The organism is Sphingomonas sp. RIT328 (assembly GCF_000632225.1).
GTDB classification, from domain to species: Bacteria; Pseudomonadota; Alphaproteobacteria; order Sphingomonadales; family Sphingomonadaceae; genus Sphingomonas; species Sphingomonas kyungheensis.
This window is the reverse complement of the sequence record NZ_JFYV01000020.1, coordinates 1-54,233: the sequence shown is the minus strand read 5'-3', so window position 1 is coordinate 54,233 and position 54,233 is coordinate 1. Positions and strand designations below refer to the sequence as shown.

Genomic DNA, 54,233 nt, shown 5'->3' with positions numbered 1-54,233 from the left:
GATCGAGCAGCGCCTTGAGCTGCGGCGCCTGCTCCTGCCACGGCTGGCTGCCGAAGGTCGGCGCGATATGCTGGGTGTCGAAGAACAGCAGCAGCGCCGCGGTCGCCTGCGCGTCGCCGCCGGCGAGCGCGCGCGCCGCGGCATGCCAGGTGAGCGTGGCGTCATAATCGGTGTCGTTCCAGCCGAAGGCGGCGACGCCGGTCACCGCGACGCGGCTCGGCGTTTCCTGGTTCATCGGGTTGGAAAGGATGCCGGTTAGCTCGCCCGACAGGCCCGCCTCTCGCCGCGCATAAGGCGCGAGCAGCAGCCGGCCGGTGGTCTGCGCATAGTCGTTGACCGGGTAATTGTCCCACAGCAGCGTCTTGCGGCCGAACGCCTTGGTCGCCGCCTTGGCATCGGGGATCGAGATCGCCGGCGGCACCACGTCGGTGCCGGTCCATTGCACGACGATCCGCGGGTCGAGGTGCTGGCGCAGCGCGGCCTTGTACGGCGTTTCCTTGGCGTCGTAATATTCGGTCGGCACCATGATCAGCGGCCGCGCGCGTGCATCCTTCGCCGTGAGATAGCGCTGCACGCCGTTGAGCAATCGCGCCTGTGCGACGCCCGCCGCCTGCGCGCCCGACGGACCGAAGGCGGCGGTATCGCCCGCACAATTCCACTTGGTATATTCGATGTCGTCGAGCGCGACGTAGAAACTGGTGACGCCGATGCCGCGCAGGGCATCGAACTTGTGCTCCAGCGCCGCGGCGTCGGCAGGGTCGGAGAAGCAGATGCTCGGCCCCGGCGAGATCGCGTAGACGAAGTCGACGTGATTGCGCCGCGCCGTCGCCGCGAGCGTGCCGAGCGCGCTCAGCGTCGCGGCGGGATAGGCCTCGCGCCATTTGTCGCGCGCGAACGGATCGTCCTTCGGGCTGTAGACATAGGTATTGGCCTTGACCGTGGCGAGGAAGGCGAGGTGGCGGCTGCGGTCTTCCATCGTCCACGGCTTGCCGTAGAAGCCCTCGATCGTGCCGCGGATCGGCATCGCCGGATGATCGCGGATGGTCAGCGCCGGCAGGCGCGGGCGGGTGGCGAGCTGGCGCAGCGTCTGCACGGCGTGGAACAGGCCGTCGCCGTCATGGCCGGCAAGCGTAACGAGCGCGCCGCGATCGAGCGCGCGCACCGTCAGCGTATAGCCTTCGGCCCGATCGTCGCGGGCCGCCTGGCTGCGCGCGAGCGCGGCACGGACCGGTGCGGTGTCGTCGCCGCCGATCACCACATAGGTCGCATCGAGCCGCGTCGGCAGCGCCTTGGCACGGGTGAGGGTGCGGACCCCGGCCTGCGACAGGATATCGCTGATCGCCGCGACGGTCGCCGGCTCGGTACCCGGCGCGACCACCAGGGTCGCCGCGGTACCGAGCGGCACCGCGCCGCCGGTCATCGTCAGCGCGGCCGGGGCGGGGAAGAGCGCGGGCGCGGTCACCGGATCGGCGGCGGCGGCAGCGTTGCTCCAGACGATTCCTGCGGTCAGCGCCGCGAGGGCGCCGATCCTGTCCAAGCGTCGCATCATCCTGCTCTCCGGTATCCAATTGGTATTATGACGGCTTAGGCAGATGTCGGCGCGCGGGCAAGCCGCCCCGCGGCGACCTTACCCCCTTGATCGTATACCGTCGGGCGGCTACAGGCACCGCAGCATCAAGAGTCGGGATGACGCCCGACACCAACCTGCTCCCGGGCAAGGTGGTGCCGCCACGCAAGTGGCGGGATGTGGCCGGACCGGCAATCCACGGGATCACGCCACATATCACGTCGTCCCGTCCGGTGCCGCCAACCGAAGAAGGACCCGAGACGTGACCGACGCCCAGCAATTCGCCAGCGACAATTATGCCGGTATCTGCCCGCAAGCCTGGGCGGCGATGGAACAGGCGAATCGCGGTTCCGCCAGCGCCTATGGCGACGACGACTGGACGCAGGCCGCCGCCGATGCCTTCCGCACCCTGTTCGAGACCGAATGCGAGGTGTTCTTCGCGTTCAACGGCACCGCCGCCAATTCGCTCGCGCTCGCCTCGCTCTGCCAATCCTACCATAGCGTGATCTGCTCGGCGCAGGCGCATGTCGAGACCGACGAATGCGGCGCACCCGAGTTCTTCTCGAACGGATCGAAGCTGCTCGTCGCGCCGACCGAGAGCGGCAAGCTCGATCCCGCGGCGATCCGCCGCCTCGCCACCGGACGCGCCGACATCCATTTTCCCAAGCCGCGCGTGGTGACGATCACCCAGCCGACCGAGACCGGGCAGGTCTATACCATCGCCGAGATCGAGGGGATCGCCGCCGTCTGCCGCGAACTCGGCCTGCGCCTGCACATGGACGGTGCGCGCTTCGCGCATGCCTGCGCGACCTTGGGCTGCGCGCCGGCGGACATGACGTGGCGCGCCGGCGTCGACGTGCTGTGCTTCGGCGGCACCAAGAACGGCATGGCGGTGGGCGAGGCGGTGTTGTTCTTCGACCCGGTCCTCGCGCAGGATTTCGACTATCGCTGCAAACAGGCGGGGCAGCTCGCCTCCAAGATGCGCTTCCTGTCGGCGCCCTGGGTCGGCCTGCTGGAAAGCGGGGCGTGGCTCGACAATGCCCGCCACGGCAATGCCTGCGCGCAGCGGCTGGCGGCGGTGGTGGCGGCGCTGCCGGCCGTCGCGCTGATGTTCCCGGTCGAGGCGAATGCCGTATTTCTCACCGCGCCGGACGCAATGCTCGACGGGCTGCGCGCGCGGGGATGGAAGTTCTACACCTTCATCGGTGGCGGCGCGCGCTTCATGTTCGCTTGGGACGCCGACCCGGCACGGGTGGACGAGCTGATCGCCGATCTGCGCGCGGTGGCGGGCGTAGCGGAGCCAGCCGAGGCACGGGTGCTGGCGGACGCCTAGGGGGCGGGGAGCGGCTGGCGGGCGGCTGACGCCGCAGGTGATTCGCGCGAAGGCGCGAAGACGCGAAGACGCGAAGAGGGTGAGGCACCTCTTCGCGCTCCGTCTCAGTTTTCGCAGCCGCAGACCGCACGACATCTCCGCGCCTCCGCGTGAACCCATTCTCCTTTGCGTCTTCGCGTGATCGTTTAGCCGCTCGCAAGCCAAGCAGCGGGTCTTGGTTCGCGCGGAGGCGCGGAGGAGTCGCGTTCGAGGGGCCTTTGCGGTCCCCGCCATGGGCCGGAATTGCGGGGTATTCGCTCCTGCGGAGCGGTGGATGCCGGAGCGGGGCTGGCGTGACGGCGTGCTTGTGCGGGATCCCGCCGGAGCCGGCCGGCCTTCGATCGGTCGACTCCGATCCCCACGAAAAAGGCCGGAGCGTCGCCGCCCCGGCCTCGTCGTCGCGTGGATCGCTGTCCGCTTACTTGGAGCGCTCGACCTGTTCGAAATCGAGCTCGACCGGCGTGGCGCGGCCGAAGATCGATACCGACACCTTGACCTTCGACTTGTCGAAATCGAGTTCCTCGACGATGCCGTTGAAGCTGGCGAACGGACCTTCGAGCACCTTGACCGCGTCGCCGATCTCGTAATCGACCTTGACCTTGGTCTTCGGCGCGGCGGCGGCCTCTTCCTTGCTGTTGAGCATCCGCGCGGCTTCCGCCTCGCTGATCGCCTGCGGCTTGCCCATGCTGCCGAGGAAGCCGGTCACCTTGGGCGTATTCTTGACGAGGTGGTAGACGTCGTCGTTCATGTTGAGCTTGGCGAGGACATAGCCGGGCATGAACTTGCGCTCGACCGCGATCTTCTTGCCGCGGCGCGCCTCGGTCACCGTCTCGGTCGGCACTTCGATCTGCTCGACGAGCTGTTCGAGGCCGAGCCGCGTCGCCTCGGCCATGATCGCGTCGCGGACCTTGCCCTCAAAGCCCGAATAGGCGTGAATGATGTACCAGCGCGCCATCTAAAAACCCTTACTTCGCGAGCTTGAGCAGCGCCTGGACGACCGCGTTGAAGAACGTGTCGACGCCGAGGAAGAACAAGGCGAGGATCGTGGTCATGATGACCACCATCACGCCCGTCATGATCGTCTCGCGCCGGGTCGGCCAGACGACCTTCTTGGTCTCGGCCTGCACCTGACGGATGAATTCGATGGGGGTCGTCTTCGCCACTGTGTCTCAAAACCCGCTGGAATTGCGAAAATCCGTATCGCTCCAGACATAAGCCCGGCGCCGCTTCCCCTGATGTGGGGAACCGGCATGGCCCGTCCTCGCTGTCGGATGGCCTGCGCAGATAGCCGCGCGGGGCAGCAAAGGCAAGTCTTAGGGGGAGATGCGGCGCGCGACGGCGGCGCCGGGACGATCAATGGCCGTAGGTCTTGATGCCGCGACGGCGCAGTTTCTCGCGCTTGCGGCGCCGCAGATATACGATCAGCATCGGTATTCCCACCAGAAGCAGGATGCCGATGATGCCATAAACAAGCGTAAATCGCGTAGCCTCGTCCATGCGGCGCTATATAGCAGGCTGGTCGCGGACGTCACCGGTCGAGTGACAAAAATTTCATTGTGTCACATCAAGCACATAGGAACATATGCTTGGAAAGACTGGCAGGAGTGCACGGACTCGAACCGTGGGCCCTCGGTTTTGGAGACCGATGCTCTACCAACTGAGCTACACTCCTGCAGCGCCGCGGCCTCTACCGCCTTGTCGCGAAAAGGGCAAGATGCTCTTGCGATGGTGTGATGGCCGCTGCGGCGGCGGGCGATCCGAAGGTGACGCCCGCTTCCTGTCCCCCTATGGCGCCCGGGCATGACGAGGCGAAGGAGAGACGGCGTGGCGACGATCAGGGCGATGACGGCGGCCGTCCTTCTCGCATGGGCGCCGGGGGCGGCGGCCGCCGCCGATCCGGTCGCCGCGCCGGATCTGGGACCGAATCTCGAACGCTTCACCTATCCCTGGCCGGTGCAGACGATGACCGTCGATATCGTCGGCCAGCCGGCGACGATGGCGTTCATGGATGTCGCCCCGGCGCGGCCCAACGGCCGCACCGTCGTGCTGCTGCACGGCAAGAATTTCTGCGGCGCGACCTGGGAGAGCAGCGCGCGGGCGCTCGCCGAGGCCGGCTATCGCGTGCTGATCCCCGATCAGATCGGCTTCTGCAAATCGGCCAAGCCGCGCGCCGCGCAATATAGTTTCGAAATGCTCGCGACATTTACCCGCCGGCTGATGGAGTCGCGCGGTATCCCGCGGGCGGCGATCGTCGGCCATTCGTTCGGCGGCATGCTCGCGATGCGCTTCGCCATCCTCTACCCCGATGCGGTCGAGCGGCTCGTGCTGGTCAATCCGCTCGGCCTCAAGGACCGGTCGGAGGAGGGGCTGCCCTATGCCGATGTCGACACCTTGTGGGCCGGCGAGCGCAAGACGAGCTACGCCTCGATCAAGGCCTATCAGCAGGCCAATTATTATCATGGTACGTGGAAGCCCGCCTACGATCGCTGGGTGTGGATGCTCGCCGGCATGTATCAGGGGGCGGGGCGCGACACGGTGGCGCTGGCGCAGGCCAAGACCAGCGAGATGATCAAGACGCAGCCGGTGGCGCACGAACTCTACCGGATCAAGGCGCCGACGACGCTGCTGATCGGCGCGCTCGACCGCACCGCCTTCGGCCGGGCGCAGACGCCGCCCGACCTGCGCCGCTTCCTCGAGGCGATTCCGGTGGTGGCGCGGCAGGCGGTGACGCAGATGCCGAATGCGACGCTGGTGCCGATCGACGGCCTCGGCCATTCGCCGCAGGTCGAGGACCCGGCGCGATTCGAAAAGCTGCTGCTGACCACGCTCGCCAAGCGGTGACGGCGGGCGCGCGTTCCGCCCCCGTTGACCCGTCCCCCGACTCCGCGTATAGGCCGCCCCCGTCCGTGGGAGCGATCCGACGGACATGCTTGAACATTGCTGGATGCATTGTGGGGCCGGGGTGGCGCATGCGCCGCCTTCCGTCCCTTTTTGTATTCCGAAGTGCTGTGATGGCTCCAGCAAAGTAACCCACATACGAGGTGAAGGCTTCATGCCGACGATCAACCAGCTGGTCCGCAAGGGCCGCGACCCGCAGAAGGCCAAATCCAAGGTCCCTGCGATGGAGCAGAACCCGCAGAAGCGCGGCGTCTGCACCCGCGTCTACACGACGACCCCGAAGAAGCCGAACTCGGCGCTGCGCAAGGTGGCCAAGGTCCGCCTGACCAACAGCCGCGAAGTGATCAGCTATATTCCGGGCGAAGGCCACAACCTGCAGGAGCACTCGGTGGTGCTCATCCGCGGCGGCCGTGTGCGCGATCTTCCCGGCGTCCGCTACCACGTCCTGCGCGGCGTGCTCGATACGCAGGGCGTCAAGGATCGCCGTCAGTCCCGCTCCAAGTACGGCGCCAAGCGTCCGAAGTAAGCCGGTTGGCCCCGTTGCTCGGGGCTCGACCATCAGGCTGAAGTTAGAAAGGTTTTTGAAATGGCACGTCGTCGTCGTCCCGAAAAGCGGGTCATCCTGCCTGATCCCAAGTTCGGGGATGAGGTTCTCTCCAAGTTCATGAATTCGGTCATGCTCGACGGCAAGAAGTCCGTCGCCGAACTGATCGTCTACGGTGCGCTCGAGACCGTCGAAAGCCGCGCCAAGCGCGAGCCGATCGGCGTGTTCCACGACGCGCTGAACAACATCAAGCCGGGCATCGAAGTGCGCTCGCGCCGCGTCGGCGGTGCGACCTATCAGGTCCCCGTCGAGGTGCGTCCCGAGCGTGCGCAGGCGCTGGCGATCCGCTGGCTGATCGCTGCGGCCCGTGCGCGCAGCGAGAACACCATGTCGGCGCGCCTGTCGGGCGAGCTGATGGATGCCGCCAACAACCGCGGCAACGCGGTGAAGAAGCGCGAAGACACGCACCGCATGGCCGAAGCCAACCGCGCCTTCAGCCACTACCGCTGGTAAGGCTTGGAAGCCTCGACCTTCTGACCTATATCGTGGGGAGCCGGCGGAAGCTGCGCTCCCCACATCTCTAAGGAAACCACGATCATGGCCCGCAGCCATCCGCTCGATCGCTATCGCAACATCGGCATCATGGCGCATATCGACGCCGGCAAGACGACCACGACCGAGCGCATCCTCTATTACACCGGCAAGTCCTACAAGATCGGCGAAGTGCACGAAGGCACCGCGACGATGGACTGGATGGAGCAGGAACAGGAGCGCGGCATCACGATCACGTCCGCCGCGACGACCTGCTTCTGGACGGCCGAGGAGGGCAAGGGCCTCGAGCATCGCATCAACATCATCGATACGCCGGGCCACGTCGACTTCACGATCGAGGTCGAGCGTTCGCTGCGCGTGCTCGACGGTGCGGTCGCCTGTTTCGACGGCGTTGCCGGCGTCGAGCCGCAGTCGGAGACGGTGTGGCGTCAGGCCGACAAGTACGGCGTGCCGCGGATGTGCTTCATCAACAAGCTCGACCGGACCGGCGCCGATTTCTATTTCTGCGTCGATTCGATCGTCGAGCGCCTCGGCGCGCGTCCGGCGGTGCTGTATCTGCCGATCGGTATCGAGGGTGGCTTCAAGGGCCTCGTCGACCTGGTCGAGAACCGCGCGATCATCTGGCTCGAAGAGAGCCTGGGCGCGAAGTTCGAATATCAGGCGATCCCCGACGATCTCGCCGAAAAGGCCGCCAAGTATCGCAGCGACCTGATCGAGATGGCCGTCGAGCAGGACGACGCGCTGATGGAAGCCTATCTCGAGGGCAACGAGCCGAGCACGGCCGACCTCAAGAAGCTGATCCGCAAGGGCACGCTCAACATGTCGTTCGTGCCGGTGGTGTGCGGCTCGGCGTTCAAGAACAAGGGCGTGCAGCCGCTGCTCGACGCGGTCGTCGACTATCTGCCGAGCCCGCTCGACGTGCCGGCGATCAAGGGCGTCAAGCTCGACGGCGAGACGCCGGACGAGCGCCCGTCGGACGATTCGGCGCCCTTCTCGGCGCTCGCGTTCAAGATCATGAACGATCCGTTCGTCGGGACGCTGACCTTCGCGCGCATCTATTCGGGCAAGCTCGAAGCGGCGTCGCAGGTGACCAACTCGGTCAAGGACAAGAAGGAAAAGGTCGGCCGCATGCTGCTGATGCATGCGAACGACCGCGAGGACATCCAGGTGGCCTATGCCGGCGACATCGTCGCGCTGGCGGGTCTCAAGGACACCACCACGGGTGACACGCTGTGCGCGATCAACGCGCCGATCATCCTCGAGCGGATGGAATTCCCCGAGCCGGTGATCGAGCTGTCGGTCGAGCCGAAGACCAAGGCCGACCAGGAGAAGATGGGCGTCGCGCTCAATCGTCTCGCCCGCGAGGACCCCTCGTTCCGCGTCTCGTCGGACTCCGAATCGGGCCAGACGATCATCAAGGGCATGGGTGAGCTTCACCTCGAAATCCTCGTCGATCGCATGAAGCGCGAGTTCAAGGTCGAGGCGAACGTCGGTGCGCCGCAGGTCGCCTATCGCGAATATCTCGCGAAGAAGGTCGACATCGACTACACCCACAAGAAGCAGTCGGGTGGTTCGGGTCAGTTCGGTCGCGTCAAGCTGACCGTCGTTCCCGGCGAGCGTGGTTCGGGCTTCCAGTTCTTCGACGAGGTCAAGGGCGGCAATATTCCGAAGGAATATATCCCCTCGGTCGAGAAGGGCATGCGCGAGACGGCCGAGACCGGATCGCTGATCGGCTTCCCGATCATCGATTTCGAGGTCCACCTGTATGACGGCGCCTACCATGACGTCGACTCGTCGGCGCTGGCGTTCGAAATCTGTGCGCGCGGCGCGATGCGCGAAGCGGCGCAGAAGGCCGGCATCAAGCTGCTCGAGCCGATCATGAAGGTCGAGGTCGTCACGCCCGAGGATTATCTCGGCGACGTCATCGGCGACATGAACAGCCGTCGCGGCCAGATCCAGGGCACCGACAGCCGCGGCAACGCGCAGACGGTCGAGGCGATGGTGCCGCTGGCCAACATGTTCGGCTACGTCAACCAGCTCCGCTCGTTCACCCAGGGCCGCGCGCAGTACAGCATGCAGTTCTCGCATTACGACGAAGTCCCGAGCAACGTCGCCGACGAGATCAAGGCGAAGATGGCGTGAGGCGCACGGGGCCAGGGCAACCTGGCCCCGGAATGCTGACCGGTCTGTCGGCAGGTCGCCGCAGCCGATCCCGTCCGCCGACACCGGATTTGCTCCGGTGCCGGTCGCTCCGGCGAAACGATTGTTTCGACTGGGCGACGGGCGGGCAGGGGCTGGCATAACCAATCAACACCCGCTAAAGGGCCGCGTTCGCGTGGCCCCGGCGGCACCGAATTCGAATCAGAAGGTAGGAAAATGGCTAAGGCAAAATTCGAGCGGAACAAGCCGCACCTCAACATCGGCACCATCGGCCACGTCGACCATGGCAAGACGTCGCTCACCGCCGCGATCACCAAGGTCCTGGCAGAGACGACCGGCGGCACCGCGGTCGACTTCGCGAACATCGACAAGGCTCCGGAAGAGCGCGAGCGCGGCATCACCATCTCGACCGCGCACGTCGAGTATGAGACGACCAACCGCCACTATGCGCACGTCGATTGCCCGGGCCACGCCGACTATGTGAAGAACATGATCACCGGCGCGGCGCAGATGGACGGCGCGATCCTCGTCGTCTCGGCGACCGACGGCCCGATGCCGCAGACCCGCGAGCACATCCTGCTCGCCCGCCAGGTCGGCGTGCCGGCGATGGTCGTGTTCATGAACAAGGTCGATCTGGTCGACGACGAGGAAATCCTCGAGCTGGTCGAGCTGGAAATCCGCGAGCTGCTCAGCTCGTACGAATTCCCGGGCGACGATATCCCCATCATCAAGGGTTCGGCGACCTGCGCGCTGTCGGGTTCGAACGACAAGTTCGGCAAGGACGCGGTCACCGAGCTGATGCAGGCGGTTGACGACTACATCCCGCAGCCCGAGCGCCCGCTCGACAAGCCGTTCATGATGCCGATCGAAGACGTGTTCTCGATCTCGGGTCGTGGTACGGTCGTCACCGGCCGCGTCGAGACCGGCATCGTCAAGGTCGGTGAGGAAGTCGAGATCGTCGGTATCCACCCGACCGTCCGCAAGACCACCGTCACCGGCGTCGAGATGTTCCGCAAGCTGCTCGACCAGGGCCAGGCCGGCGACAACGTCGGTGCGCTGATCCGCGGCGTCGCCCGTGACGAGGTCGAGCGTGGCCAGGTGCTCTGCAAGCCCGGCTCGATCAAGCCGCACACCGACTTCCAGTCGGAAGTGTACGTGCTGTCGAAGGAAGAGGGTGGCCGTCACACGCCGTTCTTTGCCAACTATCGTCCGCAGTTCTACTTCCGCACCACGGACGTGACCGGTACCGTCGAGCTGCCCGAGGGCACCGAGATGGTGATGCCGGGCGACAACATCGCCCTCGGCATCAAGCTGATCGCGCCGATCGCGATGGACGTCGGCCAGCGCTTCACCATCCGTGAGGGCGGTCGTACCGTCGGCGCGGGCGTCGTGAGCGGCATCGACAAGTAAGTCGCCGTACCGGCGGTCCGCCGCCGGCACGATCAACAGCGGCCCGGCTCTCCAAAAAAGGAGAGTCGGGCCGTTGCTATTTTATGAGGGCTCCTTTAAGGCGCGCCCTCCAAGTTTTACTGAGTTACGGCTCTTTCTCGTCGTCGCGCGGCATCCGTCATAACGGGCCGGGCGATCTCATCCCGCCGGTCCAGCACCAGCGGCACGAGTCCTCCGCCCAGCCGGCGGTGGAGACGGCCGGGGTCGTGCTCCTTCGCATCGGTAGGGATCATGGACAGCAATATCCGCATTCGCCTCAAGGCGTTCGATCATCGTGTGCTCGACCAGGCGACCGGCGACATCGCCGACACCGCGCGCCGCACCGGCGCGCTCATCCGCGGCCCGATTCCGCTGCCGACCCGCATCGAGAAGTTCACCGTCAACCGCGGTCCGCACATCGACAAGAAGTCGCGCGAGCAGTTCGAGGTGCGCACCTACAAGCGTATGCTCGACATCGTCCAGCCGACCCCGCAGACGGTCGACGCGCTGATGAAGCTCGACCTCGCCGCCGGTGTTGACGTCGAGATCAAGCTGGCGTAATGGCCCGCATCCCGCGGTCGACGTGAGTCCCGCGGGTTTGCTGTTTTCCGCCTCTGGCGAAACAGCGGTTTGGGATCTCCGCCTCGCGCGGAGCACCTGACAGACACGAGATACCGCCGGCCGCTTCGGTTGCCGGGACAGCGTCTCCCGTCATGTTCCCGGCAACGGGAACGACCAGCCCGGGACGGGGCGACGTGCATACAATCGGGTTGGGCGGCGCCTTTTGCGAGGCGCCACACGCACGTACGGGAATGGTCCCGGGCGTGCCTCTGTTGAGGAGTGACGGATCATGCGCACTGGCGTGATCGCGAAGAAAATGGGTATGACCCGCCTGTTCCAGGATGATGGCCGCCACGTGCCGGTCACCGTCCTGCAGCTCGAAGGCTTGCAGGTCATTGCCCGTCGCGAACAGGATCGTGATGGCTACACCGCCGTCCAGCTTGGCGCTGGCGTCGCCAAGGCCAAGAATGTCGCCAAGCCGCAGCGCGGCCACTTCGGCAAGGCCGAAGTCGAGCCCAAGGCGGTGGTTGCCGAATTCCGCGTCAGCGAGGACAATCTCCTCGACGTCGGCGCAGAGATCTCGGCCGAGCATTTCGTTGCCGGCCAGCTGGTCGATATCCAGGGTCGTACCCAGGGTAAGGGCTTTGCCGGCGGCATGAAGCGCTGGAACTTCGCCGGTCTGCGCGCGACGCACGGCGTGTCGGTCTCGCACCGCTCGCTCGGTTCGACCGGCCAGCGTCAGGATCCGGGCAAGGTCTTCAAGAACAAGAAGATGGCCGGTCACATGGGCGACCGTAACCGCACCCAGCAGAACCTCGAGATCGTCGGTACCGACGTCGAGCGCGGCCTGATCTTCGTCAAGGGCTCGGTGCCCGGATCGAAGGGCGGCTGGCTGTTCGTCAAGGACGCGGTCAAGGTCAAGGCGCATGCCGACGCTCCGTACCCCGCCAGCCTGAAGCAGGCTGCCAACAGCAACACCGCAGCCGACACGCCCGCAGAGACGAGCGCGCCGGAAGCTACCGACGGCCAGGAGGGCTGAACGTGAAGGTCAAGGTTCAATCCTTCGCCGGCACCGCTGCGGCGGACGTCGAGCTCAACGACGAGGTCTTCGGCCTCGATCCGCGCGCCGACATCCTGCACCGCGTGGTCACCTGGCAGCTCGAGAAGCGCCGCGAGACGGCCCGTGGCACGCGTGAGCGCGCCGACGTCGCCCGGTCGGGCAAGAAGTTCGGTCGCCAGAAGGGCGGCGGTACCGCCCGTCACGGCGATCGCCGCGCTCCCGTCTTCATCGGCGGTGGTAAGGCCCACGGCGCCCGCGTCCGTGACTTCAACCCGTCGCTGAACAAGAAGATTCGCGCGCTCGGCCTGAAGATGGCGCTCAGCAGCCATGCCAAGGCCGGCTCGCTGATCGTCATGGACAGCATCGCGGTCGAGAACAACAAGACCAAGACGCTGGTCGGCGATCTCGCCAAGCTCGGCTTCGGCAAGACGGCGCTGGTCATCGACGGCGACGCCGTCGAGACGAGCTTCGCGCTCGCCGCGGGCAACCTGCACGGCATCAACGTGCTGCCGAGCGCCGGTGCCAACGTCTACGACATCCTGAAGGCTGACACGCTGGTGCTGACCCGCGCGGCGGTCGAGAAGCTGGAGGCTCGCTTCAATGGCTAAGCAGCAGAAGGCCGTCGACAACCGTCACTATGACGTGATCGTCGCGCCGCACATCACCGAAAAGGCGACTTTGCTCTCCGAGCATAACGCCGTCGTGTTCAAGGTCGCGGGAGACGCGACCAAGCCCGAGATCAAGGCGGCCGTCGAGGCTCTCTTCGACGTCACCGTGACCGGCGTGAATACGATCGTCCAGAAGGGCAAGACCAAGAAGTGGAAGGGCGCTCCTTACCAGCGCTCTGACATCAAGAAGGCCATTGTCACCCTGAAGGACGGCCAGTCCATCGACGTGACGACGGGGATCTAAGGGTCATGGCACTCAAGCATTACAACCCGACGAGCCCGGCCCGCCGCGGCCTGATCCTCGTCGACAAATCCGCGCTCTACAAGGGCAAGCCGGTCAAGGCGCTTACCGAAGGCAAGCGCAAGACCGGTGGTCGCAACAACAAGGGTCATGTGACCTCGCGCGGCATCGCCGGCGGTCACAAGCAGAAGTATCGCTACGTCGACTTCAAGCGTCGCAAGTGGGACGTCGAAGGCACGGTCGAGCGTCTGGAATATGACCCCAACCGCACCGCGTTCATCGCGCTGGTGAAGTATGCCGACGAAGAGCTGGCCTACATCATCGCGCCGCAGCGGCTCGCGCCGGGCGACAAGGTGCTCGCCGCCAAGAAGACCGACACCAAGCCGGGCAACGCCATGGAGCTGGGCCAGGTCCCGGTCGGCACCATCGTCCACAACGTGGAGATGAAGCCGGGCAAGGGTGGTCAGATCGCGCGTTCGGCCGGCACCTATGTGCAGGTCGTCGGCCGTGACCGCGGCATGGTCATCGTCCGCCTCAACTCGGGCGAGCAGCGCTACATCCGTGGCGAGTGCATGGCGACGGTCGGTGCGGTGTCGAACCCGGACAACCAGAACCAGAACCTCGGCAAGGCCGGGCGTTCGCGCTGGATGGGCAAGCGTCCGCTGACCCGCGGCGTCGCCAAGAACCCGGTCGACCATCCGCACGGCGGTGGTGAAGGCCGGACCTCGGGCGGCCGTCATCCGGTCACCCCGTGGGGCAAGCCGACCAAGGGTGCGCGCACCCGTCACAATAAGTCGACCGACAAGATGATCATCCGGTCGCGTCATTCGACCAAGAGGAAGGGCTAAACCATGGCTCGTTCAGTCTGGAAGGGCCCGTTCGTCGAACTGAGCCTTCTGAAGAAGGCGGAAACTGCGCAGGATGCCGGTGGCCGCGCGCCGATCAAGACCTGGTCGCGTCGCTCCACCATCCTGCCGTCGTTCGTCGGCCTCACGTTCAACGTCTACAACGGCCGCAAGTTCGTGCCGGTGTCGGTCAACGAAGAGATGGTCGGCATGAAGCTGGGTGAGTTCGCGCCGACGCGCTACTTCCCGGGTCACGCCGCTGACAAGAAGGGCAAGCGCTGATGAGCAAGCCTGTATCCCCCCGCAAGGTCGGCGAGAAGGAAGCGCTCGCGGTCGCGACGCAGATCCGCGGTTCGGCGCAGAAGCTGAACCTGGTCGCGGCGCTGATCCGCAACAAGCCGGTCGGCGATGCGATGAGCATCCTGCAGTTCTCGACCAAGGCGATGGCGGTCGACGCGCGCAAGGTGCTGGCCTCGGCCATCGCCAACGCCGAGAACAACCACAACCTCGACGTCGACGCGCTCGTCGTCGCCGAGGCGTCGGTCGGCAAGTCGATCACCATGAAGCGCTTCGCGACCCGCGGCCGTGGCAAGTCCACCCGCATCCTGAAGCCGTTCAGCCGTCTGCGCATCGTCGTGCGCGAGCAGGAAGAAGCATAATGGGTCACAAGAGCAACCCGATCGGCATGCGGCTCCAGATCAACCGCACCTGGGACAGCCGCTGGTTCGCCGAAGGCCATGACTATGGCCAGCTGCTGCTGGAGGATCTCAAGATCCGCGCCTTCATCATGAAGACGCTGCCGCAGGCCGCCATCTCCAAGGTCGTCATCGAGCGTCCGGCCAAGCTGTGCCGCATCTCGATCTTCGCCGCCCGTCCCGGTGTCATCATCGGCAAGAAGGGCTCGGACATCGAGAAGCTGCGCAAGACGATCGGCGCGATGACCAAGTCCGACGTGTCGCTGAACATCGTCGAGATCCGCAAGCCCGAGATCGACGCCAAGCTCGTCGCGCAGGGCATCGCCGACCAGCTGGAGCGCCGTATCGCGTTCCGCCGGGCGATGAAGCGCGCGGTGCAGTCGGCGATGCGCCTGGGTGCCGACGGCATCCGCGTCGCCTGCGGCGGCCGTCTCGGCGGCGCCGAGATCGCGCGTTCGGAAAGCTATCGCGAAGGTCGCGTTCCGCTGCACACGCTGCGCGCGAACATCGATTATGCCGAGGCCCAGGCCCACACGTCCTACGGCGTGTGCGGCGTCAAGGTCTGGGTCTTCAAGGGCGAGATCCTCGGCCATGACCCGATGGCGCAGGACCGGCTGATGATGGAGGCCCAGACCTCCGGCGTCCGCCCGGCCCGCGACGACCGTCGTTAAGGACTGACACGACATGTTGCAGCCAAAGCGCACCAAATTCCGCAAGGCCTTCAAGGGCCGTATCCACGGCGACGCCAAGGGCGGCACCAGCCTCAACTTCGGGTCGTACGGCCTGAAGGCGATGGAGCCGGACCGGATCACCGCACGCCAGATCGAGGCGGCCCGCCGCGCGATCACGCGTCACATCAAGCGCCAGGGGCGTTTGTGGATCCGCATCTTCCCGGACGTGCCGGTCTCGTCGAAGCCCGCCGAAGTCCGCATGGGCTCGGGCAAGGGCAGCCCTGAGTTCTGGGCCGCCCGCGTCAAGCCGGGCCGGATCCTGTTCGAGCTCGACGGCGTCGAGGGCAAGATCGCCGCGGAGGCGTTCGAGCGCGCCGCGATGAAGCTCCCGATCAAAGTCAAGGTCGTCGCCCGCCTGGGTGACACCAGCCACCTCGGAGGCGAGTAACCATGGCAAAGTCTGATTTTCAGAGCCAGAGCGACGACCAGCTGACCGAGAGCCTCGGCCAGCTGAAGCGCGAGCAGTTCAACCTCCGCTTCCAGGCGGCGACGAACCAGCTCGAGAAGCCGAGCCGCGTCAAGGAAGTCCGTCGCGACATCGCGCGGATCAAGACCCTCCAGGCGCAGCGCACCAGCGCTGCTCCTGCCAAGTAAGGAACATCAGATGCCGAAGCGCGTGCTGACCGGACTGATCGTGTCCGACAAGGGCGACAAGACGGTGGTCGTGAACGTGGAGCGCAAGGTCAAGCACCCGCTCTACGGCAAGATCATCCGCCGCTCGAAGAAGTACCACGCCCATGACGAGGCGAACGAGTACAAGCAGGGCGAAACCGTGCGGATCGAAGAGACCGCACCGATCTCCAAGCTGAAGACCTGGAAGGTCGTCGATCGGGTCAACACCCATGCGACGCCCGAGCGGGTCGACGTCGACGCATAATTCTCTGCCGGCTTCGGCCGGCGGATGAACAGGGCAGGGCTTGCGTCCTGCCAGCGGAGTGGTTACAGGGCCGCTCCCCCGGTGCAGTCCGCTGCGCCGGGGTCATTGTTTTAGGCGGGGCTGGGTCGGTATCCACCCCATGAGTAGAGAAGGAAGATGGATCGATGATCCAGATGCAATCCAATCTCGACGTCGCTGACAATAGCGGCGCGAAGCGGGTGCAGTGCATCAAGGTGCTGGGCGGCTCGAAGCGTCGTACCGCCACCGTCGGCGACATCATCGTCGTCAGCATCAAGGAAGCACAGCCCCGCGGCAAGGTGAAGAAGGGTGACGTGCATCGCGCCGTCATCGTCCGCACCGCCAAGGACATCCACCGTGCCGATGGCTCGACCATCCGCTTCGACGGCAACGCCGCCGTCCTGGTCAACAAGAACGAGGAGCCGATCGGCACCCGTATCTTCGGCCCGGTCGTGCGCGAGCTGCGCGGCAAGAAGCACATGAAGATCATCTCTCTCGCTCCCGAGGTGCTGTAATGGCCGCCGCGAAGATCAAGAAGGGTGACCAGGTTGTCGTCCTGTCCGGCAAGGACAAGGGCAAGACCGGCACCGTCACCCAGGCGATGCCGAAGGACGGCAAGGTGATCGTGGGTGGCGTCAACGTCGCGACCCGTCACCGCAAGCCGACCCAGGCGAACCCGCAGGGCGGTCTCGAGAAGGTCGAGGCGCCGCTGCACATCTCGAAGGTCGCGCACGTGACCGCCGACGGCAAGCCGACCCGCGTCCGTTTCGAGACGCAGGATGGCAAGAAGGTCCGCGTGGCCGTGAAGACGGGAGCCAAGATCGATGGCTGATGCCTACAAGCCCCGCATGAAGGGCATCTACGAGGACACGATCATCAAGGCGATGGTCGAGAAGTTCGGCTACAAGAACGTCAACGAGATCCCGCGGATCGAGAAGATCGTGCTCAACATGGGCGTCGGCGAGGCGACCCAGGACAAGAAGCGCGTCGATCAGGCCGCATCCGAGATGGAGTTGATCGCGGGCCAGAAGCCGGTGATCACCAAGGCGAAGAAGTCGATCGCGCAGTTCAAGCTGCGTGAGGGCATGCCGATCGGCGTTAAGGTCACCCTTCGCCGCGAGCGCATGTACGAATTCCTCGACCGGTTCATCACGATCGCGCTGCCCCGCGTCCGCGACTTCCGTGGCCTCAACCCGAAGAGCTTCGACGGCCGTGGCAATTACGCCTGCGGCATCAAGGAGCAGATCGTGTTCCCGGAGATCAACTATGACCGCATCGACAAGGTGCGCGGCATGGACGTGATCGTCACCACCACCGCGAAGACCGACGACGAGGCGCGCGAGCTGCTGCGTCTGTTCGGCTTCCCGTTCCCTCAGCCCGAGGCTGAGCAGCAGAAGCAGGCTGCGTGAGCAGCGCTGCCGTCCTGAAGTAAGGAAGAGAGCTTAAGTCCATGGCGAAACTGAGTTCGATCAACAAGAATGAGCGTCGCAAGAAGCTTGTGAAGCAATATGCTCCCAAGCTGGCGAAGCTGAAGGCGATGGCCAATGACCTGAGCCTCGACGAGAGCGAGCGGCTGATCGCCCGCCTCAAGATGGCGGAACTGCCGCGCAACGCGAACCCGACCCGGATCCGCAACCGTTGCGAGATCACCGGCCGCCCGCGTGCCTATTACCGCAAGTTCCGTCTCGCCCGTGTGATGCTCCGCGATCTGGCCAATAAGGGCATGATCCCCGGTCTCACCAAGTCGAGCTGGTAAGGAATCATCATGGCAGTGACCGATCCCCTGGGTGACCTGCTCACCCGCATCCGCAACGGCCAGCGCGCCAAGAAGGACTCCGTCCTCTCGCCGGCGTCGAAGCTGCGCATCCGCGTGCTCGACGTGCTGCAGCGCGAAGGCTATATCCGTGGCTATAGCGACGAGCAGATGGGCCCCGCCGCGGGCGTTCGCATCGAGCTGAAGTATTTCGAAGGCCAGCCGGCGATCAAGCATGTCGCGCGCGTCTCGAAGCCCGGCCGCCGCGTCTATTCCGGTTCGCAGGAACTGCCGCGCGTCCGCAACGGCCTCGGCATCACCATCGTCTCGACGCCGCGTGGCGTTCTGTCCGACGCGGAAGCGCGCGAGCAGAATGTCGGTGGCGAAGTGCTCGCGGAGGTCTTCTGATGAGCCGCATCGGCAAGAAGTCGGTCCCCGTACCGGCGAACGTCACCCCGACGATCAGCAACGGCGTCATCAGCATGAAGGGCCCCAAGGGCACCCTGACCATGCCGATGCGCGATGAGATCAGCTACACGCTGGAAGACGGCGGCATCTCGGTGCAGCCGGCGAATGACACCAAGCGCGCCCGTGCCTTCTGGGGCATGCAGCGCACGATGGTGCAGAACCTCGTCACCGGCGTGACCGACGGCTTTACCAAGAAGCTGCTCATCACCGGCGTTGGCTATCGCGCCGCGGCGCAGGGTCGCACGCTCAAGTTGCAGCTCGGCTACAGCCACGACGTCAACATCGACGTGCCGGAAGGCATCGAGGTCAAGACGCCCGACGCGACGACCGTCGAGATCAGCGGCTCGGACAAGCAGAAGGTCGGCCAGCTGGCCGCGGAAATCCGTCAGTGGCGCAAGCCCGAGCCGTACAAGGGCAAGGGCATCAAGTACGACGGCGAGTTCATCTTCCGCAAGGAAGGGAAAAAGAAGTAATGAGCACCAAGGGTCTCTCTCTCTTCGCGAAGCGCCGTCGGCGCAATCGTACCGCGCTGAAGGCGCGTGCCGGCACCCGTCCGCGGCTGTCGGTGCATCGTTCGGGCAAGCACATCTATGCCCAGGTCATCGACGACGTCGCCGGCAAGACCGTCGCGTCGGCCTCGACGCTGGAAAAGGACGTGCGCGACCAGTCGGGCGCGAACATCGCGGCGGCGACGGCCGTCGGCACCCGCGTGGCGGAAGCGGCGAAGGCCGCGGGCGTGACGCAGGTCGTGTTCGATCGCGGTGGCTTCCTGTTCCATGGCCGCGTCAAGGCGCTGGCGGAAGCGGCGCGTGCCGCCGGATTGGAGTTCTAATATGGCTGACGAGAACAACGTGCAGCCCGCAGCGGCTGAAGGCGCCACCCCGGACGCCGGCGCAGCGCAGGGCGGCCAGCAGGGCGGCTTCGCCGGCCGTGGCGGTCCGCGTGGCGGCCGTGGCGGCGGCAGCGGTCGCGGTCCCGGTGGCCCCGGCGGCAATCGTGGTGGTCGTGACGGCGGCCGTGGCGGTCGTCGCGACGATCGTCGCGGCGGTCAGGACGACGGCGGTGAAGAGCTGATCGAGAAGCTGGTCCACATCAACCGCGTCTCGAAGACGGTGAAGGGCGGCAAGCGCTTCGGCTTCGCGGCGCTGGTCGTCGTGGGCGACGGCAAGGGCCGGGTCGGCTTCGGTCACGGCAAGGCGCGCGAAGTGCCGGAAGCCATCTCCAAGGCCACTGCGGCCGCGAAGAAGGCGATGGTCCGCGTGCCGCTCAAGGACGGTCGCACGCTGCATCACGACGGCAACGGCCACTTCGGTGCCGGTCGCGTGACGCTGCGCTCGGCGCCGCAGGGCACCGGCATCATCGCGGGTGGCCCGATGCGCGCCATCTTCGAATCGCTCGGCGTGGCCGACGTGGTGACCAAGTCGGTCGGTACGTCCAACCCGTACAACATGATCCGCGCCACCTTCGAGGCGCTGGGGGATCAGACTTCGCCGAAGTCGGTCGCACAGCGTCGTGGCAAGAAGATCGCCGACCTGCTCGGCCGCGGTGGGTCGCAGACCGCCGAGGCGGATGCTGCGGCCGTCGTGGAGTAATCGAAATGGCGACGATCAAGATCAAGCAGACCGGTTCGCCGATCCGCCGCACCAAGGATCAGCGCGCGACGCTGATCGGCCTCGGCCTCAACAAGATGCACAAGGTCTCGGAGCTGCAGGACAGCCCCGAGGTCCGCGGGATGATCCGCAAGGTGCAGCACATGGTCGAAGTGCAGGGCTAAGCCCTCGCTCCGAACCCAGTGACAAATACGGGGAAGGGGGCTAGGCGGCCCCCTTCCTTTTTCCATCAGCGCGACAAAAGCGAAAGCGAGTGCATATCATGAAACTGAACGATCTCCGCGACAACCAGGGTGCCCGCAAGTCCAAGATCCGCGTCGGACGCGGTATCGGCTCGGGCAAGGGCAAGACGGGCGGCCGCGGCGTCAAGGGTCAGAAGAGCCGCGAGGGCGTCAGCATCGCCGGCTTCGAAGGCGGCCAGATGCCGCTCCACATGCGTCTGCCGAAGCGCGGCTTCAACAACATCTTCGCCAAGGATTATGCCGAGGTGAACACCGGCGCGATCCAGAAGGCGATCGATTCGGGCAAGCTGTCGGCCGAGGGCACGATCGACCAGGCGGCGCTCAAGGCGGCCGGCCTCGTCCGTGGCGGCAAGGACGGCGTGCGTCTGCTCGCCAAGGGTGAGCTGACCACCAAGCTCGCCTTCCACGTCGCCGGCGCTTCGGCGGGTGCGCGTGCGCAGGTCGAGAAGACCGGCGGTTCGCTCGATATCCCGACGATCGTCCCCGCCGCCGAGAAGGCTGCCGCCAAGAAGGGCGTGCAGTACAAGGCGCGTCAGGAAAAGAAGGCGTCGTTCAAGGCGTAACGCCGGTTGTCTCCATTCGCCTTGCCGGACCGGGTTCGGCAGGGCGGGGAGCGACCGCGGGCTCGATAAAGAGCCGAACGTCGAGCGTCGCGATTAGACAAGGCGCGTTGAGCGCTTATATGAGCGGCGGGGCGGTTCAAACGCATCCCGCCGTTTTTGTTTCCAGGACACACGCATGGCATCCGCAGCCGACCAGATGGCGCAAAGCATCAGCCTCGCGAAATTCGCGCAGGCGACCGACCTCAAGAAGCGGCTGTGGTTCACGATCGGCGCGCTGATCGTCTTCCGGCTGCTGAGCTATGTGCCGTTGCCGGGCATCGACCCGACTGCGCTCGGCCTGCTCAGCCAGCGCACCACGGGCGGCGTGCTCGATTTCTTCAACACCTTCTCGGGCGGATCGCTCAGCCGCATGTCGCTGATCGCGCTCGGCGTGATGCCGTACATCACCGCCTCGATCGTCGTGCAGCTGTCGACCTCGCTGTCGCCGCAGCTCGCCGCGATCAAGAAGGAGGGCGAATCGGGCCGCAAGAAGCTCAACCAGTACACCCGCTACGGCACCGTCGCGCTGACCGCGATCCAGGGCTATTTCATCGCCGTCGGGCTCGAGGCGCTGTCGGCGAGCAACGGCGTCGCCGCGGTGATCGAGCCGGGCATGACCTTCCGCATCGCCGCGGTGATCTCGCTGATCGGCGGCACGATGTTCCTGATGTGGCTGGGCGAGCAGATCACCAGCCGCGGCATCGGCAACGGCGTGTCGCTCATCATCATGGCCGGCATCGTCGCGCATCTGCCGACGACCCTGGTCAATCTGCTCGAGGGCGGCCGGTCCGGGTCGATCGACGCGGTGCGGCTGATCGGCATCATCGTCGCGGTCGTCGCGCTGATCCTGTTCATCTGCTTCATGGAGCGCGCGCAGCGCCGCATCCTGATCCAATATCCCAAGCGCCAAACGCAGCGCGGCATGCAGGCGGATCGCAGCCACCTGCCGCTCAAGATCAACACCGCGGGCGTCATCCCGCCAATTTTCGCCTCGTCGCTGCTGCTGATGCCGCTGACGATCAGCCAGTTCGCCGGCCAGCGCGTCGCGGGTCAGTCGAAGTGGGGCGATTTCATCATCACCCTCAACCAGTATCTGGCGCACGGCCAGCCGGTGTACATGGCACTCTACGCCGCCGGCATCATCTTCTTCTCGTTCTTCTACACCGCGATCGTCTTCAATCCGGAAGAGACCGCCGACAATCTGAAGCGCTATGGCGGGTTCATCCCCGGCATCCGCCCGGGCAAGAACACCGAGAATTATTTCGACTATGTGCTGACGCGGATCACCGTGATCGGGGCGGCCTATCTGACGATCATCTGCCTGCTGCCGGAATATCTGGTGTCGGCGCTGTCGATCCCCTTCTATCTCGGCGGCACCAGCCTGCTGATCGTCGTCAACGTGACGATGGATACGGTGACGCAGATCCAGAGCCATCTGCTGGCGCATCAATATGGCGACCTGATCAAGAAGGCGAAGCTGAAGGGCGGGCGCCTCCGTTAATCTCGGTCCACGAGCCAAACAGGGAGTGCTCGCGTGAACATCATCCTTCTCGGGCCGCCAGGGGCGGGCAAGGGCACCCAGGCGCAGGCGCTGATGGCGACGCGCGGGATGCAGCAATTGTCGACCGGCGACATGCTGCGCGCTGCGGTCAAGGCGGGCACGCCCGTCGGGCTGCAGGCCAAGGCGGTGATGGAGGCGGGCGAGCTCGTCTCCGACGCGATCGTCTCGGCGCTGATCGGCGAGCGGCTCGATCAGGGGGTCGGGGGCGGCGCGATCTTCGACGGCTATCCGCGCACCGCCGCGCAGGCGATGGCGCTTGACGAACTGCTCGACGCGCGCGGCATGACGCTCGACCACGTCATCGAGCTGGAAGTGGACGAGGCGGCGTTGATCGAGCGCGTCGAGGGCCGCTACACCTGCGCGACCTGCGGTGAGGGCTATCACGACCGGTTCAAGCTGCCGGCGGTGGCGGGCGTCTGCGACGTCTGCGGCGGCACCGAATTCAAGCGCCGTCCCGACGACAATGCCGCGACGGTGCAGACGCGGATGGCCGAATATCGCGCCAAGACCGCGCCGATCCTGCCGATCTACGAAGCGCGCGGGCTGGTGCAGCGCGTCAACGGCATGGCCGACATCGATCACGTCACGCAGGCGATCGCGACGATCCTCGACGGCGAGGCGTAACGGCGCGGGAGGGTATTTGCCGCGTTGGCGGTTGGTGTTCTCCCTTCGCTTCTCCCCTAATCTGGTCATCCCGGCGAAGGCCGGGATCCATGGATACGGTGTCGCCAGCGACTGCGCGCCTCATCCTTGTTCCGTGTCCATGGATCCCGGCTTTCGCCGGGATGACGAAGGAAGGGGAGATGTCACGCCCCCGCATCCCCTCACATTGCCACGGCTATGAATTTAATGTCATAATCCGGTCACGGCCCCGCTACCTTGGCGAGCCTAAGTTGTGCCTCACGGTCGCAGCAACGGTCGGCAAGGTTGACGAGATCGGTACCCGACACTCCCGGGGGTGCCGTAGGGGCCGGCGGAAGGGATGCTTTCCGCCGGTCTTTCCGTTGGGAATGGAGGCGTGAGCAAACCATCGTGAGCCGCAAGATCCTGATCGTCGAGGATGATAGCTCGACCGCCGCCTATCTCGCCAAGGGCCTGTCCGAGGCCGGCTATTCCGTCGAATCCGCGCGGGATGGCCGAGACGGCCTGTTCCTCGCCAGCGAGGGAATCTTCGACCTGATCATCGCCGACCGGATGTTGCCGGGCCTCGACGGCCTGTCGATGGTCAGCGCGATCCGCGCCGCGGGCATCGATACGCCGGTACTGGTGCTGTCCGCGCTCGCCGCGGTCGACGATCGCGTCGACGGCCTCAAGGCCGGCGCCGACGACTATCTCTGCAAGCCCTTCTCCTTCGCCGAACTGTCGGCGCGGATCGAGGCGCTCGTCCGCCGCAGCGATCGTGTCGCCACCGAGCCGACCAAGACCAAGCTCGCGGTCGGCGATCTGGAGATCGACCTGCTCGCCCGCCACGTCACCCGCGCCGGCCGCAACATCCCGCTCGGCGCGCGTGAGTTCAACCTGCTCGAATTCCTCGCCCGCCACGCCGGCCAGGTGGTCACCCGCACGATGATGCTCGAGAAGATCTGGAACTATCATTTCGATCCGGGTTCGAACGTCGTCGACGTGCATATCGGCCGCCTGCGTCGCAAGCTCGAGGACGGTTTCCCGTCGCCGATCCTGCACACCGTGCGCGGTGCCGGTTATCGTCTTGCGGCCGATCCCGTCTAATCGAGGTTCGCTTTTGACGATGGCTCGGCTAGGTCGGGTCATGCGTCTGTCCGTCACCGCCCGCATCGCCCTGCTGTCGATCGCGCTGGCGCTGGTATCCAACCTCGTGCTGGTTGGTTTCGTGTGGAAACAGACGGATGCGGCGGTGCTCGGCACCGTCCGGCGCGAGACGATCGAGCAATCCGATGCGATGCGGGCGATCTACCGGGCCGATGGCCTGACCGCGGTGACCGAGGCGATCGAACATGCCCGCGTCGCCGGTGACACCGCGCTCCTGCTCGCGGTGCTCGACCGCAGCGGCACCCGCATCGCCGGCTATGCGCCCGCGCGCATCCCGGTGCCGCTGACCCCGACCACCTTCCGCGTCGCCGATTTCGATCCCGGCGCCGCCACCAACGACATCGGCTATACGCTGCGCCCGATCGGCGACCACTGGCTGCTGACCGGGCGGCGGCTCGATCTCGTCGAGGCGGAGCGGCATGCGATCGAGGATGCGCTGGCGGTGGCGGTGCTGCTGTCGCTGGTGCTCGGCGTCGCGGCGGGGCTGGTCCTCGCCCGCTATGTCGGGATGCGGCTCAACCGCATCGCCGCGGTGATCGAGGCGGCGGGGGAGGGCGATCTGTCGCGCCGCGTGCCGGTCGCGCCGGCGCGTCGCGACGCCTTCGACCGGCTCGCCAACCAGCTCAACCTGATGCTCGCCAAGCTCGAACGGCTGATGGTCGAGCTGCGCGTCGTCACCGATTCGATGGCGCACGATCTGCGCTCGCCGCTGACCCGGCTGCGCACCAAGACCGAACAGGCGGTGCTGATCGCCGATCCCGCGGCGCGCGAGGCGGCGCTCGGCGGCCTGCTGGTCGAGACCGACCTGGTCATGCGGATGCTGACGATGGTGATCGAGATCAGCCGCTCCGAATCGGTGTCGCGCGAACGCTTCATCCTCGTCGAGCCGGCCGAACTGGTCGAGGAGATCGCCGAACTTTACGAGCCGGTGGCGGAAGAGGCGGGCTTCGCCTTCACCGTCGCGATCGATCCGTCGGCGCCGGCGATGCTGCTGCACCGCGAACTGCTCAGCCAGGCGATCACCAATCTGATCGACAATGCCCTGAAACATGCGGCGAGCGGCAAGACGCTCACGCTGCGCCTCGTCTGTCACGCGCAGGAGATTGCGATCCAGGTCGAGGATCGCGGCAGCGGCATCGCGGTGGCCGATCGCGCACAGGCGCTCAAGCGCTTCGGTCGCCTCGACGCGGCGCGCACCACGCCGGGGGCGGGGCTTGGCATGGCGCTGATCGAGGCGGTGGCGCGGTTGCACAACGGCCGGTTCGAGCTTGCCGACAACGTGCCGGGACTGGTCGCGCGGATCGTGCTGCCGGTGACGTGAACGGCCGGCCCGGGTTTATCGAGGTCCGGCGCTCACACGCTCCGTCACCAGCCCGCATCCTGAACCCCGCGCCGTCCCCCGCGATCCGGACGCTCGTCGCGTTTCATGCCCGGCCGATGGTTAACCTCTTGTCAGGCGCAGCGGGATAAGGCTGGAGCCGGTTGAGCGTGCGGCCGGGGGGCTGCGCGGGGGCTTTGCGCCGGTGACGGCAAGAGGAGCATTATGCTTGGGGCGATCGTCTTTACGTACAGCATGCTGATGAGTTTCGTTCTGCAGGGCGCGAGCCGCAACGCCAGGCTGGCGCGGCCCAATCCGCCGATGCTGCAATATGTCGGCTATCTGCTCTGCGGCCTGTCGGCAGGGCTGTCGATCATGCTGCTGATCATGGCCTTCACCGCCAGGGCGCCGTTCCCGCTGATGTGACGGGCGCGGGCGCGCACCGGCCGTGATTGGCGACGGGAACCAGTCGCTTGACACCGCGTTTGCGCGCGCCTACCTGCACCGGTCTTCGACATACCGGTATCCGGCGACGCGCGGACTGCGCTCGTCGCCTTTTGCGTGAAATGCGGACCGCCGGTGTGGTGCGAAGGATGCGACGAGATGGAGCGCGTGCGGCCATGCCGTGCTCCGTGGAGCTAGGAGAAACATTTCATGGCACGTATCGCGGGTGTCAACATCCCGACCAACAAGCGCGTGGTGATCGCGCTGACCTACATCCACGGCATTGGCCTGACCAAGTCGAAGGAAATCACTGCCAAGCTGAACATCGCGCCCGAGCGTCGTGTTCAGGACCTGACCGATCAGGAAGTGCTCCAGATCCGCGAGACGATCGACGCCGATCACACCGTGGAAGGCGATCTGCGTCGCGAAACCGCGATGAACATCAAGCGCCTGATGGATCTCGCCTGCTACCGTGGCCTGCGTCACCGCAAGGGCCTGCCGGTCCGCGGCCAGCGCACGCACACCAACGCGCGCACCCGCAAGGGCAAGGCGAAGCCGATCGCGGGCAAGAAGAAGTAATTCGTCCGGGGGACGAATTGCTCCGCCGGAGGCTGGTACGAGGCTGATTGCCTCCCGGCTTCCGCCTCAGGACTAAAGGTCAGGAATACCCATAATGGCACGTGAACCGCAGCGTATTCGCCGTCGCGAACGCAAGAACATCACCGCCGGCGTCGCGCACGTGAACGCCAGCTTCAACAACACCATGATCACCATCACCGACGCGCAGGGCAATGCCATCTCGTGGTCGTCGGCCGGTGCGATGGGCTTCAAGGGCAGCCGCAAGTCGACGCCGTACGCCGCGCAGGTCGCTGCGGAAGACGCCGGCAAGAAGGCCGCCGAGCACGGCGTCCGCACCCTTGAAGTCGAGGTCAAGGGCCCGGGTTCGGGCCGCGAATCGGCGCTTCGCGCGCTGCAGGCGGTCGGTTTCCAGATCACCTCGATCCGCGACGTCACCTCGATCCCGCACAATGGCGTGCGGCCGTCGAAGCGTCGCCGCGTCTGATCTTCCACGCGCCGGCTGACGAGTCGGCGCGTTTTTCTCCCGGCTGGAGCTGCCCCCGTTCCGGCCCAAATTAGGGGACACCTGTGTCTGTCAATGCAAAGAACTGGCAGGAACTGAAGAAGCCCAACGGCCTTGAGAAAAAGGGCGGCGACGGCAAGCGGAAGGCGACCTTCGTCGCCGAGCCGCTGGAGCGTGGCTTCGGCCTGACGCTCGGCAACGCATTGCGTCGCGTGCTGCTCTCCTCGCTGCAGGGCGCGGCCGTGACCTCGATCAAGATCGAGAACGTGCTGCACGAATTTTCGAGCCTCGCCGGCGTGCGCGAGGACGTCACCGACATCGTCCTCAACGTCAAACAGATCGCGATCCGCATGCAGGGCGAAGGCCCCAAGCGGCTCCAGCTGTCGGCGACGGGTCCGGGCGAGGTCAAGGCCGGCGATATCGCCGTGTCGGGCGACATCGAGGTGATGAACCCCGATCTCGTGCTCTGCCACCTCGATGAGGGCGCGACGCTCAACATGGAGCTGACCGCCGATATCGGGAAGGGCTATGTCCCGGCGACCGCCAACCGTCCGGCCGATGCGCCGATCGGCCTGATCCCGGTCGACGCGCTCTACTCGCCGGTGCGCCAGGTGTCGTACAAGGTCGACCCGACCCGCGTCGGTCAGGACCTCGATTATGACAAGCTGACGCTGACGATCGAGACCGACGGCACCGTCACGCCCGAGGATGCGGTGGCCTATGCCGGCCGTATCCTGCAGGACCAGCTCGCGCTGTTCGTGCACTTCGACGATTCGGCGATCACCCGTTCGTCCGCTCCGATCGGCCAGGCGGCTGCTCCGGCGGCTGGCGGCGACGCGGCCGGCGACACGCAGCAGATCAACCGCTATCTGCTCAAGAAGGTCGACGAGCTCGAACTGTCGGTGCGTTCGGCCAACTGCCTCAAGAACGACAATATCATCTATATCGGTGATCTCGTCGGCAAGACCGAGGCGGAGATGCTCCGGACCCCGAACTTCGGCCGCAAGTCGCTCAACGAGATCAAGGAAGTCCTCTCGTCGATGGGCCTGCGCCTCGGCATGGAGATCCCGGGCTGGCCGCCCGAGAACATCGAAGAGATGGCCAAGAAGCTCGAGCAGGAGATCATGGGCTGAGCCGCAGCGGGATAGCCCTGCTATCTCGAAGACGGCGATAGCCCGGCCGACGGGCAGGAGCGCGACACAGTCGCAATCCTGCCCGTCCGACGTGACCGATGCGGCTTCGCCGCATCGCCACCCGGCGGCCCCAGGAACGCGCGTCCACCGTGCGATCCGATCTGTACAAGGGCCCGAATGGCGGTGGCCCGTTACGAACCGCCTGGTCTGGGGATTCCGTCAAACGGCCCCTTAACGAACGAAGGAATTATCTATGCGTCATCGCGTCGGCGGCCGGAAGCTGCAGCGTACCTCGGCCCATCGTCTGGCCCTGTTCCGCAACCAGTCGGCCGCGCTCATCAAGCATGAGCAGATCACCACCACCGTCGCCAAGGCGAAGGAACTGCGTCCCTACGTCGAGAAGCTGGTCACGCTCGCCAAGAAGGGCGGCCTGTCGAACCGTCGTCTGGCGCACGCCCGCCTGCTCGACGATGCGCAGCTGGTGAAGCTGTTCGACGTGCTCGCCGAGCGCTATGCGAACCGCAACGGCGGCTATACCCGCATCATCAAGGCCGGCATCCGCGCCTCGGACGCCGCGCCGATGGCGATCATCGAGTTCGTCGACCGTGACGTCTCGGCGAAGGGCCAGGATTCGGGTCCGGTCCAGTCGGACGAGGATTTCGACGAAGCCGCCTGATTGGCGTTTCGCTTTGTTCGAAGACGAAGGGCGCGCCCGCACGGCGCGCCCTTTTTTTGTGCCGGTAACCGTTGTGTCAGATATAGACCTATATACTATCCAGACACAGGGAATGCGGGGGCAGTCCATGCTGTATCGGTGGAGGATCGTCGTTCCGGCACTGGCGGCATCGGCCTGCGCCTATCAGCCGCAGCGCACGCCGATCTCGACACCGAGTTCCGAGCGTCTGCAAATGGAGCGCCGCGGTGCATATGTCGGGGCAGGCAGTGTTGGCCTTATCGGCGGCCTGTTCGCGCTGAGGGCGCTGGGGATCGGCAAGCCGGCGGCGCAGGACGAGGCAAACGACCTGCGTCGCCAAGGCGACCACATCCGCGATCCCGCCGGAACCGATGCCGGCACCGTACCGCTCGTCCTCAAGCTGCCGCCCGGCCTGCAATAACCGCTGGTGCCAAAATCGGCTGGCGGAGTCCGCCCGCTTTGCTATGCGGGCGCGCATGCAGCATACCGACACCATCCTGATCGTCGATTTCGGCAGCCAGGTGACCCAGCTCATCGCCCGCCGCGTCCGCGAAGCCGGCGTCTACAGCGAAGTCGCGCCGTTCCAGTCCGCCGAAGAGGCGTTCGACCGGCTCAAGCCCGCCGGCATCATCCTGTCGGGCGGACCCGCCTCGGTCACGCTCGACCATAGCCCGCGCGCGCCGCAGCGCTTCTTCGAGGCCGGCGTGCCGATCCTCGGCATCTGCTACGGTCAGCAGCTGATGAGCCGGCAGCTCGGCGGCAATGTCATCGTCTCCGGCGACGGCGGCGAGTTCGGCAAGGCCTATGTCGAGGTGAAGGCGCCCTGCGCGCTGTTCGACGGCCTGTGGGCGACGGGCGAGCGCCATCAGGTGTGGATGAGCCACGGCGACAAGGTCGATGCGATCCCGCCCGGCTTCACGCCCGTAGCCACTTCGGAAGGCGCGCCTTATGCGATCGTCGCCGACGAGGCGCGCCGCTTCTACGGCGTCCAGTTCCACCCGGAGGTGGTGCATACCCCGGACGGCGGCAAGCTGATCGCCAATTTCGCGCGGCGCGTCTGCGGCCTCGCCGGCGACTGGACGATGGCCGAGTTCCGCGCCGCCAAGATCGCCGAGATCCGCGCGCAGGTCGGTGATGCCAAGGTGATCTGCGGCCTGTCGGGCGGTGTCGATTCGTCGGTCGCCGCTTTGCTGATCCACGAGGCGATCGGCGACCAGCTCACCTGCGTCTTCGTCGACGGCGGCATCCTGCGGGCAGGGGAGGCCGAACAGGTCGTCAGCCTGTTCCGCGGCCATTACCATATCCCGCTCGTCCATGTGGAGGCGCAGGACCTGTTCATGGACGGCCTCGCCGGCGTCACCGATCCCGAGGCGAAGCGCAAGTTCATCGGCAAGACCTTCATCGACGTGTTCGAGGCGGAGGCGAAGAAGATCGGCGGAGCGGATTTCCTCGCGCAGGGCACGCTCTACCCCGACGTGATCGAGAGCGTCAGCTTCACCGGTGGCCCGTCGGTGACGATCAAGAGCCACCACAATGTCGGTGGCCTGCCCGAGCGGATGAACATGAAGCTCGTCGAGCCCTTGCGCGAATTGTTCAAGGACGAGGTGCGCGCGCTGGGCCGCGAACTGGGGCTGCCCGAGGTCTTCGTCGGCCGCCACCCCTTCCCGGGGCCGGGCCTCGCGATCCGCATCCCGGGCGAGGTGACGCGCGAGCGCTGCGACATCCTGCGCAAGGCGGATGCGATCTATCTCGAGGAGATCCGCAACGCCGGCCTCTACGATGCGATCTGGCAGGCGTTCGCGGTGCTGCTGCCGGTGCGCACCGTCGGTGTGATGGGCGACGGTCGCACCTACGACCATGTGCTGGCGTTGCGCGCGGTCACCTCGACCGACGGCATGACCGCCGAGGTCTTCGATTTCCCGAGCGACTTCCTGCCGCGCGTCGCGACGCGGATCGTCAACGAGGTCCGCGGCGTCAACCGCGTCGTCTACGATTACACGAGCAAGCCGCCCGGCACGATCGAATGGGAATGATCGGACGCCCGTGAACGGCGCGGGCAGCGATGCCCGCGCCGTTCGTGCCTTGTGGCGCGCCCCGCAGCGCCGCTAACGCGACAGGGAGTCGCGATAGCGGAGCAGGGCCTCGGGCTCGTCGGTCTGCAGGATGGTGACGCCGTCGCGGTACAGACGGCCCCAGACCCGGTCGGGATCGCGCAGCGCCTGGATGTCGCCGCCGTAATCGGCGAGGAATCCCTCCCACAAGGTGTTGATCCACAGCCGCACGCGATGCGCGCGCGCGATGGCGGCGATGGCGGGCAAGTGCTCCGCCGCCATCCGCGGCAGCTCGACGCCGATCGGATGGGCGCCGGTCACCTGCCGCGTCACGATCGCGGCGATATTCGCCTTGCCCTGCGCATTGAGCGGGATCGGCATATAGGGCAGCGCGTCGAACGGCGGCAGCGCCGCCATGGCCGGCGTATCCGGGCCGACCTCGCTTTTGATGATGATCTGCCGGGTCATGCCGGCCCGGCGCACCGCGGCGGCGACCTCGACATAGATGTTCGCCTTGATGTCGAGGTTGAGGATGATCCGCCCCTTGGCGAGCGCGAGCATCTGGTCGAGCGTCAGCATTCGTTCGTCGGTCGGCGCCGCATGCGGCCCGCCCTCGTCGTCGCGCAGCCGCAGCGCCGCGAGCTGCGCCCAGGTCAGTCGGTCGACCGCGCCGCTGCCGTCGGTGGTGCGGTCGACGGTGGCGTCGTGAATCATCACCAGCACGCCGTCGGCGGAGCGCCGCACGTCGGTCTCCATCACGTCCGCGCCGATCGCGACGCAGCGTTCGAGCGCCGCGCGCGAATTTTCCGGCACCGACTGCGGCTGTCCGTGGCGCGGCGCCGGATTGTGGCAGCCGCGGTGCGCGACGACGACGATGCCGCCGTCCGGGTTCATCAGCCGTGCCGCGATCGCCGCGACCCCGCCGGGCGGAGCCGCGGCCGCGGCGGGCGTCGCCGCGAGCGCGAGCGCGGCGATGATGGTCCTGCTGGTCATGACGATCCTCTCAGAAGCGGGGCGTGACGCGGAGGCCGAGCCAGAAGGTGGTCGGCACCGAATAGCTGTCCTTGAGCAATGTCCGGCCGGGGCCGGTCAGGCTGGTGATGCGGTGGTGGGTGACGTTGCCGATCTGTCCGATCAGGCTGACGCCCGAGGCCATCCTGTACGTCGCCGACAGATCGACCTGGCTGCGCGGCGCCCAATAGAGGTCCTGCCAGCTGATGTTGCTGATGATCGTGCGCAACGCCTTGCCCTGTCGGTTCCACGCGGCGCGCAATTCGAAGCCGCCGGCATTGTAGAAGCCGGTGATGTTGAGCGCCCGGTCGGGCTGGCCGACGAGGCGATCGAGCGAGCGCGAGACGAGCGTCGTGGTCGTCCCCGAACCGGTCTTGGTCGTCACCGAATAGGGCACGGTCATCCGCCCGTTGAGCAGCGCCGCATTGGCCGACAGGCCGAAGCCGCTGAGGAAGCCGGCGACCGGCCGCAACGTGTTGAGGATCAGCGACCCCTCCAGGCCGCGGATATGCGCGGCGGCGGCGTTGGCCGGCGTGCTGATGCTGGCGTTGGCATAGGTCGTGCCGTCGAAGGTGAAGGGCGCGATGCTGGTCAGCGTGAAGATCTCGTTGCTGATCCGCTTGTCGAACGCGGCGAGCGACGCCATCCCGCCGAAGGGCGTAAGCCGCACGTCGGCGGCGAGGTCGAGATTGTTGGACACGCGCGGGCGAATGTCCGGCGCGCCGATCGTGACCTTCACGTCGACCGCATTGGCTTGGCCGACGTCATTGGGACTGGCGAAGCTGATCGAGGTGCGCGCGGCATAAGCGTCATAGGGCGGGCGGCCGAGCGTACGGCTGGCGCCGGCGCGCAGATCGAGCAGCGGCGTCGCATGGAAGGTCAGCACCGTCGACGGCAGCAGGTAGCGATAGGACGAGCCCGTCGTCCGGTCGGCATAGACATAGGCCGCGCGTGCCTTGTCATAGGCCCGCTGGCGGCCGACCGTGGTCTGCGTCGTGTCGTCGTAGCGCAGCCCGACCTGCAGGTTGAGCTGTTCGCCGCGATAGCTCGCCAGGCCATAGGCGCCGAACAGCGTTTCGCGGTGGGTGAAATCGTCCTGATTGCTGAAGGCGAGCTGGTCGGTGGCGTTATAGGCGGTGCGTGGCGCCGCCTCGACCTGCGCACGGGCGCGCACCGGATCGATCGCGAACAGCGTGTAGCCGAGATACGGCATCACTGCATTCGAGGGGCCGAGCACATCCGCCATCTTGAGCGCCGGCGCGGTGGCATTGGGCTGATATTCGGTGCGGCCGATGTCGAACCGCGGGCGGTCGTCGGTATAGGCCAGCCCGACGGCGGCCCCCAGGCCGCGATCGCCGCGGCCCTGATTGACCTTGTAATCGAGCCGCGTCGTCACGATCCGGTTGCCCGCCGCCCGGACATAGTCGCTCGCCGGCCGCCAGTAGAGCAGGCTGTAGTTCGCGAGATTGGTATAGGCGGCTTCGGCAATCGGGAAACGCTGGTCGAAGCCCGACGTATCGTAGGTGAAGGCATAGTCCTTGGTCGCGTTGACCGTCGGGCCGTTGCCCCTGGTGGTCGTCGCCACCGCCACCTGACGGGAGAGATTGGTGGCATATTTGACCATGAAGATGGGCTCGCGATAGGTCGCGTTCGAGAGCGACGCGCGCCAGCTGAGCAGCTGATGTGCCGCCGGCCGCCAGCTGACCCCCGCCTGCACGAGCCGGGTGCGCGCGGTGGTGATCTGATTGGCATAGCCGACCTCGACGTCACCGCCCGGATAGCTGCCCGAGGTCGCGGTCTGGTTGAAGACGCGATTGCGGTTGCGCGGATCGATGATGATCTCGTTGCGCTCCATATCGTCGCGGAAGACGTAATAGCCGCCGGTGACGAAGGCATCGACGTCGGCGGCGACATGCGCCTCCAGCTTGCCGGTGATGCCGAACCGGTCGCGCTGGTTCATGACGTACCAATATTTGTCCTGCTGCGGCACCGCATAGCCATTGCCGAGCGCATTGCCGGCGAGCAGCGCGCCGGCATCACTGTAGAAGCTGTAATGGACGGTGTCGGTGGTCATGTGCGTTTCGGTGAAGCTCGCCAGCGTCTGGTAATTGGCGGACAGCGTCAGGCCGAACTGCTTCGCCGGGCCGAAGGTGGTGCTCGCGGTCGCGATCAGGCGGTAGCCGGGATCGCGCTGGTCGCGGGGCTTGCCGTTGTCGCTCGCATGGCCGAGCGAACCTTCGGCGGTGATGAACGGCTTGCCGCCATTCTCGAATGCCGAGCGGGTGATGAGGTTGATCGCGCCGCCGGTGGCGTTGGGATCGAGATCGGCGGTGAAGGTCTTCACCACCTGGATCTCGCTGACCATCGACGACGGCAGGATGTCGAGCCGCACGCCGCGGGTGATCGACCCCAAGGTGCCGTTGGGCGTGCCGGGCGAGGCGATCGTCAGCCCGTCGATCGTGACGCTGTTGTAGCTCGGCCCGAGCCCGCGCAGCACCGGCGTCGCCGCCTCGTCGCGCGGATGCTCGTTGTCGGTCGCCGGCAGCACCGACAGGCCGGGGATGCGGCGCAGCGCCTCGACGATCGTCGCATCGGGCAGCTCGCGCACGTCGGTGGCGCTGATCACGTCGACGATATTGTCGGCATCGCGCTTGCGCTCGATCGCGGCGGCGTTGGCGCGGCGGATGCCGGTGACGATGATGTCGGCCGGTTCCGCCGTTTCGTCCGACGGCGTCGCCTGCTGCGCCTGTGCGGCGGAGGCCGCGGCAAGCAGCGACGTGGATAGCAACAGCCGCCAGGCGGCCTGATGAATATGCATATGATGTCCCCCCAGACCACCGCCAGCGGTGATTATGCCCGACACGGGTAGTATTCGTTGCGGGTTGCCGTTTGATGACAGCGCCGCTAGCGCTATCGGGATGAGCGTCGCGCCCCTCGGCCAGCTGCCGCGTCCCGACTGGATCCGACCGATCAGCACCGGCGGTCGTGCGGTCTTCGATCTGCTGTTCCGGCGGCAGGCGGTGGCGCAATCGGATATCGTCCGGCTGCTCGCGCTGTCGCAATCGAGCGGCGCGCGGCTGGTCGGCGAGTTCGCGCGCGCCGGCATGGTGACGCTGGCAAGCCGCAAGGCGTCGGGGCCGGGCAATCCCAGCGCGATGGTCGCGCTCGCGCCGGATTATGCCTATACGCTCGGCGTCGCGGTGGTCGGCGATGCGGTGGCGATGGCGGTCGTCGATTTCACCGGCGCGAACCGTGCTTATGCCAGTGTCGCGATGCCCGACATGGCGCCCGAGCGCGTCGTGCCGGAACTGCGCCGGCTCCAGCAGCGACTGATCGCCGAAAGCGGCATCGATCCCCGCCGGCTGATCGGCGCGGGCGTCGGCATGTGCGGCTATTTCGTTGGCGACCCGCTGCGCATCTGTCCGCCGCCGCTGCTAGCCCCCTGGGCCACGGTCGATCCGGTCGCGATCCTGTGCGAGGCGCTCGGCCTGCCGGTGCTCTGCGACAATGATGCGACCGCGGCGACGGTGCACGAAAGCCTGCTCGGTGCCGGGCGGACCTGCCCGACCTTCGCTTACTGTCACCTCACCAACGGCTTCGGCGGCGGGCTGGTGATCGATGGCAAGCCGGTGCGCAGCTGGATGGCGAATGCCGGCGATTTCGGCGGCGTATGGTGGTTGCTCGATCGCGGCTATCCCAACCTCGACGCGCTGCTCGCGGCGGTCAATGCCGCGGGCGGACGGTTCGCGACCGTCGAGGCGATGGTCGGCGCGATCACCCGCGACACGCCCGGGGTGGAGGATTGGCTCGCCGCCGCGGTGGTGCCGTTCGGCATGCTGGTCACCATCCTCGGCCATGTCGTCTCGCCGGAGAAGGTCGTGATCGGTGGCCGTATCCCCCATGATATCGCCGCCGAACTCGCCGCCCGGATCGTGCCGCCGCAGACGCCGCTGCGGCACGACGTCCACTTCCCGCTGCCGCAGGTCGTGGCGAGCCGGGTGGAAGGCGACACCGTCGCGCTCGGCGCAGGGCTGCTGCCGCTGCTCGATCTGTTCTTCTAGCCCTGCCGCTCGGCGGCTAGGCGGCCGCAACCCGCAGCGCGCCGGCACCGCCGAGCGCAGGGTCGGAATAGCCGCCCGCGCCGCTCTGGCCGGCGATCCGCCAGACCTGCCCGTCTGCGGCGAAGCGGCGATCATACCAGCCGTGGCTGGCGGTCAGATCGAGCGTCAGCCGCTGCGCGCCCCGCGCCGGCAGGGTGATCGCGCGCGGCGGCGCGCCATAGGCCGCATCCTGCATGTCGATCGTCTGTACGCTGTCGCTGTGGTTGGCGAGCGTCAGCGTTTCGCCGGTGATCGCGACCGAGAAGATGCCGGCGCGCCCGGCGAGGCGGCGGTGGAAGCCATCCGGTCCGATCACGAACAGATCGAGCGCCGCGCCGTCCGGCGGCAGCGGATGCGCGGCGCTGCTGCCCGCGGCGACGGTGTAGCGGGCCGGTAGCCGCGCGGCGTCCGCCGCGTCATAGACGTGGAAGACCACCGCCCGCGCCGCCGAGCGGTTGATCAGCCGCAGCGTCTGCGCCGTCACCTCCGCATCGAGCCGATAGGGCGTGGCGCGGCGCGGGCGGACGCCGGGCTCCTGCACCGGCACCTCGGGCGTGTCGGGCAGCGGCGGCGGCACCTCCTTCAACTGCGCGGCGCGGGCCGCGGCGGCGGCGGTGGCGGGCAGCGTCGCCATGAAGCGCGTCACGTCGGGCGCGGTGAAGTCGAAACAGCTGGTCAGATCGCCGCACACCGCGCGCCGCCACGCGCTGATATTGGGCTCACGCACGCCGAACCGCGCCTCGAGGAAGCGAAGGATGCTGGTATGGTCGAACACTTCGGAGGCGACGAAGCCGCCCTTGCTCCACGGCGAGACGACGTAGAGCGGCACGCGCATGCCGAGGCCATAGGGGCGATTCCGATAGGCGGCGTCGGCCGGGGCCTGCGGCAGGCGGTGATATTCGTCGTCGGCGGCGATGTCGCTGCCGCCGATCGCCCGGCCGTCGATCCGCGCGGGCGGCGCGGGCGGCGGAATATGATCGAACAGGCCGTCATTCTCGTCGAAGTTGATCAGCAGCACGGTGCGCGCCCAGACATCGGCATCGGCGGTGAGCGCCGCCAGCACCTGCGCGACATAGTCGCCGCCCTGCAACGGCGTCGACGCGCCGGGATGTTCGGACAGCGCCGCCGGTGCGATCACCCATGATACCTGCGGCAGCCGCCTGGCAAGCACGTCACCGCGCAGATCGTCGAGCGAGCGCGTCGTCACCGTCCGCCGCGCCAGCAGCGCATCGGCCGGGCTCATGCCGGTGCCGCCCGCGGCATCGCGATAGCGGCGGAAGCCGACCAGCGGATTGTCGGAGAAATTGTCCGCCATGTCCTGATAGATCTGGAAGCCGATCCCGGCGGCGAGCAGCCGTTCGGGATAGGTCGTCCAGCGATAGCCGCCATGGCCGTAGGGATCGGCGGCGAGCGTATCATATTCGTTGTCGATCACCGGCCCATGGCCGCGCCCCTCGGGATCGTGCGTCCCGGTCCAGACGAACAGCCGGTTGGGGTTGGTGCACAGGTGCATCGCGCAATGATAGGCATCGCACAGCGTGAACGCCTCGGCGAGCGCATATTGGAAGGGCAGGTCGGCGCGGGTAAAATGCGCCATGGCGTGATTGTGCTTGGCCTGCGTCCACGCCCCCATCCGGCCATTGTCCCATGCCGCCTGACTGTCGGTGAAGCCGTGCGGCGTGCCGAGCGGCCGGTAGAGGCGGAAATCGGTCGTCGTATCGAGGCGGAACGGCGCGATCAGCGCCGGCGCGGCGCCATCCTGTTCGTTCGGCTGGAGCAGCACGGTGCGCTTCGGCGCGGCGGCCAGCGGCGGCGCGGGCACGACGAAGCGGTCACCGAAGCCGCGCACGCCGCGCATCGTCCCGAAATAATGGTCGAAGGCGCGGTTTTCCTGGGTGAGGACGACGACATGCTCGACATCGCCGATGCTGCCGAAGCGATGCTGGCCGGGCAGTTCGAGCGCCCGCGCGATCGCCGACGTCGATGCGGCGGCGGCACCGGCGCTCGCGAGCATTGCGCGGATGAAGCTGCGGCGGTCCTGAGTCGGCGGCATGACGCTGCGCTACACGCGCTATGTAACATGGGGATGACGGGGCGGGGAGGCGGCTGCCAGCCGGGCCGGCGCGCCGGTTGTCGCGCTACGCCGGAGCCTTGGCGCGCCCGGCTGGATTCGAACCAGCGGCCACAAGCTTAGAAGGCTCGTGCTCTATCCATCTGAGCTACGGGCGCGCGCCGGCGTCCGATTAGCGCGCTTTGCGCGATACGGGAACCGCCATATAACGGCGCCATGGGCAGGTCGAGCGAAGCGGCGGTCGAGGCGGCGGCGGTGCGCGGGCAGGCGTTCCGCTATTATGATGTCGTCATGGCGGCGTTCGTCGCCATCCTGCTGCTGTCCAACGTCATCGGCGCGGGCAAGGTCGCGCAGATCGTGCTGCCGGGCATCGGGCCGTGGCCGTTCGGCGCGGGCATTCTGTTCTTTCCGGTCAGCTACGTGATCGGCGACGTGCTCACCGAAGTCTATGGCTATGCGCGGGCGCGCCGGGTGATCTGGGCGGGGACCGCCGCGGTGGTGTTCATGGCGCTGATGAGCTGGGTGGTCGTCGCGCTGCCGCCGGCGCCGAGCTGGGGCAATCAGGCCGCCTATGCGACGATCTTCGGCCAGGTGCCGCGCATCGTCCTCGCCAGCGTCTGCGCCTTCTGGGCCGGCGAGTTCGTCAATTCCTATGTCATGGCGCGGATGAAGGTGTGGAGCGGCGGCCGGCATCTGTGGATGCGGACGATCGGCTCGACGATCCTCGGCGAGGGCGTCGACAGCCTGATCTTCTACCCGCTCGCCTTCCTCGGCGCCGCCGGGTTCACGCCGGCGCTGGTGGTGACGGTGATGCTGACGCAATGGGCGCTCAAGGTGGCGTGGGAGGTGATCCTGACGCCGCTGACCTATGTCGTCGTCGGCGCGCTCAAACGCGCCGAGGGCGTCGATGTCTACGACCGGGGGACGGACTTCACGCCGTTCCGCACCGGGGTGTGATCGCGCGGCGGTCCCGACATGGACAGTTTGGACACCTTGACGGAAACGATCGGGCCCTATCGTTTCGATTTCGGGGATGATGGATCGAGGGTGCGGAAGAGCCGGCGGCGGGTATAGCGGGTGCGGGGCGTGTAGGACAGCGTCGCGAGGTCGATAGCCCGGTGCCACGCCGTCGTTCGGCATGGCTCGCGCCAAGGCTTTGAACTGCGGAGATTTATTCGCGCAGAGGCGCAGAGGCGGTCACGCTTGCCACGCATGCATGCGGTTCAACGGACCCGAGGATGACAGGACCACGATCGACCGACACGCGACATCTCTGCGTCCTCCGCGCCTCTGCGCACAACCAATGAGATCGCGTCTACCGGTCGGGCCGTATCGTAAGCCTTTGCGCTCGCCGCCAAGTGGACCCCGGAACTGGTCCCGGGTGGCGGGGCGCACGGGACAGGCGGGGGGACACCACCGGCGGCGCGCTTATGCCCCGATCGTCTCGAGCACGCCTTCGAACAGGCGGCGGCCGTCGCTGCCGCCGTGCGCCGCCTCGATCTTGCGTTCCGGGTGCGGCATCATGCCGAGCACGTTGCCGGCGGCGTTGAGCACGCCGGCGATGTCGCGCGCCGAGCCGTTGACCGATTCGCCATAGCGGAAGGCGACGCGGCCTTCGCCTTCGAGCCGGTCGAGCGTCTCGGCGTCGGCGAAGTAATTGCCGTCGTGATGCGCGACGGGGACGCGGATCGTCTCGCCCGCGTCATAGCGGCTGGTGAAGGCGGTCTGCGCATTGGCGACGGTGAGCGCGACGTCGCGGCAGACGAAGTCGAGCCCGGCGTTGCGCATCAGCGCGCCGGGCAGCAGCCCCGCCTCGGTCAGCACCTGGAAGCCGTTGCACACGCCGAGCACCGGCAATCCGCGCCCCGCCTGCTCGACGATCGCGCGCATGATCGGCGAGCGCGCCGCGATCGCGCCCGAGCGCAGGTAATCGCCATAGGAGAAGCCGCCGGGCACCGCGACGAGGCCGATGCCGTCGGGCAGGTCGCTGTCGCCGTGCCAGACCATCGTCGGCGCGACGCCGGTGACGGTCTCCAGCGCCACCGCAAGGTCGCGGTCGCAATTGGAGCCGGGGAAGACGACGACCGCGGTTTTCATGTCAGACGCGCTCCACGCGATAGTTTTCGATCACCGTATTGGCGAGCAGCTGGCGGCACATGCCGTCGATCGCCGCATCGTCGGTCGCGTCGGCGACCTCGAGCTCGAACATCTTGCCGGCGCGGACGTCCTCGACGCCTGCGAAGCCGAGGCTGCCGAGCGCATGATGGATGGCGCGGCCCTGGGGATCGAGCACGCCGGGCTTGAGCGTCACGAAGATACGCAGTTTCATCTTATGTTCCCCAGCCGTTACTTGCCACGCCGCTTGCGATGGCTGTCGAGGTCGAGCACCGCGCCGTCCTCGCCCTCGGGCAGCAGGCCGAGCCGGCGCGCGACCTCCTGATAGGCCTCCGCCTCGCCGCCGAGATCGCGGCGGAAGCGGTCCTTGTCCATCTTCTCGTTGGTGTCGATGTCCCACAGCCGGCAGCCGTCGGGGCTGATCTCGTCGGCGAGGATGATCCGGCCGAAGTCATTGTCCCAGATGCGGCCGAATTCGAGCTTGAAGTCGACCAGGCGGATGCCGACGCCGGCGAACAGGCCGCTGAGGAAGTCGTTCACGCGGATCGCGAGGTCGGCGATGTCGTGCATCTCCTCCTGGCTCGCCCAGCCGAAGGCGGCGATATGCTCGTCGGTGATCATCGGATCGCCGAGCGCATCGTCCTTGTAATAATATTCGATGATCGTGCGGGGCAGCTTGACGCCCTCCTCGATCCCGAGCCGCTTCGACAGCGAGCCGGCGGCGACGTTGCGCACGACGACCTCGATCGGCACGATCTCGACCTGGCGGATCAGCTGCTCGCGCATGTTGAGCCGGCGGATGAAGTGCGTCGGCACCCCGATCGCGTCGAGCATCGTGAAGATATGCTCGCTGATCCGGTTGTTGAGCACGCCCTTGCCGTTGATCGTGCCCTTTTTCTGGGCGTTGAACGCGGTGGCGTCGTCCTTGAAATACTGGATCAGCGTGCCGGGCTCGGGGCCCTCGTACAGGATCTTGGCCTTGCCTTCGTAGATCTGGCGGCGCCGAGCCATGCGCGTGTCCCCTGAAATAGAGCAGCCCCGGCGGCGCGAGGGTTCGCGCGCCGGGGCCGGAATGGCGCGCCTATAAGGGACTGGGGGCGGAGGCGCAATCGGCAGGGATCATGCGGGTTCGTCGGTGCGCGCCCGCATCGTCGCGGCGATCCTGCGCCACAGCGGCGCGCCGAGCCAAAGCCACAGCCACGCGACGACGGCGAGGGAAAGCAAAGGCGGTCCGAGCATCGCCACCAGCCATGTTATCGCGGTGACGGTCGCCGTCGCGGATGCGATCGCGGTATCGCCGGAGTCGCGCAGGCTGTTGAGCAAGCCGCTGCCGCGCCCCGCCTCATAGTGGAATTTGACCGGGGCGGTGGCGATGCTCGCCGCGCCCTCCGCCTGCGTCGCGGCGGCGGTTCGCGCGGCTTGCGTCTCAGCGGCGCGCTGGCTCCGCAGTTCAGCGCGTTCGGCCGCCGGCAGGTCAGGGCGGGCGAGCGCACGATCGATGCGGGTGAGCTCGACGGTCGCCTCTTCCGACTGGCGCGTCGCCGCCGTTTGCGCGAGCGAGACATCGTCGCCGCCGATGTGTGCGCCGGTGAGCGTCGCGCCGGCCTGTTCGGCTGCCGTCACCGCCTCCCGCGCGAAGCGCCGCGCGATCGGGGCGGCGACGCGGACCGACAGGTCCGCCGACACCGTACCGGCGCGATCGACCGTATAGCCGAGCCCGGTGATCCGGCAGCGCCCCGACCCCAGCGCCTCGCAGGCGGCGGCATGTGCCTCCTGCACCGTCGCGATGCTGCGGGCCGGCAACGTCAGTCCGTAGGAATAGGTAAAGGCCAGTCCGGCGGTGGCGGCACCGTTGCCGACATCGGGGCCGCCGTCACCGCCGCCGCCCGGCGCCTTGCTGCATCCCGTCAGCGCGAGCGCGAGGATGCCGATCCCGGCGATTGCAAGACGCATGACGGTCCCCATCCCAATGGCCTTATATCCATCATCAGATAGGAGATGCCGTCAAGCCAGGTCGTTGCAGACAAGAAACGATCGCATGACATCAGCCACTTGCCCCGGTATCGCCGGCCTCGTGGCCCGACTTTCCTACCTTATCGTCGCGACGCGACTCGTCGGCAGCCTATGCGTCGCATCACCCCTCGGCGGTTTCGCCAGCCCCGCATCCGCGCAGCAGCAGGACGCGCAGCTGTGGACGCAGATCAACACCAACGTGCCGCTCACCGACGACATGCGGGTGACGCTGGAGCAGATCGCACGGTTCAGCGACCGGCAGGACGGGCTGTATCAGACCGAGTTCGGCGCGCTGCTCGGCCTCAGGGCGGCGCGGGGGATCGAGTTCGGCGTCGGCTATCGCAAGGTCGGCGCGCATAACGGCAATACCAGCGCCGACGAGGATCGCATCCGCCAGCAGATCGTCGGCACGTTCGGCGCCATCGCCACCCGCTTCCGGGTCGACGAGCGGTTCAATCCGCGCGGATCGCAGGTCGGCGTGAGGATCCGGCCGCTGGTCCGCTACAACCAGCGGCTGGGAACGGGTCGCTGGGCGGTGTTCGTCAGCCACGAAAGCTTTTACCTCCCGAACAGCACGCGCTGGGGGCAGCGCGCCGGCTATGAGCGGATGCGCAACATCTTCGGGCTGGTCGTGCCGATCGGTAAGATGATGACGGCGGATGTCGGCTATCTCAACCAGTTCCGGCCGGCGCGCGGCGGCGCGCGGGGGCAGATGGATCATGCGCTGACGCTGCAGCTGACGATCAATCTGCAAGGACAGATCTTCCCCCACCTCGACGATTGAGGCTGGCGCGGCGTCACGTCACCGCGTTGCGCGTCGCATAGGCGGGATCGCGCCACGCCTCGTCGGCGATGACCTCTCGCAGCAGTGCGCCGGCGCGCCAGACGTCCTCATGGCTGAGGTAGAGCGGCGTCAGTCCGAGCCGCAGGACGTCGGGGGCGCGGAAGTCGCCGATCACGCCGCGCGCGATCAGCGCCTGCGTCACCGCATAGGCGTGGCGGTGGCGGAAGCTGATATGGCTGCCGCGCTGCGCCGGATCGGCGGGGGTGGCGCAGGCGAGGCCGGCGGGGGCGCCCGCCTCGGCAAGGATCGCGAACAGCGCGGCGCTCTTGGCGGCGACCTGCGCCATGTCGATGTCGCCCCACAGGTCGAGCGCCGCCTCGAGGCTCGCCATCGCGAGGATCGACGGCGTGCCGACCAGCCAGCGGCGCATGCCCTCCGCCGGGCGATAGCCGTCGGTGAAGGCGAAGGGCTCGGCATGGCCCATCCAGCCGCTCACCGGATTGGCGAGCGCCGCCTGCCACTGGCGCGCGACGTAGAGGAAGGCCGGCGCACCGGGGCCGCCGTTGAGATATTTATAGGTGCAGCCGACCGCGAGATCCGCCCCCGCCGCGGCGAGGTCGATCGGCACCGCGCCGACGCTGTGGCTGAGGTCCCACAGCATCAGCGCACCGGCGGCATGCGCGCACGCGCTCCAGTCGGCGAGGTCGAAGCGCTCGGCGGTCTTGTAATGGACGTGGGTGAGCAGCAGCACGGCGGTGTCCTCGCCCAATGCCGCGGCGAGCCGGTCGCGCGCCACCACCTTGAGCGTCGCGCCCGGGACGCAGCCGACCGCGCCCTCGGCGATATGCAGGTCGGTGGGGAAATTGCCCGCTTCGCTGACGATGGTGCGCCGCGCCGGATCGTGGCGGAGCGCGGCGACGAGCGCCTTGAACAGATGCGTCGAGGTGGTGTCGCCGACGATCACCTCGTCCGCCGCTGCGCCGATCAGCGGCGCGATCTTGGCGCCGAGCCGCTGCGGCGCCTCGATCCAGCCCTCGTTCCAGCTGCGGATCAGCCGCTCGCCCCATTGCCGCGTCACCGTATCGGCAAGCGCGGGCGTGACCGCGCGCGGCAGCACGCCGAGCGAGTTGCCGTCGAGGTAGATCACCCCCTCGGGCAAAGCGAACCGGTCGCGGAAGGCGGCGAGGGGATCGCTGCGGTCGAGGGCACGGGCATCGTCGCGGGTCATCAGCGGTCTCGTTCGACGGCGGCGACGACCAGCGCACGCGCGTGCGTCCAGGCGGCGGTGCCGGGGGTGATCAGTTCGACATGGCCGGTGTCGGCGACAGTGTGGAGCCGGGCGTCGTCGCCGGCCGCCTGCGCCTGCGCGACATAGGCCTCGCCGAGCCGGAGGGGGACGATCCGGTCCTCGCGGCCGTTGACCAGATGCTGCACCGCGTCGATCGGCAGCAGCGGCGGCAGCGAGGTATCGGCATAAGGCGAGGGCCGGCTCGGGTCGACGAGGCGGGCGATCACCTCGGTGCCGCAGCCATTGTCGGGGCTGGCGGCGACCGCGGCGAGATCGGGCAGGCCGCCGAGGCAGATCACCGTGCCGATCGCGAGCGGGGCCGGGCGGTGCAGCGGGCTGTCGGGGCTCAGCCGGTGGCGCGCGGCGAGCCACAAGGCGAGATGCCCGCCCGCGGAATGGCCGATGGCGACGCCGCCGCGGAGGTCGAGCGCGAAGGCGGCGGCCGCGTCGCGCAGCCGGTCGGCGGCGGCGGCGACGTCGCGGAAGGTGCCGGGATAGCCGCCGCCGGCACGATCGACGCCGCGATAGTCGATGTTCCACACCGCGATGCCGGCGGCGCGCAGGTCCGCCGCCGCCCAGTCCATCAACCGGCGATCGGCGATGCTCGTCTGCCAGCAGCCGCCATGCACCATCACCACCACCGGATGCGGCCCGTCCCCCGCCGGCCGCCACAGGTCGGCGACCTGCAAGGGGTCGTCGCCATAAGCGACCGTCGCATCGGGCGTCCCGCGCGCGCGGCTGGTAAGATCGGGCCAGGTCAGCATGATGCGACGCTAGCCGAGGGGAAAGGCCGACGCCATCGCTACGCCGCCGGCACCGCCGATTGCGCCGATCGCGCCGACCCGGCGCGCCCGTTGCCGTTTGCGCCCCCGCCCAGTAGAACGTTCCCGATATGGCCACCGACTTTCAGGAACCCCCGATCGGCATCCTCGACGCGCCGTTCGATACCGCGCTATCCGATCGCTATCTCGTCTATGCGCTGTCGACGATCACCGCGCGCTCGCTGCCCGACGTGCGCGACGGGCTGAAGCCGGTGCACCGGCGGCTGCTGTGGGCGATGCGGCTGCTCAAGCTCGATCCCAATCAGGGCTATAAGAAGTGCGCGCGCGTCGTCGGCGACGTCATCGGCAAATATCATCCGCACGGCGACCAGTCGGTCTACGACGCGATGGTCCGGCTCGCGCAGACCTTCTCGCTGCGCTACCCGCTGGTCGACGGTCAGGGCAATTTCGGCAATATCGACGGCGATAACGCCGCCGCCTATCGCTATACCGAGGCGCGGCTGACGCAGGTCGCGATCGACGTGATGGACGGGCTCGACGAGGATGCCGTCGCCTATCGCCCGACCTATAACGGCGAGGAGCAGGAGCCCGAGCTGTTCCCGGGCCTGTTCCCCAATCTGCTCGCCAACGGCGCGGCGGGGATCGCGGTCGGCATGGCGACGAGCATCCCGCCGCACAATGCCGCCGAGCTGCTCGACGCGGCGATGATGCTGGTCGACAAGCCGGATGCGCCCGACGCCGCGGTGCTCGACTTCGTCAAGGGACCCGACCTGCCGACCGGCGGGCTGATCGTCGATCCCGCCGCGGTGATCGCGGAAAGCTATGCGACGGGGCGTGGCGCGTTCCGCGTCCGCGCGCGCTGGGAGATCGAGCGCGAGAAGGGCGGCGGCTGGCATGCCGTCGTCACCGAAATCCCCTATGGCGTGCAGAAGGGCAAGCTGATCGAGCAGATCGCCGGCCTGATCAACGACAAGAAATTCCCGATCCTCGCCGACGTGCGCGACGAATCGGATGCCGAGATCCGCATCGTCCTCGAACCGCGCAGCCGCACCGTCGATGCGCAGGTGCTGATGGACGGGCTGTTCCGCTTCTCCGATCTCGAAACGCGGATCAGCCTCAACCTCAACGTGCTCGACAAGGACCGCACGCCGCGGGTGATGTCGCTCGGCGGCGCGCTCAAGGCGTGGGTCGAGCATCAATTCGTCGTGCTGGAGCGGCGCACCCGCCACCGGCTCGGCAAGATCGCCGACCGGATCGAGCTGCTCGACGGCTATCTGATCGCCTATCTCAACCTCGACCGGGTGATCGAGATCATCCGCACCGAGGATGAGCCCAAGGCGGTGATGATGGCGGAATTCCGCCTCACCGACCGGCAGGCGGAGGCGATCCTCAACATGCGGCTGCGCTCGTTGCGCCGGCTCGAGGAGTTCGAGATCCGCGGCGAACGCGACAAGCTCGACAAGGAACAGGCCGAATTGCAGGCGCTGCTCGCCGATCCCGCCAAGCAGAAGCGGCGGATGAAGCGCGACATGAAGAAGGTGCGCGACCGTTATGGCGCGGAGACGCCGCTCGGCGCGCGCCGCACGACGATCGAGGAAGCCGCGCCGACCCGCGACATCCCGCTGGAAGCGATGATCGAGCGCGAGCCGATCACCGTGATCCTGTCGCAGCGCGGCTGGATCCGCGCGATGAAGGGGCATGGTGACCTGTCCCCAAAAGAAGCAGGGGGGGCGGAGACGCTCAAGTTCAAGGAAGGCGACGGCCCCGCCTTCGCCTTCCACGCGCAGACCACCGACAAATTGCTGCTCGCCGCGGAGAACGGGCGTTTCTTCACGCTGGCGGCGGACAAATTGCCGGGCGGGCGCGGCTTCGGTGAGCCGGTACGCGCGATGATCGACCTCGACGGCGCGATCGGCATCGTCGCCTTCCTCAACGCGCGTGCGCAGGAGCAATTGCTGATCGCCGCCACCGACGGCCGCGGCTTCCGCGTCGCGGTGTCCGAGGTGATCGCCGAGACGCGCAAGGGCAAGACGGTGATGACGCCGCGCCCCGGCGCCAAACTGCTCGTCGTCCGTCCGGTCGCGCCGGAGGCCGATTATGTCGCGGCGATCGGCGACAACCGCAAATTGCTCGTCTTCCCGATCGCCGAGCTGCCGGTGATGACGCGCGGCACCGGCGTGCAGCTGCAACGCTTCCGCGAAGGCCATCTGTCGGACGCGACCACCTTCGTCTTCGCCGAGGGACTGAGCTGGCCGATGGGCGGCGGCTCGGGCCGCACGCGCACCGAGACCGACCTGTCGCTGTGGCGCACCGCGCGCGGCGCGGCGGGGCGCACGCCGCCGACCGGCTTCCCGCGGGACAACCGCTTCGGGGGGTAATTTATCGCTCGCCGGTGCGCGTGGCCGCGATTCCACCCAAGATGAACGTATACTTTCAGGCGGCTTTAACGAACGGCGTCTACAAAGAAGGCATGGCCACCGCTTCGCCAGACCTGTCAGCCATACCGCGCGATGCGGCGGAGCTGTTCGAGCGCGATCTCGAGCTGATCCCGATCCCGACGGTGCAGGTCGGGCGCGAGGGGGGCGGCTTCACCTTTCTGGCGATCAATCGCGCCTATCGGCTCGCCGGGCTGGGGGTGATCGCCGACCGGTCGCCGATGCTCGCGCTGCTCGGCAGCCGCATCGATGCCTTCCTGCGGTCGAGCGACCTGCGCAGCGATTTCGACTGGTCGATCGGGCAGGTGATCGATTCGCGTTATTATCGCGTCACGCTCGCGCGTCCGACCGCCGCGCTGCGCGACCGCTGTCAGATCGCCTTCATCGACCTGACCGCGCAGGTCCATACCGAACGCTCGCTGCGCCGCGAGATGACCACCGACAGCCTGACCGGCCTGCCCAACCGGGAAGGCTTCAGCGACATGATCGAGGCGGTGCAGGCGGAGCGCAGCGGCCATGCGGTGCTGGTCATCGACCTCGATCGCTTCGGCCAGCTCAACGCCTGTCTCGGCGGGCTCGCCGGCGACGAATTGCTGATCACCGTCGCGCGGCGGATCAAGGGCGCGCTGCGCGCTTGCGATTCGCTCGCCCGGATCGGCGGCGACGAATTCGGCATCCTGATGGCGGTCGACAACGACCGGGACGAGGCCAACCGCCTCGCCGAGCGCATCCGCCGCGCGCTGGCGGCGCCGTTCCGGCTGAGCGACTATGAGATCGGCGTCGAATGTTCGATCGGCATCGCTTATGGCGACGATGCGATCGACGATGTCGAGGAGCTGATCCGCAACGCGCAATTCGCGGTCAAGGGCGCCAAGACCGGGCGGCAGGTCGAAAGCTATCAGACGCAGGCCTTCACGCTGGCGCGCGAGCGGTTCGCGATGGAGACGGCGCTGCGCCGCGCGATCGACGACCGCCAGCTGCGGCTCGCCTTTCAGCCGATCTGCGATCTCGCCACCGGTGCGATCGTCTCGTTCGAGGCGCTGGCGCGCTGGCGCGATCCGCAGGGTGTCGAGCATCAGCCGAGCGACTTCATCCCGGTCGCGGAGGAATCGGGGCTGATCGTCCCGCTCGGCCGCTGGGCGATGGACGAGGCGGCGCGGACGCTGCGCTGGTGGGACGAGGAATGCGGCGGCAATTGCGGGATGCGCGTCGCGGTCAATCTGTCGGCGATCCAGCTCCAGCGCGACGACATCACCCCGGTGGTCGAGGCGGCGCTGATCCGCCATGCGCTGAGCGGCGACCGCTTCGTGCTCGAACTGACCGAAAGCGCGATCGTCACCGATCCCGATCGTATCGCCGGCATCATGCACGGGCTGAAGGCGCTCGGCACGACGCTGGCGATGGACGATTTCGGCACCGGCTATTCCAACCTCGCCTATCTCCAGAAGCTGCCGATCGACATCCTCAAGATCGACCGCAGCTTCGTCTCCGGCATGCTCGCCGACCGCGACAAGATCGCGATCGTGCGCGCGGTGCTCAGCCTCGCGCAGGCGCTCGGCATGCGCACCACGGCGGAAGGCGTCGAGAGCAACGAACTGGCGCAGACGCTCGCCGCGCTCGGCTGCACCTTCGGCCAGGGCTATCTTTATGCGCGACCGCTCGAGGCGTCCGACGCGCTGCGCATGATCGTCGCGGCGCGCACCGCCTCGTCGGCGAGCTGAGCGACGCGCGCGGCGTCGGGGAAGCCCTCGGCGATCCAGCGCGTCTCGATCTGACGCAGCACCGCCGCGACCTCCGGCCCCTTGCGTAGGCCGCGCTCGACCAGCGCGCCGCCGCCGATCGGCAGGGCCGGCGGCGTCCAGTCGCGCAGCGGCGCGACGTCGGCGCCGGCGATCAGCAGCCGGTCCTCGGCGCTCGCGAAACCGACGCGATAGGCGAGCGCGCGCGCGCCCTCGTCGCCCGGACCTTGCGTCGCCGCGATCAGCCGCTTGCGATCGGCATTCGACAGCTTGAGCCGCGCGCCGACCGCCTCCGCCGCAGCCGGCGGGATCAGCGTCGCGAGCCGACGGATCGGATCGGGCGCGACACCCGCCGCCGCCTCGCGCCCGGCGAGGTCGGCCAGGGCGCGCGCGTCGGTGATCTCGGGCAACACCGCGCGCCAGATGCCGCGCTCGATCATCAGCGCGATCACCGCCACCGCATGGCGGGCGACGAGCAGCTTGAGCAATTCGGCGGCGATCCGCTCGCGCGACAGCGCCATCAGGTCGTTGGCGCGGGCGGTGCAGGCGTCGAGCCCGGCGGCGTCGATCCGCGTCTGATCGGCGTCGCCGAAACGCGCGTGAAAGCGGAAGAAGCGCAGGATGCGCAGGTGATCCTCGGCGATGCGGCGATAGGGATCGCCGATGAACCGGACCCGCCCGGCGGCGAGATCGGCAAGCCCGTCGAAATAATCGACCACCGCGCCGGTCGCCGGATCGGCATAGAGCGCGTTGATCGTGAAGTCGCGCCGCGCCGCATCGTCCTGCCAGACTTCGGTGAAGGCGACGACGGCGTGGCGGCCATCGGTGGCGACGTCGTGGCGCAGCGTCGTCACCTCGATCGGCCCGCCCGGCAGCACCGCGGTGACGGTGCCGTGGGCAAGGCCGGTCGGCACCGCGCGGATCGCCGCCGCCTTGAGCCGCGCCAGCACCGCTTCGGGGAGCAGCTGCGTCGCCAGATCGATGTCCGCCGGGTCGAGCCCGAGCAACGTATCGCGCACGACGCCGCCGACCAGCCGCGTCCGCTCCGGCCCGCCGAGCGCGGCGATCAGATCGGCGAAGCCCTCGCGCGCCGCGATGGCGTCGAGCGCCAGCGTCACCATGCGAGCTGCCGCGACAGATTGACGATCATCGCGGCGGTCGCGCCCCAGATGCGCCGGTCCTGCCAGTGAATCTCATAGTAATGCCGTGTCTGCCCACGCCATTGTGCGCTCGCCGCGAGCTGGTTGGCGGGATCGAGCAGATGGTCGAGCGGTACCTCGAACACGCTGGCGACCTCCGCCTCGCTCGGCACCAGCGGCAGATCGGCGGGCACGGCGGCGAGCACCGGCGTGACGGCATAGCCGGTGATGGTGCGATAGGCGGCGACCGGACCGATCACGGCGACCGCGGCGCGGGGCAGCGCGATCTCCTCCTCCGCCTCGCGCAGCGCTGCGGCGACCGCATCCTCGCCGGGGTCGAGCCGCCCGCCGGGAAAGGCGATCTGACCGGCATGATGGCGCAGCGTCTCGGTACGCTGGGTCAGCAGCACGCCCGGCCGATCGCGATCGGTCACCGCGATCAGCACCGCGGCGGGGGTGAGATCGGCGGGCGCACGGGCGTCGAGTTCGCGGTCGTCGCCGGTGAGCAGCGACGCGTCGCCACCGCGCCCGGCCTGCCAGGCGCGCGCCAGCCGCTCGGCGAGCGTCATGCGGCGGCCAGCGGGAAGAAGGCGCCGGTGCTCCACACGCCGGGCTGTGCGTCGTCACCGGCGAGCGCGCGCTCGGCCAGCTCATAATAGACTGGCCGCGCGACCAGCGCCTCAAGACCGCCGCGGACGTGGAGATAGGGGCGGGGGCCGTCCTCGCCCTCGACGAAGCGCAGCGGGTGCGCGGCATCGGCGGTGACGAGATCGCCGGTGTTGAGCCGGAAGGCGAGCCGCGCGTCGCGTCCGTCGCCCTCCGCCTTCATCTCGACCGCGACGAACGGCGCGTCCTCGACCGCGATGCTGAGCTTCTCGGCGGGTGTGACGAGGACATAGCCGCCGTCGGGCTCGCGGCGCAGGATGGTCGAGAACAGGCGGACCATCGCGCTGCGGCCGATCGGCGCACCCTGATGATACCAGCTTCCGTCGCGCGCGATGCGCATCTCGCTGTCGCCGCAATGCGCGGGCTGCCATTGCTCGACCGGCGGCAGGCGGCGCTGTTCGGCCAGGGTCGCGATCTCGGCAAGGCTGAGACCGGCGAGATCGGGAAGCTCCTCCATCGGCATCGCGGCGAGGTAGGGACTCGGGCGGCGTGCGTAAAGGCTGGCGGTCGCCGGGACGATGGCGCGCGAAGCCGCGAAGAGGGTGCGTCCGCCGCGGTAGCGGCTCTTCATGTCGAGTCGAATCAGGGCGCGGCGCCCGTCCGCAGGCAAGACCCCTTGGCGCCTTTGCGTCTTCGCGTGAACGGCCCACCGGGCGAGCGCCGGTGCAGCTCCGTCGAAAAGGAGTGTTCACGCGGAGGCGCGGAGAGGGGGCATTCTGACGCAACGCTGCACCGCCTCTCCGGCGTCGGCGGATGACAGGGCCACGCCTGCCCATGCGCGTCATCTCCGCGCCTCCGCGCCTCCGCGTGACCTTATTCTGCGCCGCTATCGCGGCCCGAGCACCCCCGCCACCGCCGGCACGCCGGTGCCGCGCGAGAGCAGGCGGTGGCGTTCGACAGGGCCGGGCAGGCGCCAGTCGGCGGTGCGGCTGGCGTCGAAGCCGAAGAAGCGGCCGTAATATTCGGGATCGCCGATCAGCATCAGCCGGTCGTCGAGCCCCGCCGCCGCCGCCGCATCGAGCGCGTGCGTCATCAGCAGCCGGCCGATGCCGTCGCGCTGGTGCGCCGGCGCGACCGCGACCGGCCCGATCATCACCAGCGGATGGGCGACGCCGTCGTCGCCGTGCAGCGCCACCGGCCAGCATTGGATCGAGCCGATCAGCCCGTCTCCGGCAACGGCGGCGAGGCTGAGCGCGGCGATCGGCTGCCCCGCGCCGCGCACCTTGTACGCGGTGCGGCGATGACGGTCCGGGCCGAAGGCGGCATCGAGCAGCGCCTCGATCGCTGCGCCGGGCACGTCGGCGAGCGGAACGAAGGCGAGCGAGGGCAGGGCAGGCGAAAGGGACGCGGACTCGGTCACGGGGTCCTCGGCAACGGAGAGCGGAAGCGCGCGGCGCATGCGGCGGCGCCGCGCGGAAGGCAAGCTGCAATGCGATTGGCAGTCGGGCGCAGGGCTTGCTAGAGGCGGGCGCCATGCAAGACAGTCTTCAGCTGGAGGTCCACGACCTCGAGGTTCAGGTGCTCACCGGTATCTATTCGGAGGAGACGCACCTGCCGCAGCCGCTGCGCATCGACCTCACCGTCGATCTGGACTGCCCGGCGCATTTCGCCCCCGACACGCCGCTGTCGGCATCGAAGAACTATCTCGACCTCAAGCATGCCGCAACGACGGCGTTGCCGGAAGGGCAGCATTTCACGCTGATCGAGGCGGTCGCCGACCATATCTGCGAAACGCTGTTCCTCGGCGACCGGCGCGTGCGCAAGGTCCGCGTCAAGATCGTCAAGCTGGCGATCGCCGAGGCGGGGGAGTCGATCGGCATCACGCTGGTGCGGCACCGCCCGGCCGACGCGGGCTGATCCGTCAGCGGATCGTCCGCGTCCGGCCGCATGGGCCGAGCTGGCTGAGGATAAAGTGATAATCGTCGCGCGCGATGCCGGCGTCCGCCTCGGCCAGCGAGGCGGTGCTGCGCTCGGGCAGATCGGCGGGCAGCGCGCAGGCGAGGCGATACCAGAGCAGCGTGTCGCGCGCCGGCGGCGCCGCCGCCTCGTCGACGATCTCCGACAAGGCGACCGCCCAGCGCGGCTGCTCGCCGGGGCGGCGCAGCACGGTGAGCGATACCGGCGCGCCATTGGCGGTGGTGAGGAACACCTGCGTCTCGCCCTCGCCTGGTAGCGCACCCGGAACGTGGAAGGCATTGCCGACCCCGGTGATCACCGGCGGCGCATCGGTGGCGACCAGAGCGCGGGCGACGGCACGGACGCGGGCGTCCTCCGCGGGCGTCCAGGAAATTTGCGCGTCGGGTGCGACCAACTGTATCTGATCGGGACGGTTGGCGACCGGACGGCCGAACAGGATTGCCCGCGTCTTCTTCAACTTGGCCAATCGGCCCGAAGAATCAGGTGCAATATCCACGAGATAGCCGATTCGCGGCGGCAGTCCGCCGGCGCCGCGGACCAGCGCGCCAATGTCGGCCTCGACATAATATCGTGTGAATCCGGGCGCTACGCCTGCCGCTTCGTCACCTTTCAGGCGGATCGCGGAGCGGATCGTCGCATCGGCGATCACCGGCGCGGCGATCACCAGATCGGTCAGATCGGCATAGCCGATAGCGCTATCAGAGCCGGGCTGATTCGGCATCGCAGTCGCGCTTTGTGGCGGAAAAGCGGCGTAAATCGGCGCGGCGGCGACGGCGGCAACGACGGCCAGAATGGGGCGAAAGCGCATAACCATGCCGAATTCGCTAGCCGAATGCTCCTGAACGATACAGAAATAAAAGTGTCGCTAAACGATTGTACGTTTGTTGCGTCCGACAAAGCGTTTGCGTGGCGAGAAACGGGACGATAGGGTTTGCGCACTGTCACACGCGGCGTAAGCCGGGGCAGGGGCCTACGCGCGCTCTTCCCCCGGGCGCTGCGAGGACCGTGAGATTAGGGAGTGTCGTTGCTGAATGGCCTATGCTGACCAGAAGATGTCCGGTGGCAGGGTGGTCGCGATCGTCATCGTCGTGCTCATCCATGCGGCGCTGGGCTACGCCTTCGTCACCGGGCTCGCGTACCAATACGTGAAGAAGGCCCAAGAAAAACTTAACACGTTCGACGTGGAGGAGCCGCCTCCCCCGCCGCCGGAC

At 67.4% G+C, this 54,233-nt stretch carries 62 protein-coding genes, 2 tRNA genes, 1 pseudogene and 1 riboswitch (1 of these 66 running past the window's edge); of the genes and pseudogenes, 45 read left to right on the top strand and 20 right to left on the bottom strand.

Translation table 11 applies throughout. The features are described from left to right. Positions 1-1,549 carry the 5' portion of a beta-N-acetylhexosaminidase family protein gene (locus BW41_RS10305; RefSeq protein WP_037534191.1) on the bottom strand. 392 nt of this gene lie to the left of the window's left edge, so the window shows 1,549 of its 1,941 coding nt (coding positions 1-1,549); the start codon lies at positions 1,547-1,549; its stop codon lies beyond the left edge, outside the window. Positions 1,550-1,666: 117 nt separating this feature from the next. Beyond that, positions 1,667-1,776: riboswitch (SAM-I-IV-variant riboswitch) on the top strand. A 53-nt stretch (positions 1,777-1,829) separates the two neighbouring features. Between BW41_RS10305 and BW41_RS10300 the strand changes: the two genes are divergently transcribed. Beyond that, complete coding sequence (locus tag BW41_RS10300; RefSeq protein WP_037534190.1) at positions 1,830-2,900, top strand: threonine aldolase family protein; 1,071 nt, start codon at positions 1,830-1,832, stop codon at positions 2,898-2,900. Positions 2,901-3,357: 457 nt separating this feature from the next. On the opposite strand, the gene nusG is transcribed toward BW41_RS10300, so the two are convergent. The 4 genes from nusG to BW41_RS10285 form a co-directional block, all read right to left on the bottom strand. Further along, a complete protein-coding gene (gene nusG / locus BW41_RS10295; RefSeq protein ID WP_037534189.1) occupies positions 3,358-3,894 on the bottom strand; it encodes a transcription termination/antitermination protein NusG in 537 nt (178 codons plus the stop codon). Positions 3,895-3,904: 10 nt separating this feature from the next. Continuing rightward, positions 3,905-4,102: a preprotein translocase subunit SecE gene (gene secE / locus BW41_RS10290; RefSeq protein ID WP_017979500.1), complete on the bottom strand. Its 198-nt coding sequence runs from the start codon at positions 4,100-4,102 to the stop codon at positions 3,905-3,907. A 190-nt stretch (positions 4,103-4,292) separates the two neighbouring features. Then, entirely contained in the window at positions 4,293-4,436 is a 144-nt protein-coding gene (locus tag BW41_RS21560; RefSeq protein WP_200870397.1) for a hypothetical protein, read from the bottom strand. Positions 4,437-4,535: 99 nt separating this feature from the next. Further along, a tRNA-Trp gene (locus BW41_RS10285) sits at positions 4,536-4,611 on the bottom strand. Between the two features lie 152 nt (positions 4,612-4,763). On the opposite strand from BW41_RS10285, the gene BW41_RS10280 reads away from it, so the two are divergent. From BW41_RS10280 to guaA, 37 genes are all read left to right on the top strand, one after another. After that, on the top strand, positions 4,764-5,780 hold the full coding sequence (locus BW41_RS10280) for an alpha/beta fold hydrolase (RefSeq protein WP_235199726.1): 1,017 nt from the start codon (positions 4,764-4,766) through the stop codon (positions 5,778-5,780). Positions 5,781-5,991: 211 nt separating this feature from the next. Continuing rightward, the gene (gene rpsL, locus BW41_RS10275) at positions 5,992-6,363 is read left to right on the top strand and encodes a 30S ribosomal protein S12 (RefSeq protein ID WP_010185487.1); all 372 of its coding nucleotides are present in this window, start codon (positions 5,992-5,994) and stop codon (positions 6,361-6,363) included. Between the two features lie 60 nt (positions 6,364-6,423). Beyond that, positions 6,424-6,894 carry a 30S ribosomal protein S7 gene (rpsG, locus tag BW41_RS10270; protein ID WP_037534182.1) on the top strand — a complete coding sequence of 157 codons (471 nt, stop codon included), beginning with the start codon at positions 6,424-6,426 and terminating at the stop codon, positions 6,892-6,894. A gap of 84 nt (positions 6,895-6,978) precedes the next feature. After that, positions 6,979-9,075 carry an elongation factor G gene (fusA, locus tag BW41_RS10265; RefSeq protein WP_037534180.1) on the top strand — a complete coding sequence of 699 codons (2,097 nt, stop codon included), beginning with the start codon at positions 6,979-6,981 and terminating at the stop codon, positions 9,073-9,075. Positions 9,076-9,309: 234 nt separating this feature from the next. Then, positions 9,310-10,503 (top strand): elongation factor Tu, encoded by a 1,194-nt coding sequence (tuf, locus tag BW41_RS10260; protein ID WP_037534177.1) that lies wholly within the window; start codon positions 9,310-9,312, stop codon positions 10,501-10,503. Positions 10,504-10,773: 270 nt separating this feature from the next. Then, positions 10,774-11,082, top strand: coding sequence for a 30S ribosomal protein S10 (gene rpsJ / locus BW41_RS10255; protein ID WP_007406109.1), 309 nt, complete (start codon positions 10,774-10,776; stop codon positions 11,080-11,082). Between the two features lie 289 nt (positions 11,083-11,371). Further along, positions 11,372-12,121 carry a 50S ribosomal protein L3 gene (gene rplC, locus BW41_RS10250; RefSeq protein WP_037534176.1) on the top strand — a complete coding sequence of 250 codons (750 nt, stop codon included), beginning with the start codon at positions 11,372-11,374 and terminating at the stop codon, positions 12,119-12,121. Positions 12,122-12,123: 2 nt separating this feature from the next. Further along, positions 12,124-12,750, top strand: a complete 627-nt coding sequence (gene rplD, locus BW41_RS10245; RefSeq protein ID WP_037534173.1) for a 50S ribosomal protein L4 — start codon at positions 12,124-12,126, stop codon at positions 12,748-12,750. After that, positions 12,743-13,054, top strand: coding sequence for a 50S ribosomal protein L23 (locus BW41_RS10240; RefSeq protein WP_037534171.1), 312 nt, complete (start codon positions 12,743-12,745; stop codon positions 13,052-13,054). The genes rplD and BW41_RS10240 overlap by 8 nt, the downstream gene beginning before the upstream one ends. A gap of 5 nt (positions 13,055-13,059) precedes the next feature. Then, the gene (rplB, locus tag BW41_RS10235) at positions 13,060-13,899 is read left to right on the top strand and encodes a 50S ribosomal protein L2 (RefSeq protein WP_037534170.1); all 840 of its coding nucleotides are present in this window, start codon (positions 13,060-13,062) and stop codon (positions 13,897-13,899) included. Positions 13,900-13,902: 3 nt separating this feature from the next. Beyond that, positions 13,903-14,178, top strand: a complete 276-nt coding sequence (rpsS, locus tag BW41_RS10230) for a 30S ribosomal protein S19 (RefSeq protein WP_037534168.1) — start codon at positions 13,903-13,905, stop codon at positions 14,176-14,178. Then, positions 14,178-14,555 carry a 50S ribosomal protein L22 gene (gene rplV / locus BW41_RS10225; protein WP_037534166.1) on the top strand — a complete coding sequence of 126 codons (378 nt, stop codon included), beginning with the start codon at positions 14,178-14,180 and terminating at the stop codon, positions 14,553-14,555. The genes rpsS and rplV overlap by 1 nt, the downstream gene beginning before the upstream one ends. Continuing rightward, a complete protein-coding gene (gene rpsC / locus BW41_RS10220; protein WP_037534164.1) occupies positions 14,555-15,262 on the top strand; it encodes a 30S ribosomal protein S3 in 708 nt (235 codons plus the stop codon). The genes rplV and rpsC overlap by 1 nt, the downstream gene beginning before the upstream one ends. Before the next feature lie 13 nt (positions 15,263-15,275). Further along, on the top strand, positions 15,276-15,710 hold the full coding sequence (gene rplP / locus BW41_RS10215) for a 50S ribosomal protein L16 (RefSeq protein ID WP_037534163.1): 435 nt from the start codon (positions 15,276-15,278) through the stop codon (positions 15,708-15,710). A 2-nt stretch (positions 15,711-15,712) separates the two neighbouring features. Further along, positions 15,713-15,916: a 50S ribosomal protein L29 gene (gene rpmC / locus BW41_RS10210; protein ID WP_037534162.1), complete on the top strand. Its 204-nt coding sequence runs from the start codon at positions 15,713-15,715 to the stop codon at positions 15,914-15,916. Positions 15,917-15,926: 10 nt separating this feature from the next. Then, a complete protein-coding gene (gene rpsQ / locus BW41_RS10205) occupies positions 15,927-16,199 on the top strand; it encodes a 30S ribosomal protein S17 (protein ID WP_037534161.1) in 273 nt (90 codons plus the stop codon). A gap of 164 nt (positions 16,200-16,363) precedes the next feature. Further along, entirely contained in the window at positions 16,364-16,732 is a 369-nt protein-coding gene (rplN, locus tag BW41_RS10200; protein WP_037534160.1) for a 50S ribosomal protein L14, read from the top strand. Beyond that, positions 16,732-17,049 (top strand): 50S ribosomal protein L24, encoded by a 318-nt coding sequence (gene rplX / locus BW41_RS10195; RefSeq protein WP_037534157.1) that lies wholly within the window; start codon positions 16,732-16,734, stop codon positions 17,047-17,049. The genes rplN and rplX overlap by 1 nt, the downstream gene beginning before the upstream one ends. Then, positions 17,042-17,626: a 50S ribosomal protein L5 gene (rplE, locus tag BW41_RS10190; protein WP_037534156.1), complete on the top strand. Its 585-nt coding sequence runs from the start codon at positions 17,042-17,044 to the stop codon at positions 17,624-17,626. Before rplX ends, rplE begins: the two co-directional genes overlap by 8 nt. Positions 17,627-17,667: 41 nt before the next feature. After that, complete coding sequence (gene rpsN, locus BW41_RS10185; protein ID WP_037534154.1) at positions 17,668-17,973, top strand: 30S ribosomal protein S14; 306 nt, start codon at positions 17,668-17,670, stop codon at positions 17,971-17,973. Between the two features lie 9 nt (positions 17,974-17,982). Further along, positions 17,983-18,378: a 30S ribosomal protein S8 gene (rpsH, locus tag BW41_RS10180; protein WP_037534152.1), complete on the top strand. Its 396-nt coding sequence runs from the start codon at positions 17,983-17,985 to the stop codon at positions 18,376-18,378. After that, complete coding sequence (gene rplF / locus BW41_RS10175; RefSeq protein ID WP_037534150.1) at positions 18,378-18,911, top strand: 50S ribosomal protein L6; 534 nt, start codon at positions 18,378-18,380, stop codon at positions 18,909-18,911. The genes rpsH and rplF overlap by 1 nt, the downstream gene beginning before the upstream one ends. Continuing rightward, on the top strand, positions 18,911-19,270 hold the full coding sequence (rplR, locus tag BW41_RS10170) for a 50S ribosomal protein L18 (protein WP_037534148.1): 360 nt from the start codon (positions 18,911-18,913) through the stop codon (positions 19,268-19,270). Before rplF ends, rplR begins: the two co-directional genes overlap by 1 nt. 1 nt (position 19,271) lies before the next feature. After that, positions 19,272-20,030, top strand: coding sequence for a 30S ribosomal protein S5 (gene rpsE, locus BW41_RS10165; RefSeq protein WP_037534146.1), 759 nt, complete (start codon positions 19,272-19,274; stop codon positions 20,028-20,030). Between the two features lie 5 nt (positions 20,031-20,035). Continuing rightward, a complete protein-coding gene (gene rpmD, locus BW41_RS10160; protein WP_037534144.1) occupies positions 20,036-20,212 on the top strand; it encodes a 50S ribosomal protein L30 in 177 nt (58 codons plus the stop codon). Positions 20,213-20,310: 98 nt separating this feature from the next. Further along, positions 20,311-20,853 carry a 50S ribosomal protein L15 gene (gene rplO / locus BW41_RS10155; RefSeq protein ID WP_037534143.1) on the top strand — a complete coding sequence of 181 codons (543 nt, stop codon included), beginning with the start codon at positions 20,311-20,313 and terminating at the stop codon, positions 20,851-20,853. Between the two features lie 175 nt (positions 20,854-21,028). After that, positions 21,029-22,393 carry a preprotein translocase subunit SecY gene (secY, locus tag BW41_RS10150; RefSeq protein ID WP_037534142.1) on the top strand — a complete coding sequence of 455 codons (1,365 nt, stop codon included), beginning with the start codon at positions 21,029-21,031 and terminating at the stop codon, positions 22,391-22,393. Positions 22,394-22,426: 33 nt separating this feature from the next. Further along, positions 22,427-23,077, top strand: a complete 651-nt coding sequence (locus BW41_RS10145) for an adenylate kinase (RefSeq protein ID WP_037534139.1) — start codon at positions 22,427-22,429, stop codon at positions 23,075-23,077. Positions 23,078-23,485: 408 nt separating this feature from the next. Further along, positions 23,486-24,181 carry a winged helix-turn-helix domain-containing protein gene (locus BW41_RS10140; RefSeq protein ID WP_037534137.1) on the top strand — a complete coding sequence of 232 codons (696 nt, stop codon included), beginning with the start codon at positions 23,486-23,488 and terminating at the stop codon, positions 24,179-24,181. Between the two features lie 40 nt (positions 24,182-24,221). Beyond that, positions 24,222-25,562, top strand: a complete 1,341-nt coding sequence (locus BW41_RS10135; RefSeq protein WP_037534135.1) for a sensor histidine kinase — start codon at positions 24,222-24,224, stop codon at positions 25,560-25,562. Between the two features lie 258 nt (positions 25,563-25,820). Beyond that, the gene (locus tag BW41_RS10130) at positions 25,821-25,985 is read left to right on the top strand and encodes a hypothetical protein (protein ID WP_373276440.1); all 165 of its coding nucleotides are present in this window, start codon (positions 25,821-25,823) and stop codon (positions 25,983-25,985) included. Between the two features lie 228 nt (positions 25,986-26,213). Next, positions 26,214-26,582 (top strand): 30S ribosomal protein S13, encoded by a 369-nt coding sequence (gene rpsM, locus BW41_RS10125; RefSeq protein WP_037534131.1) that lies wholly within the window; start codon positions 26,214-26,216, stop codon positions 26,580-26,582. Between the two features lie 94 nt (positions 26,583-26,676). Beyond that, on the top strand, positions 26,677-27,066 hold the full coding sequence (gene rpsK / locus BW41_RS10120; protein ID WP_037534130.1) for a 30S ribosomal protein S11: 390 nt from the start codon (positions 26,677-26,679) through the stop codon (positions 27,064-27,066). 83 nt (positions 27,067-27,149) lie between these two features. Continuing rightward, positions 27,150-28,217, top strand: a complete 1,068-nt coding sequence (locus BW41_RS10115; RefSeq protein ID WP_037534126.1) for a DNA-directed RNA polymerase subunit alpha — start codon at positions 27,150-27,152, stop codon at positions 28,215-28,217. Positions 28,218-28,470: 253 nt separating this feature from the next. Next, on the top strand, positions 28,471-28,893 hold the full coding sequence (gene rplQ, locus BW41_RS10110; RefSeq protein WP_037534125.1) for a 50S ribosomal protein L17: 423 nt from the start codon (positions 28,471-28,473) through the stop codon (positions 28,891-28,893). A 13-nt stretch (positions 28,894-28,906) separates the two neighbouring features. After that, positions 28,907-29,332: a hypothetical protein gene (locus BW41_RS20960; protein ID WP_152542256.1), complete on the top strand. Its 426-nt coding sequence runs from the start codon at positions 28,907-28,909 to the stop codon at positions 29,330-29,332. A gap of 55 nt (positions 29,333-29,387) precedes the next feature. Next, the gene (gene guaA, locus BW41_RS10100; RefSeq protein WP_037534123.1) at positions 29,388-30,944 is read left to right on the top strand and encodes a glutamine-hydrolyzing GMP synthase; all 1,557 of its coding nucleotides are present in this window, start codon (positions 29,388-29,390) and stop codon (positions 30,942-30,944) included. A 72-nt stretch (positions 30,945-31,016) separates the two neighbouring features. On the opposite strand, the gene BW41_RS10095 is transcribed toward guaA, so the two are convergent. Together BW41_RS10095 and BW41_RS10090 are read right to left on the bottom strand one after the other, a co-directional pair. Next, positions 31,017-31,955 (bottom strand): glycerophosphodiester phosphodiesterase family protein, encoded by a 939-nt coding sequence (locus BW41_RS10095; RefSeq protein ID WP_037534122.1) that lies wholly within the window; start codon positions 31,953-31,955, stop codon positions 31,017-31,019. A gap of 10 nt (positions 31,956-31,965) precedes the next feature. After that, entirely contained in the window at positions 31,966-34,791 is a 2,826-nt protein-coding gene (locus BW41_RS10090) for a TonB-dependent receptor (protein WP_081793036.1), read from the bottom strand. A 100-nt stretch (positions 34,792-34,891) separates the two neighbouring features. On the opposite strand from BW41_RS10090, the gene BW41_RS10085 reads away from it, so the two are divergent. Beyond that, the gene (locus BW41_RS10085) at positions 34,892-36,034 is read left to right on the top strand and encodes an ROK family protein (protein WP_051583426.1); all 1,143 of its coding nucleotides are present in this window, start codon (positions 34,892-34,894) and stop codon (positions 36,032-36,034) included. 16 nt (positions 36,035-36,050) lie between these two features. Here the strand turns inward: BW41_RS10085 and BW41_RS10080 are convergent, their stop codons facing one another. Then, positions 36,051-38,126 (bottom strand): phosphocholine-specific phospholipase C, encoded by a 2,076-nt coding sequence (locus BW41_RS10080; RefSeq protein WP_037534121.1) that lies wholly within the window; start codon positions 38,124-38,126, stop codon positions 36,051-36,053. Between the two features lie 99 nt (positions 38,127-38,225). After that, a tRNA-Arg gene (locus tag BW41_RS10075) sits at positions 38,226-38,302 on the bottom strand. Between the two features lie 58 nt (positions 38,303-38,360). Between BW41_RS10075 and BW41_RS10070 the strand changes: the two genes are divergently transcribed. Next, positions 38,361-39,101 carry a queuosine precursor transporter gene (locus BW41_RS10070; protein WP_037534120.1) on the top strand — a complete coding sequence of 247 codons (741 nt, stop codon included), beginning with the start codon at positions 38,361-38,363 and terminating at the stop codon, positions 39,099-39,101. Positions 39,102-39,572: 471 nt separating this feature from the next. Here BW41_RS10070 and purQ read toward each other — a convergent pair whose 3' ends face one another. From purQ to BW41_RS10050, 4 genes are all read right to left on the bottom strand, one after another. Next, a complete protein-coding gene (gene purQ / locus BW41_RS10065) occupies positions 39,573-40,241 on the bottom strand; it encodes a phosphoribosylformylglycinamidine synthase subunit PurQ (RefSeq protein ID WP_037534119.1) in 669 nt (222 codons plus the stop codon). 1 nt (position 40,242) lies between these two features. Continuing rightward, positions 40,243-40,473: a phosphoribosylformylglycinamidine synthase subunit PurS gene (gene purS / locus BW41_RS10060; RefSeq protein ID WP_037534118.1), complete on the bottom strand. Its 231-nt coding sequence runs from the start codon at positions 40,471-40,473 to the stop codon at positions 40,243-40,245. 17 nt (positions 40,474-40,490) lie between these two features. Then, positions 40,491-41,270 (bottom strand): phosphoribosylaminoimidazolesuccinocarboxamide synthase, encoded by a 780-nt coding sequence (gene purC / locus BW41_RS10055; RefSeq protein ID WP_037534116.1) that lies wholly within the window; start codon positions 41,268-41,270, stop codon positions 40,491-40,493. A 108-nt stretch (positions 41,271-41,378) separates the two neighbouring features. Beyond that, the gene (locus BW41_RS10050) at positions 41,379-42,212 is read right to left on the bottom strand and encodes a hypothetical protein (protein WP_152542255.1); all 834 of its coding nucleotides are present in this window, start codon (positions 42,210-42,212) and stop codon (positions 41,379-41,381) included. 85 nt (positions 42,213-42,297) lie between these two features. On the opposite strand from BW41_RS10050, the gene BW41_RS10045 reads away from it, so the two are divergent. After that, on the top strand, positions 42,298-43,056 hold the full coding sequence (locus BW41_RS10045; protein ID WP_081793034.1) for a DUF2490 domain-containing protein: 759 nt from the start codon (positions 42,298-42,300) through the stop codon (positions 43,054-43,056). 13 nt (positions 43,057-43,069) lie between these two features. Here BW41_RS10045 and kynU read toward each other — a convergent pair whose 3' ends face one another. Further along, on the bottom strand, positions 43,070-44,284 hold the full coding sequence (gene kynU / locus BW41_RS10040) for a kynureninase (protein WP_037534111.1): 1,215 nt from the start codon (positions 44,282-44,284) through the stop codon (positions 43,070-43,072). Continuing rightward, entirely contained in the window at positions 44,284-45,108 is an 825-nt protein-coding gene (locus BW41_RS10035) for an alpha/beta hydrolase family protein (protein WP_051583425.1), read from the bottom strand. Before BW41_RS10035 ends, kynU begins: the two co-directional genes overlap by 1 nt. Before the next feature lie 128 nt (positions 45,109-45,236). On the opposite strand from BW41_RS10035, the gene parC reads away from it, so the two are divergent. Together parC and BW41_RS10025 are read left to right on the top strand one after the other, a co-directional pair. Beyond that, on the top strand, positions 45,237-47,504 hold the full coding sequence (gene parC / locus BW41_RS10030; RefSeq protein WP_037534109.1) for a DNA topoisomerase IV subunit A: 2,268 nt from the start codon (positions 45,237-45,239) through the stop codon (positions 47,502-47,504). A gap of 92 nt (positions 47,505-47,596) precedes the next feature. Further along, positions 47,597-49,282: a putative bifunctional diguanylate cyclase/phosphodiesterase gene (locus tag BW41_RS10025; RefSeq protein ID WP_037534107.1), complete on the top strand. Its 1,686-nt coding sequence runs from the start codon at positions 47,597-47,599 to the stop codon at positions 49,280-49,282. Here BW41_RS10025 and BW41_RS10020 read toward each other — a convergent pair. The 4 genes from BW41_RS10020 to BW41_RS10005 all read right to left on the bottom strand — a co-directional run bounded on the left by BW41_RS10020 (position 49,207) and on the right by BW41_RS10005 (position 52,465). Continuing rightward, positions 49,207-50,421, bottom strand: a complete 1,215-nt coding sequence (locus BW41_RS10020) for a CCA tRNA nucleotidyltransferase (protein ID WP_037534105.1) — start codon at positions 50,419-50,421, stop codon at positions 49,207-49,209. The genes BW41_RS10025 and BW41_RS10020 overlap by 76 nt on opposite strands. Continuing rightward, positions 50,415-51,008 (bottom strand): CoA pyrophosphatase, encoded by a 594-nt coding sequence (locus tag BW41_RS10015; RefSeq protein ID WP_037534103.1) that lies wholly within the window; start codon positions 51,006-51,008, stop codon positions 50,415-50,417. Before BW41_RS10015 ends, BW41_RS10020 begins: the two co-directional genes overlap by 7 nt. Next, a complete protein-coding gene (locus BW41_RS10010) occupies positions 51,005-51,562 on the bottom strand; it encodes a DUF1285 domain-containing protein (protein ID WP_081793037.1) in 558 nt (185 codons plus the stop codon). The genes BW41_RS10015 and BW41_RS10010 overlap by 4 nt, the downstream gene beginning before the upstream one ends. Before the next feature lie 369 nt (positions 51,563-51,931). Beyond that, positions 51,932-52,465 carry a GNAT family N-acetyltransferase gene (locus BW41_RS10005; protein ID WP_235199725.1) on the bottom strand — a complete coding sequence of 178 codons (534 nt, stop codon included), beginning with the start codon at positions 52,463-52,465 and terminating at the stop codon, positions 51,932-51,934. Between the two features lie 113 nt (positions 52,466-52,578). Between BW41_RS10005 and BW41_RS10000 the strand changes: the two genes are divergently transcribed. Beyond that, positions 52,579-52,962 (top strand): dihydroneopterin aldolase, encoded by a 384-nt coding sequence (locus BW41_RS10000; protein WP_037534101.1) that lies wholly within the window; start codon positions 52,579-52,581, stop codon positions 52,960-52,962. Positions 52,963-52,966: 4 nt separating this feature from the next. On the opposite strand, the gene BW41_RS09995 is transcribed toward BW41_RS10000, so the two are convergent. Continuing rightward, positions 52,967-53,743, bottom strand: a complete 777-nt coding sequence (locus BW41_RS09995) for a hypothetical protein (RefSeq protein WP_037534099.1) — start codon at positions 53,741-53,743, stop codon at positions 52,967-52,969. A gap of 310 nt (positions 53,744-54,053) precedes the next feature. Here BW41_RS09995 and BW41_RS09990 point away from each other — a divergent pair. Then, positions 54,054-54,233: pseudogene (locus tag BW41_RS09990) on the top strand (energy transducer TonB); the annotation flags it as partial.

Excerpts from the sequence above, each read along its gene's own strand:
- nusG (WP_037534189.1), bottom strand. The coding sequence starts at position 3,894 with ATGGCGCGCTGGTACATCATTCACGCCTATTCGGGCTTTGAGGGCAAG.
- BW41_RS21560 (WP_200870397.1), bottom strand. The coding sequence starts at position 4,436 with ATGGACGAGGCTACGCGATTTACGCTTGTTTATGGCATCATCGGCATC.
- rpsL (WP_010185487.1), top strand. The coding sequence starts at position 5,992 with ATGCCGACGATCAACCAGCTGGTCCGCAAGGGCCGCGACCCGCAGAAG.
- rpsG (WP_037534182.1), top strand. The coding sequence starts at position 6,424 with ATGGCACGTCGTCGTCGTCCCGAAAAGCGGGTCATCCTGCCTGATCCC.
- fusA (WP_037534180.1), top strand. The coding sequence starts at position 6,979 with ATGGCCCGCAGCCATCCGCTCGATCGCTATCGCAACATCGGCATCATG.
- tuf (WP_037534177.1), top strand. The coding sequence starts at position 9,310 with ATGGCTAAGGCAAAATTCGAGCGGAACAAGCCGCACCTCAACATCGGC.
- rpsJ (WP_007406109.1), top strand. The coding sequence starts at position 10,774 with ATGGACAGCAATATCCGCATTCGCCTCAAGGCGTTCGATCATCGTGTG.
- rplC (WP_037534176.1), top strand. The coding sequence starts at position 11,372 with ATGCGCACTGGCGTGATCGCGAAGAAAATGGGTATGACCCGCCTGTTC.
- BW41_RS10240 (WP_037534171.1), top strand. The coding sequence starts at position 12,743 with ATGGCTAAGCAGCAGAAGGCCGTCGACAACCGTCACTATGACGTGATC.
- rplB (WP_037534170.1), top strand. The coding sequence starts at position 13,060 with ATGGCACTCAAGCATTACAACCCGACGAGCCCGGCCCGCCGCGGCCTG.
- rpsS (WP_037534168.1), top strand. The coding sequence starts at position 13,903 with ATGGCTCGTTCAGTCTGGAAGGGCCCGTTCGTCGAACTGAGCCTTCTG.
- rplV (WP_037534166.1), top strand. The coding sequence starts at position 14,178 with ATGAGCAAGCCTGTATCCCCCCGCAAGGTCGGCGAGAAGGAAGCGCTC.
- rpsC (WP_037534164.1), top strand. The coding sequence starts at position 14,555 with ATGGGTCACAAGAGCAACCCGATCGGCATGCGGCTCCAGATCAACCGC.
- rplP (WP_037534163.1), top strand. The coding sequence starts at position 15,276 with ATGTTGCAGCCAAAGCGCACCAAATTCCGCAAGGCCTTCAAGGGCCGT.
- rpmC (WP_037534162.1), top strand. The coding sequence starts at position 15,713 with ATGGCAAAGTCTGATTTTCAGAGCCAGAGCGACGACCAGCTGACCGAG.
- rpsQ (WP_037534161.1), top strand. The coding sequence starts at position 15,927 with ATGCCGAAGCGCGTGCTGACCGGACTGATCGTGTCCGACAAGGGCGAC.
- rplN (WP_037534160.1), top strand. The coding sequence starts at position 16,364 with ATGATCCAGATGCAATCCAATCTCGACGTCGCTGACAATAGCGGCGCG.
- rplX (WP_037534157.1), top strand. The coding sequence starts at position 16,732 with ATGGCCGCCGCGAAGATCAAGAAGGGTGACCAGGTTGTCGTCCTGTCC.
- rplE (WP_037534156.1), top strand. The coding sequence starts at position 17,042 with ATGGCTGATGCCTACAAGCCCCGCATGAAGGGCATCTACGAGGACACG.
- rpsN (WP_037534154.1), top strand. The coding sequence starts at position 17,668 with ATGGCGAAACTGAGTTCGATCAACAAGAATGAGCGTCGCAAGAAGCTT.
- rpsH (WP_037534152.1), top strand. The coding sequence starts at position 17,983 with ATGGCAGTGACCGATCCCCTGGGTGACCTGCTCACCCGCATCCGCAAC.
- rplF (WP_037534150.1), top strand. The coding sequence starts at position 18,378 with ATGAGCCGCATCGGCAAGAAGTCGGTCCCCGTACCGGCGAACGTCACC.
- rplR (WP_037534148.1), top strand. The coding sequence starts at position 18,911 with ATGAGCACCAAGGGTCTCTCTCTCTTCGCGAAGCGCCGTCGGCGCAAT.
- rpsE (WP_037534146.1), top strand. The coding sequence starts at position 19,272 with ATGGCTGACGAGAACAACGTGCAGCCCGCAGCGGCTGAAGGCGCCACC.
- rpmD (WP_037534144.1), top strand. The coding sequence starts at position 20,036 with ATGGCGACGATCAAGATCAAGCAGACCGGTTCGCCGATCCGCCGCACC.
- rplO (WP_037534143.1), top strand. The coding sequence starts at position 20,311 with ATGAAACTGAACGATCTCCGCGACAACCAGGGTGCCCGCAAGTCCAAG.
- secY (WP_037534142.1), top strand. The coding sequence starts at position 21,029 with ATGGCATCCGCAGCCGACCAGATGGCGCAAAGCATCAGCCTCGCGAAA.
- BW41_RS10135 (WP_037534135.1), top strand. The coding sequence starts at position 24,222 with ATGCGTCTGTCCGTCACCGCCCGCATCGCCCTGCTGTCGATCGCGCTG.
- BW41_RS10130 (WP_373276440.1), top strand. The coding sequence starts at position 25,821 with ATGAGTTTCGTTCTGCAGGGCGCGAGCCGCAACGCCAGGCTGGCGCGG.
- rpsM (WP_037534131.1), top strand. The coding sequence starts at position 26,214 with ATGGCACGTATCGCGGGTGTCAACATCCCGACCAACAAGCGCGTGGTG.
- rpsK (WP_037534130.1), top strand. The coding sequence starts at position 26,677 with ATGGCACGTGAACCGCAGCGTATTCGCCGTCGCGAACGCAAGAACATC.
- rplQ (WP_037534125.1), top strand. The coding sequence starts at position 28,471 with ATGCGTCATCGCGTCGGCGGCCGGAAGCTGCAGCGTACCTCGGCCCAT.
- guaA (WP_037534123.1), top strand. The coding sequence starts at position 29,388 with ATGCAGCATACCGACACCATCCTGATCGTCGATTTCGGCAGCCAGGTG.
- BW41_RS10095 (WP_037534122.1), bottom strand. The coding sequence starts at position 31,955 with ATGACCAGCAGGACCATCATCGCCGCGCTCGCGCTCGCGGCGACGCCC.
- BW41_RS10090 (WP_081793036.1), bottom strand. The coding sequence starts at position 34,791 with ATGCATATTCATCAGGCCGCCTGGCGGCTGTTGCTATCCACGTCGCTG.
- BW41_RS10085 (WP_051583426.1), top strand. The coding sequence starts at position 34,892 with ATGAGCGTCGCGCCCCTCGGCCAGCTGCCGCGTCCCGACTGGATCCGA.
- BW41_RS10080 (WP_037534121.1), bottom strand. The coding sequence starts at position 38,126 with ATGCCGCCGACTCAGGACCGCCGCAGCTTCATCCGCGCAATGCTCGCG.
- BW41_RS10070 (WP_037534120.1), top strand. The coding sequence starts at position 38,361 with ATGGGCAGGTCGAGCGAAGCGGCGGTCGAGGCGGCGGCGGTGCGCGGG.
- purQ (WP_037534119.1), bottom strand. The coding sequence starts at position 40,241 with ATGAAAACCGCGGTCGTCGTCTTCCCCGGCTCCAATTGCGACCGCGAC.
- purS (WP_037534118.1), bottom strand. The coding sequence starts at position 40,473 with ATGAAACTGCGTATCTTCGTGACGCTCAAGCCCGGCGTGCTCGATCCC.
- purC (WP_037534116.1), bottom strand. The coding sequence starts at position 41,270 with ATGGCTCGGCGCCGCCAGATCTACGAAGGCAAGGCCAAGATCCTGTAC.
- BW41_RS10050 (WP_152542255.1), bottom strand. The coding sequence starts at position 42,212 with ATGCGTCTTGCAATCGCCGGGATCGGCATCCTCGCGCTCGCGCTGACG.
- BW41_RS10045 (WP_081793034.1), top strand. The coding sequence starts at position 42,298 with ATGACATCAGCCACTTGCCCCGGTATCGCCGGCCTCGTGGCCCGACTT.
- kynU (WP_037534111.1), bottom strand. The coding sequence starts at position 44,284 with ATGACCCGCGACGATGCCCGTGCCCTCGACCGCAGCGATCCCCTCGCC.
- BW41_RS10035 (WP_051583425.1), bottom strand. The coding sequence starts at position 45,108 with ATGCTGACCTGGCCCGATCTTACCAGCCGCGCGCGCGGGACGCCCGAT.
- parC (WP_037534109.1), top strand. The coding sequence starts at position 45,237 with ATGGCCACCGACTTTCAGGAACCCCCGATCGGCATCCTCGACGCGCCG.
- BW41_RS10025 (WP_037534107.1), top strand. The coding sequence starts at position 47,597 with ATGGCCACCGCTTCGCCAGACCTGTCAGCCATACCGCGCGATGCGGCG.
- BW41_RS10020 (WP_037534105.1), bottom strand. The coding sequence starts at position 50,421 with ATGGTGACGCTGGCGCTCGACGCCATCGCGGCGCGCGAGGGCTTCGCC.
- BW41_RS10015 (WP_037534103.1), bottom strand. The coding sequence starts at position 51,008 with ATGACGCTCGCCGAGCGGCTGGCGCGCGCCTGGCAGGCCGGGCGCGGT.
- BW41_RS10010 (WP_081793037.1), bottom strand. The coding sequence starts at position 51,562 with ATGGAGGAGCTTCCCGATCTCGCCGGTCTCAGCCTTGCCGAGATCGCG.
- BW41_RS10000 (WP_037534101.1), top strand. The coding sequence starts at position 52,579 with ATGCAAGACAGTCTTCAGCTGGAGGTCCACGACCTCGAGGTTCAGGTG.
- BW41_RS09995 (WP_037534099.1), bottom strand. The coding sequence starts at position 53,743 with ATGCCGAATCAGCCCGGCTCTGATAGCGCTATCGGCTATGCCGATCTG.